This window comes from Modestobacter sp. SYSU DS0875 (assembly GCF_054050915.1).
On record NZ_JBJHAH010000015.1, the window covers coordinates 55,524 to 108,171 of the forward strand.

General features: G+C 74.3%; 52 protein-coding genes (1 of these 52 running past the window's edge). 24 read left to right on the forward strand and 28 right to left on the reverse strand.

What is annotated here, in order from left to right:
- On the forward strand, positions 1 to 1,158 hold the final stretch of the coding sequence (gene leuS, locus ACI79Y_RS11310; RefSeq protein ID WP_457158576.1) for a leucine--tRNA ligase. It extends 1,746 nt beyond the left edge of the window; the window shows 1,158 of its 2,904 coding nt (coding positions 1,747–2,904); its start codon lies off the left edge, out of view; the stop codon is at positions 1,156 to 1,158.
- Positions 1,159 to 1,234: 76 nt separating this feature from the next.
- Here leuS and ACI79Y_RS11315 read toward each other — a convergent pair whose 3' ends face one another.
- From ACI79Y_RS11315 to ACI79Y_RS11325, 3 genes are read right to left on the reverse strand one after another with little or no spacing between them, the layout of a single operon-like run.
- Complete coding sequence (locus ACI79Y_RS11315; protein ID WP_457158577.1) at positions 1,235 to 1,618, reverse strand: PPOX class F420-dependent oxidoreductase; 384 nt, start codon at positions 1,616 to 1,618, stop codon at positions 1,235 to 1,237.
- Between the two features lie 5 nt (positions 1,619 to 1,623).
- A complete protein-coding gene (gene lipB / locus ACI79Y_RS11320) occupies positions 1,624 to 2,265 on the reverse strand; it encodes a lipoyl(octanoyl) transferase LipB (RefSeq protein WP_457158578.1) in 642 nt (213 codons plus the stop codon).
- Positions 2,266 to 2,275: 10 nt separating this feature from the next.
- Positions 2,276 to 2,488, reverse strand: coding sequence for a hypothetical protein (locus ACI79Y_RS11325; protein WP_457158579.1), 213 nt, complete (start codon positions 2,486 to 2,488; stop codon positions 2,276 to 2,278).
- Positions 2,489 to 2,605: 117 nt separating this feature from the next.
- On the opposite strand from ACI79Y_RS11325, the gene ACI79Y_RS11330 reads away from it, so the two are divergent.
- On the forward strand, positions 2,606 to 4,294 hold the full coding sequence (locus tag ACI79Y_RS11330) for a protein kinase domain-containing protein (RefSeq protein WP_457158580.1): 1,689 nt from the start codon (positions 2,606 to 2,608) through the stop codon (positions 4,292 to 4,294).
- Positions 4,295 to 4,299: 5 nt separating this feature from the next.
- On the opposite strand, the gene ACI79Y_RS11335 is transcribed toward ACI79Y_RS11330, so the two are convergent.
- From ACI79Y_RS11335 to lpdA, 3 genes are all read right to left on the reverse strand, one after another.
- Positions 4,300 to 5,205 (reverse strand): TIGR01777 family oxidoreductase, encoded by a 906-nt coding sequence (locus tag ACI79Y_RS11335; RefSeq protein WP_457158581.1) that lies wholly within the window; start codon positions 5,203 to 5,205, stop codon positions 4,300 to 4,302.
- Positions 5,206 to 5,289: 84 nt separating this feature from the next.
- Positions 5,290 to 7,128, reverse strand: coding sequence for a 2-oxoglutarate dehydrogenase, E2 component, dihydrolipoamide succinyltransferase (gene sucB, locus ACI79Y_RS11340; RefSeq protein ID WP_457158582.1), 1,839 nt, complete (start codon positions 7,126 to 7,128; stop codon positions 5,290 to 5,292).
- A gap of 69 nt (positions 7,129 to 7,197) precedes the next feature.
- Entirely contained in the window at positions 7,198 to 8,577 is a 1,380-nt protein-coding gene (gene lpdA, locus ACI79Y_RS11345; RefSeq protein ID WP_457158583.1) for a dihydrolipoyl dehydrogenase, read from the reverse strand.
- Between the two features lie 159 nt (positions 8,578 to 8,736).
- Between lpdA and ACI79Y_RS11350 the strand changes: the two genes are divergently transcribed.
- A complete protein-coding gene (locus ACI79Y_RS11350) occupies positions 8,737 to 9,087 on the forward strand; it encodes an oxidoreductase (RefSeq protein WP_457081040.1) in 351 nt (116 codons plus the stop codon).
- Positions 9,088 to 9,127: 40 nt separating this feature from the next.
- Here ACI79Y_RS11350 and ACI79Y_RS11355 read toward each other — a convergent pair whose 3' ends face one another.
- The 5 genes from ACI79Y_RS11355 to ACI79Y_RS11375 form a co-directional block, all read right to left on the reverse strand.
- Positions 9,128 to 10,642: a leucyl aminopeptidase gene (locus ACI79Y_RS11355; RefSeq protein WP_457158584.1), complete on the reverse strand. Its 1,515-nt coding sequence runs from the start codon at positions 10,640 to 10,642 to the stop codon at positions 9,128 to 9,130.
- Positions 10,643 to 10,704: 62 nt separating this feature from the next.
- Positions 10,705 to 11,859 (reverse strand): YihY/virulence factor BrkB family protein, encoded by a 1,155-nt coding sequence (locus ACI79Y_RS11360; RefSeq protein ID WP_457158585.1) that lies wholly within the window; start codon positions 11,857 to 11,859, stop codon positions 10,705 to 10,707.
- A 44-nt stretch (positions 11,860 to 11,903) separates the two neighbouring features.
- Complete coding sequence (locus ACI79Y_RS11365) at positions 11,904 to 12,176, reverse strand: DUF4235 domain-containing protein (protein ID WP_457158586.1); 273 nt, start codon at positions 12,174 to 12,176, stop codon at positions 11,904 to 11,906.
- Positions 12,173 to 12,823: a DUF3618 domain-containing protein gene (locus tag ACI79Y_RS11370; RefSeq protein ID WP_457158587.1), complete on the reverse strand. Its 651-nt coding sequence runs from the start codon at positions 12,821 to 12,823 to the stop codon at positions 12,173 to 12,175. The genes ACI79Y_RS11365 and ACI79Y_RS11370 overlap by 4 nt, the downstream gene beginning before the upstream one ends.
- Positions 12,820 to 13,263: a phage holin family protein gene (locus tag ACI79Y_RS11375; RefSeq protein ID WP_457158588.1), complete on the reverse strand. Its 444-nt coding sequence runs from the start codon at positions 13,261 to 13,263 to the stop codon at positions 12,820 to 12,822. The genes ACI79Y_RS11370 and ACI79Y_RS11375 overlap by 4 nt, the downstream gene beginning before the upstream one ends.
- 157 nt (positions 13,264 to 13,420) lie before the next feature.
- Here ACI79Y_RS11375 and ACI79Y_RS11380 point away from each other — a divergent pair, with 157 nt between their 5' ends.
- Entirely contained in the window at positions 13,421 to 13,633 is a 213-nt protein-coding gene (locus ACI79Y_RS11380) for a hypothetical protein (RefSeq protein WP_457158589.1), read from the forward strand.
- A 62-nt stretch (positions 13,634 to 13,695) separates the two neighbouring features.
- Here ACI79Y_RS11380 and ACI79Y_RS11385 read toward each other — a convergent pair whose 3' ends face one another.
- Both ACI79Y_RS11385 and ACI79Y_RS11390 read right to left on the reverse strand, forming a co-directional pair.
- On the reverse strand, positions 13,696 to 14,679 hold the full coding sequence (locus ACI79Y_RS11385) for an aldo/keto reductase family protein (protein ID WP_457158590.1): 984 nt from the start codon (positions 14,677 to 14,679) through the stop codon (positions 13,696 to 13,698).
- An 88-nt stretch (positions 14,680 to 14,767) separates the two neighbouring features.
- A complete protein-coding gene (locus ACI79Y_RS11390) occupies positions 14,768 to 15,382 on the reverse strand; it encodes a DUF3043 domain-containing protein (RefSeq protein ID WP_457158591.1) in 615 nt (204 codons plus the stop codon).
- 205 nt (positions 15,383 to 15,587) lie between these two features.
- Between ACI79Y_RS11390 and ACI79Y_RS11395 the strand changes: the two genes are divergently transcribed.
- Entirely contained in the window at positions 15,588 to 15,944 is a 357-nt protein-coding gene (locus ACI79Y_RS11395; protein WP_457081022.1) for a HesB/IscA family protein, read from the forward strand.
- A gap of 353 nt (positions 15,945 to 16,297) precedes the next feature.
- On the opposite strand, the gene asnB is transcribed toward ACI79Y_RS11395, so the two are convergent.
- The 3 genes from asnB to ACI79Y_RS11410 are packed head-to-tail and all read right to left on the reverse strand — an operon-like array spanning position 16,298 to position 19,019.
- Positions 16,298 to 18,232 carry an asparagine synthase (glutamine-hydrolyzing) gene (gene asnB / locus ACI79Y_RS11400; RefSeq protein ID WP_457158592.1) on the reverse strand — a complete coding sequence of 645 codons (1,935 nt, stop codon included), beginning with the start codon at positions 18,230 to 18,232 and terminating at the stop codon, positions 16,298 to 16,300.
- 57 nt (positions 18,233 to 18,289) lie between these two features.
- A complete protein-coding gene (locus ACI79Y_RS11405; protein WP_457158593.1) occupies positions 18,290 to 18,664 on the reverse strand; it encodes a DUF3817 domain-containing protein in 375 nt (124 codons plus the stop codon).
- Positions 18,654 to 19,019, reverse strand: coding sequence for a metalloprotease (locus ACI79Y_RS11410; RefSeq protein ID WP_457158594.1), 366 nt, complete (start codon positions 19,017 to 19,019; stop codon positions 18,654 to 18,656). The genes ACI79Y_RS11405 and ACI79Y_RS11410 overlap by 11 nt, the downstream gene beginning before the upstream one ends.
- A 263-nt stretch (positions 19,020 to 19,282) precedes the next feature.
- On the opposite strand from ACI79Y_RS11410, the gene ctaC reads away from it, so the two are divergent.
- Complete coding sequence (gene ctaC, locus ACI79Y_RS11415) at positions 19,283 to 20,086, forward strand: aa3-type cytochrome oxidase subunit II (protein WP_457158595.1); 804 nt, start codon at positions 19,283 to 19,285, stop codon at positions 20,084 to 20,086.
- Positions 20,087 to 20,119: 33 nt separating this feature from the next.
- The gene (locus ACI79Y_RS11420; RefSeq protein WP_457158596.1) at positions 20,120 to 20,521 is read left to right on the forward strand and encodes a cytochrome c oxidase subunit 4; all 402 of its coding nucleotides are present in this window, start codon (positions 20,120 to 20,122) and stop codon (positions 20,519 to 20,521) included.
- Between the two features lie 789 nt (positions 20,522 to 21,310).
- Here the strand turns inward: ACI79Y_RS11420 and qcrB are convergent.
- From qcrB to ctaE, 4 genes are read right to left on the reverse strand one after another with little or no spacing between them, the layout of a single operon-like run.
- Positions 21,311 to 22,981 carry a cytochrome bc1 complex cytochrome b subunit gene (gene qcrB / locus ACI79Y_RS11425; protein WP_457158597.1) on the reverse strand — a complete coding sequence of 557 codons (1,671 nt, stop codon included), beginning with the start codon at positions 22,979 to 22,981 and terminating at the stop codon, positions 21,311 to 21,313.
- On the reverse strand, positions 22,981 to 24,102 hold the full coding sequence (gene qcrA, locus ACI79Y_RS11430) for a cytochrome bc1 complex Rieske iron-sulfur subunit (protein ID WP_457158598.1): 1,122 nt from the start codon (positions 24,100 to 24,102) through the stop codon (positions 22,981 to 22,983). The genes qcrB and qcrA overlap by 1 nt, the downstream gene beginning before the upstream one ends.
- Entirely contained in the window at positions 24,099 to 24,989 is an 891-nt protein-coding gene (qcrC, locus tag ACI79Y_RS11435) for a cytochrome bc1 complex diheme cytochrome c subunit (protein ID WP_457158599.1), read from the reverse strand. Before qcrC ends, qcrA begins: the two co-directional genes overlap by 4 nt.
- Positions 24,990 to 24,996: 7 nt before the next feature.
- Complete coding sequence (ctaE, locus tag ACI79Y_RS11440; RefSeq protein WP_457068700.1) at positions 24,997 to 25,611, reverse strand: aa3-type cytochrome oxidase subunit III; 615 nt, start codon at positions 25,609 to 25,611, stop codon at positions 24,997 to 24,999.
- A gap of 121 nt (positions 25,612 to 25,732) precedes the next feature.
- On the opposite strand from ctaE, the gene ACI79Y_RS11445 reads away from it, so the two are divergent.
- Both ACI79Y_RS11445 and trpD read left to right on the forward strand, forming a co-directional pair.
- Positions 25,733 to 26,155: a hypothetical protein gene (locus ACI79Y_RS11445; RefSeq protein WP_457158600.1), complete on the forward strand. Its 423-nt coding sequence runs from the start codon at positions 25,733 to 25,735 to the stop codon at positions 26,153 to 26,155.
- Positions 26,156 to 26,160: 5 nt separating this feature from the next.
- Positions 26,161 to 27,213: an anthranilate phosphoribosyltransferase gene (gene trpD, locus ACI79Y_RS11450; RefSeq protein ID WP_457158601.1), complete on the forward strand. Its 1,053-nt coding sequence runs from the start codon at positions 26,161 to 26,163 to the stop codon at positions 27,211 to 27,213.
- Positions 27,214 to 27,264: 51 nt separating this feature from the next.
- Here the strand turns inward: trpD and ACI79Y_RS11455 are convergent, their stop codons facing one another.
- The gene (locus ACI79Y_RS11455) at positions 27,265 to 27,552 is read right to left on the reverse strand and encodes an Lrp/AsnC family transcriptional regulator (protein ID WP_457074338.1); all 288 of its coding nucleotides are present in this window, start codon (positions 27,550 to 27,552) and stop codon (positions 27,265 to 27,267) included.
- A complete protein-coding gene (locus ACI79Y_RS11460) occupies positions 27,549 to 29,480 on the reverse strand; it encodes a DEDD exonuclease domain-containing protein (protein ID WP_457158602.1) in 1,932 nt (643 codons plus the stop codon). Before ACI79Y_RS11460 ends, ACI79Y_RS11455 begins: the two co-directional genes overlap by 4 nt.
- Before the next feature lie 168 nt (positions 29,481 to 29,648).
- Here ACI79Y_RS11460 and ACI79Y_RS11465 point away from each other — a divergent pair, with 168 nt between their 5' ends.
- From ACI79Y_RS11465 to ACI79Y_RS11480, 4 genes are all read left to right on the forward strand, one after another.
- Positions 29,649 to 30,008: a hypothetical protein gene (locus ACI79Y_RS11465; protein WP_457158603.1), complete on the forward strand. Its 360-nt coding sequence runs from the start codon at positions 29,649 to 29,651 to the stop codon at positions 30,006 to 30,008.
- A gap of 333 nt (positions 30,009 to 30,341) precedes the next feature.
- A complete protein-coding gene (locus ACI79Y_RS11470) occupies positions 30,342 to 31,439 on the forward strand; it encodes a C40 family peptidase (RefSeq protein WP_457158604.1) in 1,098 nt (365 codons plus the stop codon).
- An 82-nt stretch (positions 31,440 to 31,521) separates the two neighbouring features.
- Positions 31,522 to 32,829, forward strand: a complete 1,308-nt coding sequence (locus ACI79Y_RS11475; RefSeq protein ID WP_457158605.1) for a M48 family metallopeptidase — start codon at positions 31,522 to 31,524, stop codon at positions 32,827 to 32,829.
- On the forward strand, positions 32,826 to 33,947 hold the full coding sequence (locus tag ACI79Y_RS11480) for a glycosyltransferase family 4 protein (RefSeq protein WP_457158606.1): 1,122 nt from the start codon (positions 32,826 to 32,828) through the stop codon (positions 33,945 to 33,947). Before ACI79Y_RS11475 ends, ACI79Y_RS11480 begins: the two co-directional genes overlap by 4 nt.
- A gap of 12 nt (positions 33,948 to 33,959) precedes the next feature.
- Here the strand turns inward: ACI79Y_RS11480 and ACI79Y_RS11485 are convergent, their stop codons facing one another.
- A complete protein-coding gene (locus ACI79Y_RS11485; protein WP_457158607.1) occupies positions 33,960 to 35,753 on the reverse strand; it encodes an AMP-dependent synthetase/ligase in 1,794 nt (597 codons plus the stop codon).
- A gap of 178 nt (positions 35,754 to 35,931) precedes the next feature.
- Between ACI79Y_RS11485 and ACI79Y_RS11490 the strand changes: the two genes are divergently transcribed.
- The 4 genes from ACI79Y_RS11490 to ACI79Y_RS11505 are packed head-to-tail and all read left to right on the forward strand — an operon-like array spanning position 35,932 to position 38,969.
- A complete protein-coding gene (locus ACI79Y_RS11490) occupies positions 35,932 to 36,363 on the forward strand; it encodes an SRPBCC family protein (RefSeq protein ID WP_457158608.1) in 432 nt (143 codons plus the stop codon).
- 1 nt (position 36,364) lies between these two features.
- Entirely contained in the window at positions 36,365 to 37,543 is a 1,179-nt protein-coding gene (locus ACI79Y_RS11495; RefSeq protein ID WP_457158609.1) for an ArsA family ATPase, read from the forward strand.
- Complete coding sequence (locus tag ACI79Y_RS11500) at positions 37,540 to 37,971, forward strand: hypothetical protein (RefSeq protein WP_457158610.1); 432 nt, start codon at positions 37,540 to 37,542, stop codon at positions 37,969 to 37,971. Before ACI79Y_RS11495 ends, ACI79Y_RS11500 begins: the two co-directional genes overlap by 4 nt.
- The gene (locus ACI79Y_RS11505) at positions 37,968 to 38,969 is read left to right on the forward strand and encodes an ROK family protein (protein WP_457158611.1); all 1,002 of its coding nucleotides are present in this window, start codon (positions 37,968 to 37,970) and stop codon (positions 38,967 to 38,969) included. Before ACI79Y_RS11500 ends, ACI79Y_RS11505 begins: the two co-directional genes overlap by 4 nt.
- Positions 38,970 to 38,983: 14 nt before the next feature.
- Here ACI79Y_RS11505 and ACI79Y_RS11510 read toward each other — a convergent pair whose 3' ends face one another.
- Both ACI79Y_RS11510 and ACI79Y_RS11515 read right to left on the reverse strand, forming a co-directional pair.
- Positions 38,984 to 39,658, reverse strand: coding sequence for a hypothetical protein (locus tag ACI79Y_RS11510; protein WP_457158612.1), 675 nt, complete (start codon positions 39,656 to 39,658; stop codon positions 38,984 to 38,986).
- Positions 39,655 to 40,419, reverse strand: coding sequence for an alpha/beta hydrolase (locus ACI79Y_RS11515; RefSeq protein WP_457158613.1), 765 nt, complete (start codon positions 40,417 to 40,419; stop codon positions 39,655 to 39,657). Before ACI79Y_RS11515 ends, ACI79Y_RS11510 begins: the two co-directional genes overlap by 4 nt.
- A 170-nt stretch (positions 40,420 to 40,589) precedes the next feature.
- Between ACI79Y_RS11515 and ACI79Y_RS11520 the strand changes: the two genes are divergently transcribed.
- Positions 40,590 to 41,372 carry a lysophospholipid acyltransferase family protein gene (locus ACI79Y_RS11520; RefSeq protein WP_457158614.1) on the forward strand — a complete coding sequence of 261 codons (783 nt, stop codon included), beginning with the start codon at positions 40,590 to 40,592 and terminating at the stop codon, positions 41,370 to 41,372.
- An 88-nt stretch (positions 41,373 to 41,460) separates the two neighbouring features.
- Positions 41,461 to 41,763: a putative quinol monooxygenase gene (locus ACI79Y_RS11525; protein ID WP_457158615.1), complete on the forward strand. Its 303-nt coding sequence runs from the start codon at positions 41,461 to 41,463 to the stop codon at positions 41,761 to 41,763.
- Positions 41,764 to 41,906: 143 nt separating this feature from the next.
- On the opposite strand, the gene ACI79Y_RS11530 is transcribed toward ACI79Y_RS11525, so the two are convergent.
- A complete protein-coding gene (locus ACI79Y_RS11530; RefSeq protein WP_457158616.1) occupies positions 41,907 to 43,604 on the reverse strand; it encodes a DUF222 domain-containing protein in 1,698 nt (565 codons plus the stop codon).
- Between the two features lie 155 nt (positions 43,605 to 43,759).
- Here ACI79Y_RS11530 and ACI79Y_RS11535 point away from each other — a divergent pair, with 155 nt between their 5' ends.
- A complete protein-coding gene (locus ACI79Y_RS11535) occupies positions 43,760 to 44,200 on the forward strand; it encodes a RidA family protein (RefSeq protein WP_457158617.1) in 441 nt (146 codons plus the stop codon).
- A gap of 4 nt (positions 44,201 to 44,204) precedes the next feature.
- Positions 44,205 to 44,696, forward strand: coding sequence for a polyadenylate-specific 3'-exoribonuclease AS (locus ACI79Y_RS11540; RefSeq protein ID WP_457158618.1), 492 nt, complete (start codon positions 44,205 to 44,207; stop codon positions 44,694 to 44,696).
- A gap of 130 nt (positions 44,697 to 44,826) precedes the next feature.
- Here the strand turns inward: ACI79Y_RS11540 and ACI79Y_RS11545 are convergent, their stop codons facing one another.
- Complete coding sequence (locus ACI79Y_RS11545; RefSeq protein ID WP_457158619.1) at positions 44,827 to 46,920, reverse strand: methyl-accepting chemotaxis protein; 2,094 nt, start codon at positions 46,918 to 46,920, stop codon at positions 44,827 to 44,829.
- Positions 46,921 to 47,152: 232 nt separating this feature from the next.
- Here ACI79Y_RS11545 and ACI79Y_RS11550 point away from each other — a divergent pair, with 232 nt between their 5' ends.
- The 3 genes from ACI79Y_RS11550 (at position 47,153) to ACI79Y_RS11560 (ending at position 51,095) form a co-directional block, all read left to right on the forward strand.
- Positions 47,153 to 48,490 (forward strand): class II 3-deoxy-7-phosphoheptulonate synthase, encoded by a 1,338-nt coding sequence (locus ACI79Y_RS11550; RefSeq protein WP_457080966.1) that lies wholly within the window; start codon positions 47,153 to 47,155, stop codon positions 48,488 to 48,490.
- Positions 48,490 to 49,518: a threonine aldolase family protein gene (locus ACI79Y_RS11555; RefSeq protein ID WP_457158620.1), complete on the forward strand. Its 1,029-nt coding sequence runs from the start codon at positions 48,490 to 48,492 to the stop codon at positions 49,516 to 49,518. Before ACI79Y_RS11550 ends, ACI79Y_RS11555 begins: the two co-directional genes overlap by 1 nt.
- Before the next feature lie 119 nt (positions 49,519 to 49,637).
- A complete protein-coding gene (locus ACI79Y_RS11560; protein ID WP_457158621.1) occupies positions 49,638 to 51,095 on the forward strand; it encodes a GntP family permease in 1,458 nt (485 codons plus the stop codon).
- A 79-nt stretch (positions 51,096 to 51,174) separates the two neighbouring features.
- Here the strand turns inward: ACI79Y_RS11560 and ACI79Y_RS11565 are convergent, their stop codons facing one another.
- A complete protein-coding gene (locus tag ACI79Y_RS11565) occupies positions 51,175 to 52,380 on the reverse strand; it encodes a S8 family peptidase (RefSeq protein WP_457158622.1) in 1,206 nt (401 codons plus the stop codon).
- Positions 52,381 to 52,648 lie beyond the last annotated feature (268 nt).

The window sequence follows — 52,648 nt, forward strand, 5'->3', positions numbered from 1 at the left end:
TCCCGGGCCACCGAGTGGACGACGGTCACCCTCGACCTGGGTGACGGGCCGAAGCGGTACCGCCGGGAGACCAACACGATGCCCAACTGGGCGGGCTCCTGCTGGTACTACCTGCGCTACGCGGACCCGACGAACGACGAGCGCTTCGTCGACCCGGAGCTGGAGCGGTACTGGATGGGCCCGCGCGAGCCCGGCGACGTGGGCGGGGTCGACCTCTACGTCGGCGGCGTCGAGCACGCGGTGCTGCACCTGCTGTACGCCCGGTTCTGGCACAAGGTGCTGTTCGACCTGGGGCACGTGTCCAGCGAGGAGCCGTTCCGCCGGCTGGTCAACCAGGGGTACATCTCCGCCTACGCCTACACCGACGAGCGTGGCTTCTACGTGCCCGCGGCCGAGGTCGTCGAGCGCGACGGCCAGTACTCGTTCGAGGGCAGGCCGGTCGACCGTGAGTACGGGAAGATGGGCAAGAGCCTCAAGAACGTCGTGACGCCGGACGAGATGATCGCGATGTTCGGCGCGGACACCTTCCGGGTCTACGAGATGTCGACCGGGCCGCTGGACCAGTCCCGGCCGTGGGAGACCAAGGCCGCGGTCGGCTCGCAGCGGCTGCTGCAGCGGATCTGGCGGGTCGTGCTGGACGAGGAGACCGGCGCGGTGCGTGCCGCGGACGTCGAGCCGGACGAGGACACCTCGCGTGCGCTGCACCGCACGATCGAGGCCGTGCGCGACGGCATGGCGACCCTGCGGTTCAACATCGCCATCGCCCGGATCACCGAGCTGACCAACCACCTGACCTCGGCGTACCCACCGGGGACGGACGTGCCGCGGTCGGTCGTCGAGACGCTGGTGCTGCTGACCTCGCCGCTGGCCCCGCACCTGGCGGAGGAGCTGTGGTCCCGCCTGGGCCACTCCGGTTCCGTCGCCTGGGCGTCGTTCCCGGTCGCGGACCCCCGCTGGCTGGTCGACGACACGGTGACCGTGGCGGTGCAGGTCAACGGCAAGGTGCGGGCGCAGGTCGCGGTACCGGCCGATGCCGACGCCGCAGGCCTGGAGGCCGCTGCCCGTGCCGACGAGAAGGTGGCCGCGCAGCTGGCGGGGAAGACGGTGCGCCGGGTGATCGCGGTCCCGGGCCGGCTGGTGAACTTCGTCGTCGGCTGAGGAGAGGCTCCCTGCAGGCCCCGGAGCTCACGGCGGGGCCTGCAGGGAGCCGGAGCGGTTCAGGGAGCGGAGGCGGTCAGGGAGCGGGAGAGATGCGCACCAGGGCGTGTCGCTCGGTGGCGGGGTGGCGCAGGCGCGTCCACGCGCGGGAAGCGACCAGCCCGACCTGGAACCGCAGCCCGTACCGGCGCCGCAGCGCGGCGAGAGCCGCAGGCCACTCCTCGCGGGGCACGAAGGTCGCCACCGCGTCGACCGCCGGACCGCGCAGCCGGCCCCGGACGTCGCATGGCGCCACGGTGACCCGGCTGGTGTGCCGCAGCCGTTTGACCTTCCCCGAGTCTGCGCGGGTCCAGACGACGAGCTCGTCCCCGTGCGGGGCGGCCCACACCGGGGTGGCGACCGGGGCACCGGTGCGCCGGAACGTGGTGAGGCTGACGTACTCGCTCCGCGGCAGCGGCACCACGATCAGGCGGGGACGGCGGCGGTGAGGACCTCACGCACCGCCTGCTCGACGGCGTCGACGACCTCGGCGACGGGGACGTCTCGGCGCAGTTCGGCGCTCAGCGAGGTGGCGCCGGCGTCGACGATCCCGCAGGGGATCATGTTGGCGAAGGCGGACATGTCGGGGTCGCAGTTGAGCGCGAACCCGTGCATGGTCACGCCGCGGGCCACCCGGACGCCGATGGCCGCGAGCTTCCGGTCCGGGCCCCGCTCGTCGGCGCGGACCCACACCCCGCTGCGGCCCTCCACCTGCTCGGTGCGCAGCCCGAGGTCGGCGCAGACGCGCATCAGTGCCTGCTCCAGCCGCCGGACGTGGGCCACGACGTCGACCGGTTCGGGCAGCTGCACGATCGGGTAACCGACCAGCTGGCCGGGGCCGTGCCAGGTGATCTTGCCGCCGCGGTCGACGTCGATCACGGGGGTGCCGTCGAAGGGGCGTTCGTGCGGCTCGGTACGCCTGCCCGCTGTGTAGACCGGCGGGTGCTCCAGCAGCAGCATCGTGTCCGGTCCGGTGCCGGCCACCCGCTGCTCGTGCAGCTCCCGCTGCCAGGCCCACGCCTGCTCGTAGGGGACCAGACCCGCCCGGACGACGCGCAGCTCGCTCACGACCACCAGCCTATGCCCGGCCCGGGGGCACCTGCCCCGGGCGGCGGCGGGGTGGACGGGTCTCCCGGTGGTCGCCGCAGACGAACAGCCCACCACCGAGGTCGACCGGGCGGCGGTGCTGCAGTGGGGGAGTGGCGGCCGGCTGTGCTCCGGTGACGGCGGCCGAGAGCCCGGTGAGGCCGGCGCCGCCGACGACCACCTCGGCGCCGGGAGGCAGTGACATGTCCCGAACGCAGGCGCTGACCGGTCCGATCTGCCCCGGGGCGCGGGGATGTGGGCAGCGGTGGCGCCTGTGGACGACGGCAGCGGGCCGGTGCCCGATCGGCCTACGGTCCGATCCGTGCCTGCACCCACCCCACCGGCCGCAGCCCCCGTCGTGCCCGGCTACGTGCTCGAGGAGCTGCTGGGCCGGGGAGGTTCCGGTCAGGTCTGGCGGGCGCGGCCGCGGAACGGCGGCGAGCCGGTGGCCGTCAAGGTGCTGCTGCGGGGCGACCCGGAACGGCAGGAGCGGGAGGCGCGCCTGCTCGCGGAGCTGGACCACCCCCACCTGGTCCGGCTGCACCGGGTCGTCCGCCGGGAGGTGCGCGGCGGGCCCGCCGAGGTGAGCCTCGTGCTCGAACTGCTCGCCGGTGGCAGCCTCGCTGCCCTGCTCGCCCGCCGCGGCCGGCTCCGGCCGGGAGAGGTGGTCACCACGGTCGCCCCGGTCGCGGCGGCACTCGCCCAGGCGCACGAGCGCGGGGTGGTCCACGGTGACCTGTCGCCGGGGAACGTGCTGTTCACGGCCGAGGGGCGGCCGGTGCTCACCGACCTGGGCACCGCACGGTTGGTGGGCGACACCGCGCGTGCGGAGGTCACCCCGCCCTACGTCGACCCGGTCGTGGCGCGCGGGGGTGCCCCGGGTCCTGCCTCCGACGTGTTCGGCGTGGCGGCGGCGGCCTTCCACGCGCTCACCGGCATCGCCCCGTGGAACGCGGCCGATCCGACCGGGACCCTCGCGGTCGCGGCGGCGGGTGAGCTCCCCGACCTGGCGATGCTGGCGCCCGAGGCGCCGGCCGAGCTGGTGCGGGTGGTGCTGCGCGGGCTGTCCGCGGACCCGCACCTGCGGGGCACGGCGGCGGCCTTCGCCCTGGACCTGCGGCACGCCTGCCGCCCCGAGCCGGTGCGGCTCCCGGTGACCGGGGTGCCCGACCACGAGCTCGGCGCCACCGAGCGAGGGCCACGCACGGAACTGACCCACCAGGTGCCCGGACGGCGGACGCGCGCGGCCCACGCCGCGCCCGCGCCCGCCGGCCGGCTGGTGCGTGTCCGTGCGGCGGGGGCGCGGCTCGGGCGCGCGGTGCGCCGGGACCCGGATCGGCTGCCGGACCCCGGATGGCGGTGGCCGGGCGCGCGGCGGCTGCTGGTGCCGGTGGTGGTCCTGGCCACCGTGGTGCTGGGGTCGATCGGCGCGGCCTGGGTGGGCACCCACTGGGGCGCGGGGACGCCCGTCCCGGTGCCGGCGGCCGATGGCGTCGACGTGCCGTCCGGGCAGTCGGGCCGGCCCGCCGACCCCGCGCCGGCCGAGCGCCCTCCTGTCCCGACCGAGGGCCGACCGGACGACGACACGGCGAGCGGGCCTGCGGTCGCCACCGCGGTGCCCCCCGACCGGGCGGCGTGGCAGGCCCTGCTCACCGGCCTGTACGAACGGCGGGCAGCGGCGTTCGCCACGGCGGATCCCACCGCGGTCACCGACGTCCACGTGCCCGGGAGCGCATCGGCACGGCGCGACCTGGCCCAGGTCGAGGCGCTCGACGCGGCCGGGCAGGTGCTCACCGGGTTCACCCCGGAGGTCAGCGAGGTCCGGGAGGTGACGGTCGAGGACGGGCGGGCCGTGCTCGAGGTCGTCGACACGCTGCCCGGCTACCGGGTGACCGATGCCGCCGGCGGGCTGGTGCGGGAGGTCCCGCCCCGGGGTGGGGCACGCGTGCGGCTGGTCGTCGAGCTGACCGCGGTGGGCTGGCGGATAGCCGGCGCCGAGCGGCTGCCGTGACCCGGTCAGCCCTCGCTGAGCGCGGCCGCCAGCGCGGCGTCGACGTCGGTGTGGGTGTGCTGGAACCCCGCGGCCTCGAGGGCGGCGGGGACGGCTCGCTGGCCGGCCAGCACGCCGACCTCGGCGAACTCGCCGAGCACCAGGTGCAGTGCGGGGCCGGGCACCGGCAGCACGGCGGGGCGGTGGACGGCGCGACCCAGGGCCGCGGTGAACTCGGCGTTGGTGACCGGTGCCGGCCCGGTCAGGTTCACCGGCCCCGAGACGTCGGCGGTGAGCAGGTGGCGGATGGCGTCGACCTCGTCACGCAGGCTGATCCACGGCTGGTACTGGCGCCCCGAGCCGAGCCGCCCACCCAGTCCGACGCGGAAGAGCGGCAGCATGCGGCCCAGCAGCCCGCCGCGGCCGAGCACCAGCCCGGTGCGCAGGGTGGCCACCCGGACGCCGGCGTCGGCCGCCGGGGCGGTCGCCCCCTCCCACGCCACGCAGACCCGGGCGAGGAAGTCGGTGCCGGCCGGCGCCGTCTCGTCGACCACCCGGTCGCCGGTGTCGCCGTAGAAGCCCACGGCGGAGCCGGAGAGCAGCACCCGCGGGCGGTCGGGGGCGGCCGTCGCGGCGTCGGCGAGTGCCTGGCTGACCGTGGTGGTGCTGTCCACCCGGCTGCGCAGCACCCGCTGCTTGTGCCCCTTGCTCCACCGCCGGTCGCCCACCCCGACGCCGGCCAGGTTGACCACCGCGTCGACGTCGGCGAGCAACGCGGGGGCGATCTGCCGGTGGTCGGGGTCCCAGCGGTGCTCGTCCGCGGTCCGCGGGGTGCGGCGGATGAGCCGCAGCACCTCGTGGCCGTCCGCCCGGAGCGCGGGCACCAGGGCGCTGCCGATGAGCCCGGAGGAGCCGGTGACGGCGACCTTCATCGCGGGGAACTCCCTGGTGGTGGGGTGGTGACCGGGCGGGACGACGAAGGGCCCCGGCGGTAGCCGGGGCCCTTCGTCAGGGGATCAGGCGAGGCCGAGCTCGCCCTCGAACTGGCCGGCCTCCAGCCGCTCCTTCATGGTGCTGAGGAAGCGGGCGGCGTCAGCGCCGTCGACGATCCGGTGGTCGTAGCTGAGTGCCAGGTAGACCATCGACCGGACCGCCACGACCTCGCCGAGCTCCGGGTCGGTGACGACCACCGGGCGCTTGACCACCGAGCCGACACCGAGGATGGCGACCTGCGGCTGGTTGATGATCGGGGTGTCGAACAACGCGCCGCGGCTGCCGGTGTTGGTCAGCGTGAACGTGCCGCCGCCCAGCTCGTCGGGCGTGACCTTGTTGGTGCGCGTCCGCTCGGCCAGGTCGGCGATCTTGCGCGCGATGCCCGGGATGTTCAGGTCGCCCGCACCGTGGACGACCGGCACCAGCAGCCCGCGCTCGGTGTCGACCGCGATGCCGAGGTTCTCGGCGTCGTGGTAGGTGACCGTGCCGGCCTCCATGTCGATGGAGGAGTTCACCACCGGGTGCACCTTGAGCGCCTCGACGGCGGCCTTGGCGAAGAACGGCAGGAACGACAGCTTCACGCCCTCGCGGGCGGCGAAGTCGCCCTTCACCCGGTCACGCAGTCGGGCGATCTTGGTGATGTCCGCCTCGACCACGGTGGTCAGCTGCGCACTGACCTGCAGCGACTCGATCATGCGCTTGGCGATGACGGTCCGGAGGCGGGACAGCTTCTCGGTACGCCCGCGCAGGTGCTGGTCCGGGCTGGCCGCCGGGGACGGGGTGCGCGACGCCGCCGGAGCTGCCGCCGCCGGAGCGGGCTGCTGCGCCTTCTCGGCCGCGGCGAGCACGTCCTGCTTGCGGATCCGCCCGCCGACGCCGGTGCCCTCGACGGAGCCGAGGTCGACGCCGTGCTCGGCCGCCAGCCGCCGCACCAGCGGGGTGACGTAGGCGCCGCCACCGCTGGGTGCCGGCGCGCTGGCCGGACGGGAGGCCGGGGCCACCGCCTCGGCCGGCGAGGGCTGCGACGTCGGCGACTCCGACGGGAGCGCACCGCTGGACCCGTAGTCGGCGCCGGGCTGCTCGGAGGAGGGCTCGGCCCGCTGGGGGGTGGGCTGCTGCTGCGCGGGCGGTGCCGACTGCTGCGCGGCGGCCGGCTGCTCGGCGGGCTGCTGCGGGGCCGGCTCCGGCTCGGACGCGGGGGCGGCAGCGCCGTCGGACGAGCCGATCACGGCCAGCTCGGCGCCGACCTCGACCGTCTCGTCCTCGCTGACCGAGATGGACAGCAGGGTGCCCGAGACGGGCGCGGGGATCTCGGTGTCGACCTTGTCGGTGGACACCTCCAGCAGCGGCTCGTCGGCGGTGACCTCCTCACCGACCGCCTTCAGCCAGCGCGTCACGGTGCCCTCGGTGACGCTCTCGCCCAGCGCGGGCATCGTCACCGGGGTGCCCTGCCCGCCGCCGGAGCCGCCGGAGGACTGCGCCGGAGCCGGCTCGGCCGGGGCCTCCTGCGCAGGGGCCTCCTGCGCCGGTGCCTCCGCGGGTGCTTCCCGAGCCGGGGCCTCCTGCGCGGGAGCCTCCTGCGCGGGAGCCTCCTCGGCGGGTGCGGCCGGCGCGGCGCCGTCGCCGTCGCCGCCGATCACCGCGAGCTCGGCGCCCACGTCGACCGTCTCGTCCTCACCGACGAGGATCTTGGTGAGCACACCGGCGGCCGGCGACGGGATCTCGGTGTCGACCTTGTCGGTGGACACCTCCAGGAGCGGCTCGTCGACCTCGACCTGCTCACCCTCCTGCTTCAGCCAGCGGGTGACCGTGCCCTCGGTGACGCTCTCGCCCAGGGCGGGCATGGTGACGGACGTCGGCATCGAAGGCAGGTCTCCTCAGGTCGTGGGGTGCGGTGCTGGCGGGAACGGGGCGTGCGGGTCGAGCGACGGTCAGCTGTGCGCGTGCAGCGGCTTGCCGGCCAGGGCGAGGTGCGCCTCGCCCAGGGCCTCGCTCTGGGTCGGGTGCGGGTGGATCAGCTGGGCGACCTCGTCGGGCAGCGCCTCCCAGTTGTAGATCAGCTGCGCCTCGGCGATGAGCTCGCCGACGCGGCTGCCGACCATGTGGACGCCGATGACGGGGCCGTCGGCGGCGCGGACGAGCTTGACCGCGCCGGCGGTCTTGAGGATCTGGCTGCGGCCGTTGCCACCCAGGTCGTAGGTGAGCACCTCGACCTCGCCGTACTTCTCCTTCGCCTGGGCCTCGGTCAGGCCGACGGAGGCGACCTCGGGGTCGGAGTAGGTGACCCGGGGGACGCCGGCGTAGTCGATCGGCACGACGGGGAGGCCGGCCAGTCGCTCGGCGACGAGGATGCCCTCCCCGAAGCCGACGTGGGCCAGCTGGAGGGTCGGGATCAGGTCACCGACGGCGGAGATGGTGGGGACGTTGGTCTGGCAGTACTCGTCGACCAGCACGTACCCGCGGTCCATCGCCAGGCCGGCCTCCTCGTAGCCCAGGCCCTGGCTGACCGGCCCGCGGCCCACGGCGACCAGCACCAGCTCGGCCTCGAGCTCCTTGCCGTTCTCCAGGGTGACCTTCACGCCGTCGGCGGTGGTCTGCACGGTGGAGACGCGGTTGCCCAGCTCGAAACCGATCTTGCGACGGCGGAAGGCCCGCTCGAGCAGCTTGGAGGAGGACTCGTCCTCGAGCGGGACGAGGTGCTCGAGGCCCTCGACGATGGTGACGTCGACGCCGAAGGACTTCCACGCGCTGGCGAACTCGCAGCCGATGACGCCGCCGCCGAGGACGATCGCCGAGGTGGGCACCCGGTCCAGCGCCAGCGCGTGGTCGCTGGTGATGACCTTGGTGCCGTCGACGTCGATGCCCGGCAGCGAGCGGGCGTAGGAGCCGGTGGCCAGCAGGACGTGGCGGCCCTCGTAGGTCTCGCCGTTCACCTGCACCGCGGTGGGGGAGACGAGCCGGCCCTCACCCTCGACGTAGGTGATCTTGCGGCTCTTGATCAGGCCCTGCAGGCCCTTGTAGAGCTTGCTGATCACGCCGTCCTTGTAGGCGTTCACGCCGTCCATGTCGATGCCGGCCAGCGAGGTCTTGACGCCGAACTGCTCGCCCTCGCGGGCCATGTCGGCGATCTCTCCGCTGTGCAGCAGCGCCTTGGTGGGGATGCAGCCGCGGTGCAGGCAGGTGCCGCCGACCTTGTCCTTCTCGATGAGCACGACCGACAGGCCGAGCTCGGCGCCGCGCAGCGCAGCGGCGTAGCCACCGGAGCCACCACCGAGGATGACCAGGTCAGCGGGGGTGGTCGGTGCGCTCACAAGTGCTCCTCAGTGCTGGGTGGCCCGGTGTCGGACCCGGACGCGGTGATCGTGCGCGTGCCCATCCTGCCACTCCCGGGAACGGGGCGTCCGCATGCTCCGTTGCTGTCGCCAGAGCGTCGTGGAGGAGACCGCGGCCGGAGGTGACGGGAGCGGGGAATGGGGCTGTTCGACCGGCTGCGCGGACGACGGGGGACCGGCGGTGGCGGCGGGGACCGTCGGGGCACGCTGGACCGCGCGTCGGCGTCCGGCGACCTGGCCCACCTGGAGCAGTTCGTCGCGACCCGGCGGGGCGTCGAGGGCTACGTCGAGCCCCGCACCGCGGTCACCGAGACGACGATCCTGCTCGTCGCCGCCGACGGGGAGTGGACCCGCCGGCGGATCGACGGTCCCGACGTCGCCCGGCGCCTCTCCCGCGACCTCGCCGTCCCCGTCTACGACGCGCAGGTCACCGGCTACCCCCAGCGGATGCGCGACTGGAGCGCCCGCCAGAAGCAGAACCGGCTGTGAGGACCGGGGCCGGTCCGCGGGGCGGACCGGCCCGGCCTGATCACCTATCCGCGATCAGGCCCTCGATCGTGGCGAGCAGGGTGCGCACCGGCACCCCGGTGCCGCCCTTGGGCGTGTAGCCCCACGGTGCTCCGGTGTTGAACGACGGGCCGGCGATGTCGATGTGCGCCCACGGCAGCCCGGCGGGCACGAACTCGGCCAGGAAGTGCCCCCCCACCAGCATCCCGCCCATGCGGTCGGCGTTGGCGTTGACCAGGTCGGCCACGGAGGAGTCCAGCCCGCGGCGCAGCTCCGGCGGCAGCGGCATCGCCCACATCGGCTCTCCGGTGCGCGTGCTCGCCGCGACGACGGCGTCGCGCAGGTCGTCGCTGCCCATGACCCCGGCGGTGCGGGTGCCCAGGGCCACCAGCTGGGCGCCGGTGAGCGTGGAGGTCTCCAGCAGGTACGCGGGGGAGTCCTCGGCGGCGCGGCAGATCGCGTCGGCGAGCACCACGCGGCCCTCGGCGTCGGTGTTGGTGATCTCCGCCTTCGTGCCGTTGCGGAAGGTGACCACGTCGGCCGGGCGGTAGGCGGTGCCGCTGGGCAGGTTCTCCGCGAGAGGCACGGTCGCGGTGACGTCGACCGGGAGCCCGAGCTCGGCGACCAGGCACACGGTGGCGATCACGGCCGCGGCGCCGGCCATGTCGCTCTTCATGTCCTCCATCTTCGCGGCCGGCTTGATGGAGATGCCGCCGCTGTCGAAGGTGATGCCCTTGCCGACCAGGGCCACGCTGGTGCGCGCCTTCTTGCCCTTGTAGACCAGGCGCAGCAGCCGCGGCCCGCGGGCCGAGCCGCCGCCGACGGCGAGGATGCCGCCGTAGCCGCCCTCGGCCAGCGCCTTCTCGTCGAGCACCTCGACCGACAGCCCGGCCTTCTTGCCGGCAGCCGCGCCGCGGGCGGCCAGCTCGGCCGGGTACAGGTCGTTCGGCGGGGTGTTGACCAGGTCGCGGACCAGGGTGACGGCGTCGGCGACGGCCCGCACCCGGGCCAGCGGCGCCTTCGCCGCGGCCGCATCGGGGACCACCAGTTCGACCGAGGCCGGCGGGGTGGGCCGGTCGGCGGGCAGCCCGGTCTTGTAGGCGGTGAACTCGTAGGCGCCCAGCAGGGAGCCCTCGCCGACGGCGTGCAGGCGCTCGGCGTCCGGAGCGCCACCCACGGCCGCCAGCAGCGTGACCACCGCGCCGCGGCCGGTCAGGGCGCGGCTGGCGGCGCCGGCGGCGCGGCGCACTGCCTCGGGGGAGTACGTGCCGTCGGCCTGCGGGGCGCCGAGCCCAGCGACGGCGACCACCGGGAACGGGGTCTGCCCGAACGTGGGCAGCCGGGTCACCTCGTCCTCGGCACCGCGGGCGCCCAGGTCGGCCAGCGCCGCGAGCAGCCGCCCGCCCAGGAGGCGGTCGACCGCCTCGGCGCCGGGGGTGGTCAGCAGGCCCGTGGGCCCCGCGCCGACGCCGACGACGACGGCGTCGGCGGTCAGCTTCTCGAGCGGGCGGTCGGTGGCGGAGATCGTCGGTGGCACGGCTCGATCCTAGGGAGGTCGTGAGCACGGCACACGATCGGCGCCCTCGTCCGTGCGGGGGCCTACTTCGACGGCACCGGCGGGTCGGGCACCTCGTCGGCGACGACGGCGTCCCGCTCACCCATCGGCAGCGGGTCGCCCTCGGTGGTGTCCACGGTGGTCTGGTGCTCGGTCTCGGAGTTGATCTCCGCACCGAGCAGCACCAGGTAGCAGGTCAGGTACAGCCACAGCATCAGCACGATGACCCCGGCGATGGCGCCGTAGGTCTCGTTGTAGGAGCCGAAGTTGTTGACGTAGAAGCTGAACCCGAGGCTGACCAGCGCCCAGACGACGGTCACGACGATCGACCCGAGGCTGACCCACTTGAACTGCGGTGCATCCCGGTCCGGGGCCACCCGGTAGAGGACGGCCAGCGAGCCGACCACCACGACCAGCAGGAGCACCCAGCGCAGGACCTGGGCGAGCACCGTGCCGACGCCGCCCAGCGGGAGCGCGTCCAGCACCACCGGGACTACGGCGATGAGCGCGAAGGTGAACAGCACGAACACGATCGCGCCCAGGGTGAGCACCAGGGAGAGCGCGCGCAGCTTGAGGAAGTTGCGGGTCTCGACCTCGTCATAGGCGATGTTCACCGCCTTGACCATGTTGTTCACGCCCCCGGACGCCGTCCACAGGGCACCGAGCACCGAGGCGATCAACCCGAAGGTGAGGGCCCCGCCGGCGTTGCTGGTGATGTCGGTCAGCTGCTCGGTGAGGATCTCCTGGGCGCTCTCCGGGAGCTGGTCGGACAGCGCCTCGATCTGCTCGGCGACCTGCTCCGGAGAGGCGACGAGGCCGTAGATCGAGATCGTCGCGATCAGCGCCGGGAAGATGGACAGGAAGGCGAAGAACGCCACCCCGCCGGCGATGATCGGCATGTTGTCGGCGTTGTTCTCCGCCCAGGCCCGCTTGACCACCTGCAGCCAGCCCCGCGCGGGTATCTGCATCGGGGTCCGGGCGTGCACGCCGGGCATCTGCTCGGGCTCGGGCACGTCCGGGGCCGGACGCGCCGCCTCCCGCCGCTCGGCCGCCGCGACCGAGGCCGCCGATGCGCCGGTGGCGGGATCGTCCTGGGCGCGCTCGGCCGCGGCCCGGGCTGCGGCGCGCCGCTCGGCCTTCTCCTGCACCCGCTGGCGGATGCGCTCGACGGAGCTCTCCCGGCGTCCGGCGTCGACCATCTGGTGGGCCCCCTCGTCTCGGGTGGGTGGTCGTTCCGTGACGGTCAGTCGCCGGGCCAGTTGCCGGTGAGCTTGGTGAACCCCCGCGCGCCGGCCCGGTCGATCACGGCCTTGGTGGCACCGAACAGGGCTCCCTGGATCGCGGCCGCCAGGACCACCTCGCGCATCCGGTACTCGCTCTGCAGGGCTCCGGGTGCGTCGTCCTCGTCGGCGACCCGCTTCCAGATCTGCTTGAACACCGCGCCCGAGACGGCGCCGGCCGCGATGCCGCCCAGCAGGCCGATCGGGCGGTAGACGGCCTTCGGGCTCGGGCTCACCGGGTCAGGTTGGCGAGCGTGCGCTGCCAGCCGCGGCGGCGGCGCGGCAGCCGCTTCGCGGTGGCCTGCTGGGTCGCTGCCAGTCGCTTGGCGGCGGCTCGCTGACCCGCGGTGACGCGCGCGGCAGTGGCCTGCTGGGTCACGGACAGCTGCTTGGTGGCGGTCCGCTTGCGCTTGGCGAAGGTCCGCGCGGCGGCCTTCCGACGGGCTGCGGCGCGCTTGGCGGCCGCCTTCCGGGCTGCCGCGCGCTGCTTGCCGGCCCGCTTCGCCGCCTGCTCGGCCGCGGCGCGGCGCTTGGCCGCCTGCTTGGCAGCTGCGCGCTCCGCCGCTGTCTGCCGACGCTTGCGCCGCCAGGTGAGCAGGCCCACCACCGCGGTGAGGGTCGCGACGCCACCACCGATGACGGCCGGCGGGTTCTCCCGGTAGGTCTCGACCGCGGTGTCCTTGGTGCGGTTGAGGGTCTCCAGCGCCTCGCCCTTGGCACGGTCCGCGCTCTCCTTGGCGCGGGCCGGCACGTCGAGCCGGTGGCTCAGCTCGTCGACGGTCCGGCCGAGCTGCTCGCGGGTCTGCTCGATGTCGGCCCGGATGGCGTCGGGGTCGCTGGGCTGGGCCCCGCTGCCCGATCGGGTGTCGTCGGGTCCGGTCATCGGGACGCACTCTCCTTCATGGTGGCGACATCGGTCTTGGCGCTGGAGACGGCCTCGGTCGGCACGGGGGGAGCGGCTTGCTGCACGTCCTTCTTGCCGACCAGGGCGAGGACGCCGGCGACCACGAAGAGCACGACGGCGACGATGACCGCCGCGAGCCAGCCCGGTACGGCGAGGGCCAGCGCCAGGACGGCGGCCGCGACGAGCACCTGCAGGCCGAGGAAGGCGGCCAGGCCCGCACCGCCGAACAGACCGGCGCCGAGACCGAACTTCTTGGCCTTGGTGCCGACCTCGGCCTGGGCCAGCCGCATCTCGTCGCGGACCAACCGGGTCAGCTGGTCGGACAGCTGACCGATCAGCTGACCGGTGGAGGCGTTCTCGGGGGCCGGGGGTGGGATCTCCACCCGGCTGGCGCCGGCGCCCTGGGCGGGCTGGCTCATCGGTTCTCCGTGGGGTCGAGCAGGGATGGTGCACCCACCCATGCCCAGCGACTTACCTTGTAAACCAAGATCGTCGTCGTGGGGGTGCGGCAGCGCGCGGGTCGTCCCGCCTCTCTCCGGGCTGCCGCGGGGGCGTGGGCCTCGCTAGCCTCCCGCCATGAGCTGGACGTGGCGACTGGAAGACCCTGCGGGGTCGCCCGTGGACCCGGCGACGATCGGGGTGGAGGTGCCGGAGCACGACAACCAGGGGGACGCCGAGTCGTGGCTGGGGGAGGCCTGGCGCGACCTGCTCGACCGCGGCGTCGCGACGGTCACCCTGCTCGAGGACGGTGAACGGGTGTACGGCCCGATGGGCCTGGCGGCCACGTAGCGGAAGACACCCCTGCCCGCCCCCACGCGCACGCCCGTGGTGGGGCAGGGGTGTGCGAGCCGCTAGCCCCGGCTGGTCTTGGCCGGGTCCCACTCGACGACGTCGCCCAGCGCCTCGTCGATGCGGGTCAGGACCTCGGCCGGCAGCTGCACCCCGGCGGCCTCGACGTTGTCCTGCACCTGCTCGGGCCGGCTGGCCCCGATGATCGCGGCCGCCACGTTGGGGTTCTGCAGCACCCAGGCGATCGCCAGTTGCGCCATGGTGAGGCCGAGCTCGTCGGCGATCGGCCGCAGCTGCTGCACCCGGGTGAGCACGTCGTCGGTCAGGTAGTTCTTCATCGACCCGCCCACGGTGGCGTGGCCCCCGCGGCTGTCGGCCGGCGGCTGCTGGCCGGGCAGGTACTTGCCGGTGAGCACACCCTGTGCCAGCGGGGACCAGACGATCTGGGAGAGGCCCTCCTGCTCGCTGGTCGGCACCACCTCGGTCTCGATCACCCGCCACAGCATCGAGTACTGGGGCTGGTTGCTGATCAGCGGCACCTTGAGCTCGCGGGCGAGCTCGGCGGCGGCGGCGATCTCCTCGGCGCGCCACTCGGAGACGCCGAGGTAGAGGACCTTGCCCTGCCGCACCAGGTCGGCGAAGGCGGTCATCGTCTCCTCCAGCGGCACCGAGGCGTCGTACCGGTGGGCCTGGTAGAGGTCGACGTAGTCGGTCTGCAGCCGCTTCAGCGAGGCGTGGCAGCTCTCGGTGACGTGCTTGCGGGACAGGCCACGGTCGTTGGCCCCGGGGCCGGTGGGCCAGTAGACCTTGGTGAAGATCTCCAGGCCCTCCCGCCGCTGGCCGGCGAGCGCCCGGCCGAGGACCGACTCGGCCTTGGTGCCGGCATAGACGTCGGCGGTGTCGAACGTGGTGATCCCAGCGTCGAGGGCCGCGTGCACGCAGGCGTGCGCGGCGTCCTCCTCGACCTGGCTGCCGTGGGTCAGCCAGTTGCCGTAGGCGATCTCGGAGATGGTGAGGCCGGAACGGCCGAGGCGTCTGAATTCCACGCTACGGACGCTAGTCGTGAGCCATGCGAACGACCCCCGTGGCCCCCTCGCAGGGCCCTGCCGCGAGCTCGCGAGCGGGGGGCCTCTTTCAGACCTCGGCGCCCAGCGGGACCTGCGGCTTGGGGAACCGCCAGCGGCGGATCATCGTCGCGCGGCTGACGCCGTACCAGATCAGGCCGCGCATCCGCTCGGTGTGGTCGGGGAACCGCTCGTCGACCACCTTCTTGATCCGGCGTCCGAGGAACACCGAGTCGACGATGATCACCAGGAAGAACGCGAACCAGACGAACACCGTGTAGCTCTGCACGGCGGGGTTCGGGACGAAGTAGCCGACCAGTACCAGGGCGGCCACGACCAGGAAGAAGCTGCCGGCGTTGCGCCGGGCGTCGACGACGTCGCGGACGAGCCGGCGGACCGGGCCGCGGTCGCGGGCCGGGAGCGCGCTGTCGTCACCCCGCAGGGCGGCCTGGCGGTTGTTGCCGCGGTTGGCCGCCGACTGCTCGCGCATCCGCCGGTAGGCCTCCTTCCGCGTGGTGGGCGGCGGCGGGACCGGTCCGCTGCGGCGTCCCTGCGCCTCGTTGCGGCGGGGGGTCGGCCGGCCCTTGCCCACGGCCGTGCTCCCGGCCAGCTGGGCGGTCAGGTCGGGCTGGGCGTCCGGGGTCGTCGCGGAGTCGGTGCGGCGGCCGGGCAGACGGAGCTTCACGGCCGGTGAGTCTACGTGGCCCGGAGCGCCGTCCGGTGCTCTCCGGCCCGGCGTCGTCCTCGTCCGACCGGGTGCAGGTGCTCCCTCGGTCGCCAGGAGCGCCGTACAGTGGGAAGCAGCTCCGCCACGGCGGTGTTGGCCGTCCTGACAGTCCGTCCCCGCGACGGGCCGAGCAGGACACCCTCGAGTGTGGGAGGACCACGACATGACCGTGCAGGACACGCAGGCCCCCGGTGCCACCGGCGTCATCCTCAGCGACCCCGCCGCCCTCAAGGTGAAGACGCTGCTGGACCAGGAGGGTCGCGACGACCTGCGGCTGCGGATCGCGGTGCAGCCGGGTGGTTGCTCCGGTCTCCGCTACCAGCTGTTCTTCGACGAGCGCTTCCTCGACGGCGACCAGACCTTCGAGTTCGGTGGCGTCGAGGTCATCGTCGACCGGATGAGCATCCCCTACCTCAGTGGCGCGACGATCGACTTCGTCGACACCATCGAGAAGCAGGGCTTCACGATCGACAACCCGAATGCGGGCGGCTCCTGCGCCTGCGGCGACAGCTTCCACTGATCGCCGGCTGAACGCCGGACGAGGCCCGGCACCTCTGCGGGGGTGCCGGGCCTCGTCGCGCATCGGCCCTCCTGCAGGGGCTCGCCGCGAGTGGCGGTGGGCAGGGGCCCTTCCTCAGTCGACCGGCTCCGAGGGGATCGGGATCGGCAGCCCCGAGGTGGGCGCCGGTGGCGCCGGCGGGCTGAGCGTTCCCGGCGCTGTGGGCGCGACCGGCGGCGCGGTGTCCGTGGCCCCGGGTGACGTCGTGCTGGTCGACGGCGCGGGGGTGGTGGGGGCGTCGTCGCCCCCACCGGAACAGCCGGTCAGGAGACCGACGGTGACGAGCCCGGCGGCCGCCACCAACCGCAGCCGGGTCACAGCCGGACCGGGTAGGCCGGCTCCGGGATCTGCGGCGCGATCCTCTCCTCGACGAAGATGCCGTGCCAGATCATGAACACCAGCACCTCCCAGACCTGCCGGGCGATCCGCTTGCTGGGCACCTCGGCCTGGCGCAGCCGGTCCAGCAGCGCGAGGACGTGGTCGCGGTCCAGCCACTCGTCGGTCTGGCTGGCGGTCACGAGGTCGCGAGCCCACTCGTGCAGCGGGCCGGCCAGGAACTCCGCCGTCGGCACCGGGAAGCCCAGCTTGCGCCGGTTCATGATCTTCGGCGGCACGATCTGCTCCATCGCCTGCCGCAGCGCGTACTTGGTCGCGTCCCCGCGCGCCGGGACCCGCATCTCCAGCGGCAGGGTGCTCGCCAGGGCGAAGACCTCGGGGTCCAGGAACGGGACCCGGAGCTCGAGCGAGTTGGCCATCGTCATCTTGTCGGCCTTGACCAGGATGTCGCCGCGCAGCCAGGTGAACAGGTCGACGTACTGCATGGCGGTCACGTCGTCGTAGCCCGCTGCCCGCGTGCGCCGGTAGAGCTCCTCGGTGACCTGCACGTGCGAGAGGTCGGCGTCGCGGCCGGGGAGCAGCCGGGCGAGCTCGTCGGCGTTGAGGTTGCGGGCGTTGCCGTAGTACCGCTCCTCGAGCGGGATCGACGCCCGGCGCAGCAGGTCCTGTCCGCGGACCCCCTCGGGGACCAGCCGGGACAGTGCCCCGAGCGCCCGCCGGCCGGCCGGCGGGAGCTTGCCGGCCCAGGCGAGGCTGAGCGGCTCGCGGTAGATCGTGTAGCCGCCGAACAGCTCGTCGGCGCCCTCGCCGGAGAGCACCACCTTGACGTGCTTGCGGGCCTCGCGGGCCACGAAGTACAGCGGCACGAGCGCCGGGTCGGCCACCGGGTCGTCGAGGTACCAGACCACGGCGGGGATGGCGTCGGCGAACTCCTGGGCCGTCACCTCGACGGGCACGTGCTTCACCCCGAGGATCGCCGCGGACTCGGCGGCGATCTCCACCTCCGACGTCGCCTCCCGCTGGAAGCCGACGGTGAAGGTGACCAGGTCGGGGTTGTACTTGTGCGCCAGGGCGGCGACCGCGGTGGAGTCGATGCCGCTGGACAGGAACGAGCCGACGGTGACGTCGGCGCGCATGTGCTTGGCGACCGAGTCGTCGAGCACCTCGGCGATCCGGTCGAACAGCGCCTGCTCCGAGCCGGGGGCGACCGGCGTCGGGCGGAACGTCGGGTGGAACCAGCGCTTCGTGTGCAGTTCGCCGTCGACGACGGTGAAGCTGGTGCCGCTCTCGATCCGGCGGATGCCGCGGTGCAGCGTGGCGGGCTCGGGCACGTACTGCAGCGTCAGGTAGTGCTGCAGGGAGGCTGGGTCGACGCCGCCGGCGCCGGGGGTGCCGCCGAGCAGCTCCAGCAGCGCCTTCTTCTCCGAGCTGAAGACCAGCCCGCCGTCGGCCAGGCGCGCGGTGAACAGCGGCTTGATGCCGAAGGCGTCCCGGGCGCCGAACGCGGTGCAGGTCTCGGTGTCCCAGATGACGAAGGCGAACATCCCCCGCAGGCGGGGTACGACCGCCTCGCCCCACAGGTGGTACCCGGCGACGATCGTCTCCGTGTCGCCCTCGGTGCTGAACGTCGCGCCGGCGGCCTTCAGCTCCTCGCGGAGCTCGAGGTAGTTGTAGATCTCGCCGTTGAAGACGATCCGGTACCGGCCCTCGGCATAGGGCATCGGCTGCGGGCTGCCCTCGATGTCGATGAAGGCCAGCCGGTTGAACCCCAGGACGGCGTGCGGGTCGGCCCAGACCTCCCGGTCGTCGGGCCCCCGGTGGCGCAGGCAGCGCAGCGCGTGCCGCACCTGCTCGACGGTGCCCTCGCCCACCCGGTCGGCGTCGGTGGACAGATAAGCGAGCAGGCCGCACATACGGGGAGGTCTCCAGGAGGGGGACGACGGAGGGGCGGGGAAGGCGGGTGCGCTCGGTCAGACGCGCTCGCCGGCGCGGGTCCTGCGCGTGGCGATCCGCTCGGCGACGAAGGACAGGACGGGCACGGTGCCGGCCAGGAGCACCAGGACCGTGCCCTTCAGCGACCAGCGGGCCCGCAGCGCGAGGTCGCAGGCGGTCACGAAGAAGATGGCGTACAGCCAGCCGTGCGCGGTGCCGATGACCGCCACCGGACCGTCGATCCCGGCGAGGTGCTTCAGCGGCACGGCGACCAGGACCAGGGCGATCAGCAGCACGCCCACCACCCAGGCCATCACCCGGTAGCGGGCCAGGGCCCCCGGGACGTCCCGGCCGACCCTGCGGGCGAGGGCGTGCGGCAGCCGGGAGGACGTCGTCCCGGTGTCAGCGGCCACCGGTCACCCGCTGTCCCAGCGCCTTCGCGTTGAGCTCGGCGAGGTAGGCGTTGTAGGCGGCCAGCTCCGGGTCTCCCGTCGTGTCGATCCGGGGGCGCTGGTAGAGGACGACGGAGTTGCCCGGCTCGTCGTCGTCCGGGTCGCGCCGGTACTCGTCCCGGACCATCCGCAGGTAGAACCCCAGGCCCATGAAGCCGTACAGCGGCCACTGCAGCGCGTAGCTCCAGTTGACCGCGCCCCCGCCCGCCTCGGCCTTGGACAGCTGCCAGGCGCCCAGGAAGAAGGTCATCACGAACAGCGCCAGGACCAGCAGGTGCATGAGCACCCACCGCCAGGTCAGCAGGCGTTGGTACACGCCCCGACTGTAACCGGCGAGCCCCGGCTGCCGGCGCGCTCCGGCCCGGTCGCGGGGCGCGCGGTGCCGGCGGGGCGGCAGTGGAGCCAGTGACGCCGCGGCGACCCGCCGGGCAGGTCCGCCCGCCCCGGGCGCGGCAGGCGGGGTCGGATAGTCTCCGGGAGACTGTGGTGGGGGTGAGCGGCACCTGTCGATGGGTGCCGGTGGACCTCCACCGGGAAGACCTCGTGGCGCCGCCACGGGGGAGATGAGGAGGGTGCTCGGTGGACCGCAGCTTCTGGAGCTGGGGGTGGCCTGAGGGCATCACCGACGAGGCCGAGCAGATGCACGCGCTCTGGATCGGCTCCACGATCGCCGCCCTCGTGGTCGGCGTCGCCGTCTGGGTGCTCATCGCCTACGCCGCGATCCGGTACCGGAAGCGTGGCGACACCCTGCCCAAGCAGACGGCGTACAACCTGCCGCTCGAGGTGGTCTACACGATCATCCCGTTCGTCATCGTCTCGGTGCTGTTCTTCTTCACGGTGAACACACAGAACCGGGTGATGGAGCGCAGTGCCGACCCCGACGTGACCGTCGGGGTGAACGCCTTCAAGTGGAACTGGCAGTTCGTCTACCCGGAGACCACCGACGAGAACGGCGGCGAGCCGGTGTCGACGGTCGGGAGCACCGACGAGATCCCGATCCTCGTCGTCCCGGTCGACCAGACGATCCGGTTCGAGCTGGCCTCGGCCGACGTCATCCACTCGTTCTGGATCCCGGAGTTCCTGTTCAAGCTGGACATCATCCCGGGCAACGAGAACGGCCGCGACAACGTCTTCGAGGTCACCGTGCGCGAGGAGGGTGCCTACGTCGGCCGCTGCGCCGAGCTCTGCGGCACGTACCACGCGTTCATGAACTTCGAGCTGCGTTCGGTGAGCGCCGACGACTTCGACGACTACATCAGTGCGCGTGAGGCCGGTCTGTCGACCCACGACGCGCTGGAGAGCATCGGCGAGCCGGGCTACGCGACCTCCACGAGCCCGTTCGCGGGCGCCCGTGAGCAGGCGTCCGCCTCCGCCGATGACTGACCCGACCACCCCGCAGCACCAGGAGGACCGACCGTGAAGGTCGAAGCGCTCATCTTCAACTTGATCACGGTCTTCTGCCTCGTCGCCGCGGTCGTGTACGGCGTCTGGGCCCGGGAGCCCATCGGCACGACGGCGCTGGCGCTCTCCGGGGGCCTGACCGCGCTGATCGGTGGCTTCTTCTGGTTCGTCAGCCGGCGCATCGACGCCCGCCCCGAGGACCGCAAGGACGCGGAGATCGCCGACGGGGCGGGGGAGCTGGGCTTCTTCAGCCCGGCGAGCTACTGGCCCTTCGGCCTGGGGCTCTCCGCCGCGCTCATGGGGCTGGCGCTGGCGTTCTGGTACCCCTGGCTGGTCCTGATCGCCGGGGTGGCGCTGCTGCTCACCGTCGGCGGGCTGCTCTTCGAGTACTACGTCGGGCAGAACGCGCAGAGCTGAGCCCAGCACCACCTCGTCCACCGGGGCTCCTCCCACGCCGGGAGGGGCCCCGGTGGCGTGTGCGGGGGGCGAACGGGTCGGGCTGCTGGCGGCGGCTCGATGTGCCGGCCGGTCCCGTACCGACCCGACCGTGCAGTGACTGCGGGCGGTGACGGAGCTCGTGGCCGGCGCCGGGGAGCAGCTGCCCGGTCGGGGGCGCCGCCGGACCGGGTGTTCCCCGCCGGCGGCGAGCTGACCACCGTGGCTGCGGCAGGTCCAGCGCCGAGCTGACCGCCGGTGCGGTCGCCACCCCGGGAGCGGAGGCGGGGTCACACATCGGTCCGGCTGGTGCTGGTCGGGCTGCCGGGAGCGGACCCGACCTGCCGCTGCGCGCCGATCCATCGGTTGCTCCGCCCGGCCAGGGACCGGTGCACGAGGGGTTGCGGGGAGCCGGCGGACACCGCGAGACGGGCACCGCCCGGAGCAGGACGCCCCGGGTGACGTGAGCGGGCGCCCGGGAGCGCGGCCGGGCCCCGAGCCCCGGCGATCGTCCACGCGAGCCCGTCGGGGGAGTGTTCGGAGGCGATGTGGCCGCCGGACCTCCACCAGGCCTGCGGGGCCGCAGCGGGGGGAGTGGCGCCCCACTGTCCGAGGGACGACTCCGTGCCCTGCCGCGTGGTCGAGGTGGCTCGCTGGCCCTGCCACCCCGGGCACGGGCGGGCGAGCGCGACCGCCGGGCACCCCGGCACAAAGCAGCAGGGCCCCCGGCGGATCTCCGTCGGGGGCCCTGCTGGTGGTGGAGCGGGTCGATCAGTCGCGCGGGTCCTGCGGACGACCGCCCTCGGCGGGGCGGCCCGAGCCGGTCAGCTCGCGGTCGGCCGCCTGCGCGGCCTCCAGGCCGCGTTCCTCGCGCTCGGCGGCGGCCTGCACCGCGGCCGGCTCCTCGATCGGCTTGAAGAAGCCCCGGATGGCGCGACGTGCGCCGCCCACCTGGTTCATCTTCTTCGGCACCGAGGCGCCGCCGTAGGCGAGCACGCCGTGGCCGTGCTCGTCGACCGGGCCCAGCGGCTGGTGCACCTCGATGAACTCACCGTTCGGCAGCCGCCGGATGACACCGGTCTCGATGCCGTGCTCGAGCACCTCGCGGTCGTGCCGCTCGAGACCCAGGCAGATCCGGTAGGTGAGCCAGTACACCGCCGGCGGGATCACCAGCATGCCGATCCGGCCGAACCAGGTCATCGCGTTCAGGCTGATGTCGAACTTGTCGGCGATGACGTCGTTGCCACCGGAGATCCACAGCACCACGTAGAACGAGATGGCCATGGCGCCCAGGGACGTCCGCACCGGCACGTCCCGCGGGCGCTGGAGCAGGTGGTGGCTGGCCGTGTCGCCGGTCAGCTTGCGCTCGATGACCGGGTAGAGCGCCAGCACGCCGAACATCAGACCGGGGATCACCGCAGTGGCCCAGAACAGCGCCGGGATGTGGTAGCCCCAGAGCACGAGCTCCCACGGCGGGAAGAGCCGTGCGGCGCCGTCGAGGAAGCCGATGTACCAGTCCGGCTGCGAGCCGGCGGACACCTGTGCCGGGTTGTAGGGACCCAGCAACCAGATCGGGTTGATCTGCACCAGGCCGCCGAGGGCGGCGCACACACCGAAGACGATGAAGAACAGTGCGGTCGCCTTGCCCGCGAACGCCGGGAAGAGCCGGTTGCCGACCACGTTGTGCTCGGTCCGCCCCGCACCCGGGAACTGGGTGTGCTTCTGCTTGACCAGGATCAGCAGGTGCAGCGCGATCAGCGCCAGCAGGATCGCGGGCACGATCAGCACGTGCAGGATGTACAGCCGGCCGATGATCAGCTCGCCGGGGAAGTCGCCACCGAAGACCGCGAAGAACAGCCAGGTGCCGATCACCGGGATCGAGATGATCACCGCGGAGGCGATCCGCAGACCCGTGCCGGAGAGCAGGTCGTCGGGGAGCGAGTAGCCGGCGAAGCCCTCGACGAGGGCCAGCACCAGCAGCGCGACGCCGATGAACCAGTTCGTCTCCCGCGGCCGGCGGAACGCGCCGGTGAAGAAGATCCGGAACAGGTGGACGACGATCGCCGCCACGAACAGCAGGGCCGCCCAGTGGTGGATCTGCCGGACGACCAGGCCGCCGCGGACGTCGAAGGAGATGTCCAGCGTCGACTCGTAGGCCCGCGAGACCTCGATGCCGCGCATCGGCGCGTAGGAGCCCTCGTAGACGACCTCGGTGAGGGACGGGTCGAAGAAGAACGTCAGGTACGTGCCCGACAGCAGCAGGATGACGAACGCGTAGAGCGCGATCTCACCGAGCAGGAAGGACCAGTGGTCCGGGAACACCTTGTTCAGGGTCCGGCGGAGCGGACCAGCCACGATGAGCCGGTCGTCGACCTCCAGGGCCGCCTTCCCGATCCTCGTGCTCGGCGCAGCCGGACTCGGCGTGGTGGTGGTGGCGGCCATCAGACGAGCCTCCCAAGGTTCCAGAACGAAGGGCCGACCGGCTCCGGGAAGTCCGCTCGAGCGACGAAGTACCCCTCATCATCCACGGCGATCGGCAGCTGGGGGAGCTTGCGGGTGGCCGGGCCGAACACCGGGCGGGCGCCCTCGGTCACCTGGAACTGCGACTGGTGGCACGGGCACAGGATCCGGCCGGTCTCCTGCTCGTACAGCGAGACGGGACAGCCGGCGTGCGTGCAGATCTTCGAGTAGGCGACGTAGTCCCCGTAGCCGAAGTCCTCCTGCCCGTCCGGGGGGTCCAGCTCCTGCAGCTGCTCCGGGCGGAGCCGGATGAGCATGACCGAGGCCGACGCGTCGGCGTGGAAGTTGCCGCCGGGGACGGCGGGGAACACCGTCTCCAGCGAACCGGGCTGCTGGTCGGCGGGGCGGACCGGGGTGCCGTCGTCGCGCAGCAGCCGGACGCCGTCCGCCCACGGGGTCGTGCCCAGCGGGTTGCCGGTGTTCGGGTTGCGGATGAGACCACCGAGCGGCGCGAGGACCATGGCGCCCGCGCCTGCGCCCATCAGGCCGATCGTGGTCAGCAGCAGCTTGCGGCGGGGCAGGCCGGACTTGTCCAGCCCGCTGAGCAGGGTGGCCGAGGTCGTGACCCGGTCGAAGTGCGACCCGTCGTGCTTGTCCTGGACCGCGGTCTCGTGCGGCAGCAGGTTCCGGACGTACAGCACCAGGCCGATGCCGATCGCGGTCAGCGAGATGCCCATGGTCACGCCGAGCATGGGCGTGAACAGCGCGCTCCAGCTGCTGCCGCCGACCTGCCACTCCCAGTCGGGCAGGAACCACCCGGAGCCCGCGTAGATCACCAGGAACGCCAGGGCGGCGACGGCGGCGATGGCGAACGAGAGGGTGACCTGCCGGGTGGCGCGCCTCTCCATCGTGGAACCGGGCTCCGGACCCGGGTCGACGTGCAGGATCTCCACGCCGTCGTAGCGGGCGCCCAGCCGGTCCAGCTCGGTCCGGTCCATGGCGCTGAGCCGCTCGGGGCCGTACTCGTCGTCCGGGCCGCCGTGCGCGGGACCCGAGGTGTCGTCGCCACCGGCAGCGCCGGGGCCGGTGTGGGTGGTGCTCACGCCTTCGTCCCCATCCAGAAGATCCCGAACAGCAGGGCGCCCATACCGGCGACCCAGATGACCAGGCCCTCGGCCACCGGGCCGACCCGGCCGACGCCGGCGCCACCGGGGTCGGCCTGAGCCTGCACGGTCTGCACGTAGTTGATGATCGCCCGCTTCTCCTCCGGGGTGAGCTGGTTGTCACCGAAGACGGGCATGTTCTCCGGGCCGGAGAGCATCGCGGTGTAGATCGTCAGGTCGTTGGCCTCCGACAGCGACGGTGCCCGCTTCCCGGAGGAGAGCGCGCCGCCCTGGCCGGTGAAGTTGTGGCACTGGGCGCAGTTGAGCCGGAACAGCTCGCCGCCGGCGGCGAGATCGCCCGAGCGCAGGTCGCCCGAGGGCAGGGTCGGGCCACCGCCGTTGGCCTGGATGTAGGCCATCAGCTGGTCGATCTCCTCCTCGGAGAAGACCGGCGGGCGCTCGGGGGCCTGGGCCTCCTGCCGCACGAGCGGCATGCGGCCGGTGTGCACCTGGAAGTAGACGGCGGCTTCGCCGACGCCGATGAGCGAGGGCCCGCGACCCTCCACGCCCTCCAGGTTGGAACCGTGGCAGGTGATGCAGCTGCGGACGTAGAGGTCCCGGCCGGCCTCGACGGCGTTCGACGGGTTGCCGGTCGGGTCGTCGGCGGCGCTGGCGCCGGGGGCGAGGGCCGAGTAGCCGACGCCGGTGAGCACCAGGGCGGCCATGAGTCCCGCGACGTTGGCCAGCCGACGACGCTGCTTGGACCGCCGCCGGGCCTGGGCGGCCGCGGCCGGGCTGCCGGCCACCGGACGCCGGCCGAACCGGGCGCGCACGCCACGGCGGCCGCTCTCGACGGGGGCCTCGGACGAGGGGTTCGTGGTGGTCACCGGTTCCCTAGCGGATCAGGTAGATCGTGGCGAAGAGCCCGACCCACACGACGTCGACGAAGTGCCAGTAGTAGGAGACCACGATGGCCGAGGTCGCCTGGGCTGGCGTGAATCGGCCCATGGTGGACCGGATGAGCACGTAGACGAAGGCCACCAGGCCACCGATGACGTGCAGGGCGTGGAAGCCGGTCGTCAGGTAGAAGACCGAGCCGTAGCTCGACGAGGCGATCGTCGTGCCGTGGTCGACGACCAGCACCCGGTACTCGTTCATCTGGGCCAGGACGAACACCGCGCCCATGAGGAACGTGATGGCGAACCAGCGGCGCAGCCCGTAGACGTTCCCGCGCTCGGCGGCGAACACGCCGAGCTGGCAGGTGACCGAGGAGGCCACCAGGATCACGGTGAAGAAGGTCGCGTAGGGCAGGTTCAGCTCGGTCGGCTCCGGCGGCCAGCCGTCTGTCGCCCGGGCGCGCGCGGTGAAGTACATGGCGAACAGGCCGGCGAAGAACATCAGCTCACTGGCGAGCCAGACGATCGTGCCGACGCTGACCATGTTCGGTCGGGTCAGGGAGTGCACCCGCGAGGTGTCGAAGGTGCTGCTCGCCACGGGGGCCGTTGTCACGGGGTCATCATGGCATCGGGATGCCCTCCCCACGACGCGGGGTGGGCGCGCGTGGCGTGTCTCCCCGTGCACGTGCGGTGCCCCCTCCGACGTGACGGTGGGAAGCACTAGGCTGCGCCGGGTGAGCGTCGACGCCGCACCGGCCACCGTGCTGGTCTTCAGCCAGCGGGCCGAGGTCCGCGCCGCCGTCCGTGCTGCGCTGGGCGCCTTCCCGGCTCCGGACGTCGGCCCCCTCCGCTACGTGGAGTGCGCCACCGGTGACGAGGTCGTGGCGGCGGTCGACGCCGGCGGGGTCGACCTGTGCGTCCTGGACGGCGAGGCCCAGCCGACCGGGGGGATGGGGATCAGCCGCCAGTTGCGCGCCGAGGTGGCCGACTGCCCGGCGATGGTGGTCCTCATCGCCCGCCAGGCCGACCGGTGGCTGGCGCACTGGTCGCAGGCGGACGCCACGCTGGCCTTCCCGGTCGACCCGCTGGTCGCCCCGGAGACCGTGGCCGGGCTGCTGCGCGAACGGGCCGCATCGCGGCCCGTCGTGCGGCGCTGAGCGGCGTGGCGGGCACCGCCCCGACCTGGCCCGTGCTGCTCGGCCGGCTGGCCCGGCGGGAGGACCTCTCGATCGAGGACACCGGCTGGGCGATGCGCCAGGTGATGACCGGCGAGGCCTCCCCGGCCCAGATCGCCGGACTGGTGATGGGGCTGCGGGTCAAGGGGGAGACGCCGGCCGAGGTGCTGGGTCTGGCCGCGACCATGCTGGACCAGGCCACGCCCGTGGTGCTCGCGCAGGACTGCGTGGACATCGTGGGCACCGGGGGCGACGGCGCGCAGACGGTCAACATCTCCACGATGGCCGCGATCGTCACCGCCGCGGCGGGGGTGCCGGTGGCCAAGCACGGCAACCGGGCGGCGTCGTCGAAGTCGGGTACGGCCGACGTCCTCGAGGCGCTCGGGGTGGTCATCGACCTCCCCGCCGACGCCGTCGCGGAGTGCGTCCGCCGGGCGGGGATCGGGTTCTTCTTCGCCCCGGTCTTCCACCCCGGGATGCGGCACGCGGCGGTCCCGCGCCGGGAGCTGGGCATCGGCACGGTGTTCAACTTCCTGGGCCCGCTGACCAACCCCGCGCGGCCGGTGGCCGGGGCGATCGGCTGCGCCGACCTGCGGATGGCCCCGGTTCTCGCGCAGGTGCTCGCCGATCGCGGCACCCGGGCCCTGGTCTTCCGGGGGGACGACGGCCTCGACGAGCTCACCACCACGACGACGTCGTCGGTGTGGGTGGTGCGCGATGGCGAGGTGGTCCCCGAGCGGCTCGACCCGACGGCGTTCGGCCTCCCGGTGGCCGAGCCGGGGGCGCTGCGGGGCGGGGGGCCGGAGGAGAACGCCGAGGTGGTCCGGCGGCTCGTGGCCGGGGACCGCGGCCCGGTGCGGGACGCGGTGCTGCTCAACGCCGCGGGAGCACTGGCTGCCTTCGACGGGCGCGGCGGACGGCTGCCCGACGTGCTCGGTGCGGCGCTGGAGCGGGCTGCCGCCGCGGTCGACGACGGCCGGGCCGCGGCCACGCTGGCGGAGTGGGTGCAGGTCAGCCAGGAACTCCGCGCCCGCACCTGACGGCCCCGCTGCAGGGGCCCGCCGCGGGCGTGCGAGTGGCGGGGTCCTTCCTCAGTCGGCGGACTCGAAGCCGATCGAGAAGGCGGCCTCGAGGTCGTGCCGTGAGTAGGCGCGGAAGGCGATGTGCGTGGCGGTGTCGACCACGCCGGGCACCTTGTTGATCCGACCGGCGATCACCTGGGCGATCTCGTCGAACTCGGGCACGCGGATGATCGCGACCAGGTCGACGTCGCCGGCGACGGAGTAGACCTCGCTGACCCCGGGCAGGTCGGCGACCGCCTCGGCGACCTCGGCGATGGAGTCGGTGGCGGCATCGATCATCACGATGGCGGTGATCACGTCCGGGATGCTAGCCGGGTGGCGCCCCGGCCGCGCCGTGCCTCCGGCCGATCGGCGGTGACCCGGTCGGGCTGGCTGCGGGTGCGCAGCGGCCGGCCGTCGCCGAAGGGATCGCGTTCGGCGCGGCCGGCCTCCACCCGCGCGAGGAACGCGCGGTAGGTGCCGGTGCCCGGCGTGCGGCTGGCCAGCGTGCCGTCGACCTCGACCAGCCGGGTGCCGGGCTTCTCCATCCAGCGGAGCACCAGCTCCGTCTCGTCGACCGTGGCGGCGAGCTCGCCGTCGGGTCCGGTGGGGGTCTCGGCCGTGGCCCGCAGGCCGGCCAGGCACTCGCGCACCGACCGGCCGCGCTCGGCGACCCCGGCGGCCACCAGGCGGCCGCGCCGCACGACCGACAGCTGCCAGCCACCGGCGCCGTCGGGACGGGCCAGCACCATCTCCGGCACGGTGGCCAGCGATTCCAGCCGCTGACGGCGCTGCACGGCCCGCACCAGGACGGCCACCCGGTCGCGCAGCAGCGCGGCGTCCTCGTACCGGCCCTCGCCGGCCAGCCGCTCGACCCGGTCGAGCAGCGGCGCGACCAGCTCGCGTGGGTCGGAGTCGACGGCGGCGGCGAACACCGCGGCGATCGAGGCGTACTCCTCACGGCTCTGCGCACCGGTGCAGGGGGCGCCGCACCGGCCCATGCCGGCGAGCGCGCAGGCGGTGCCGGTGCCGGCGAGCGCCAGCCGGGGAGTGCACTGGCGAAGTGGCAGCGACTCGTGCACCGCGGCGACCGCGTCGTCGGCTGCGCGCCGGTCGGGGAAGGGGCCGAGGAAGGACCCGGTGCCCGGGCGGACCCGGCGCACCACCGACAGCCGCGGGAAGGGCTCGTCGGTGAGCCGGACCCAGAGGGCGCGCTCGGGGAAGCGGGACCGACGGTTGTAACGGGGCTTGTGCTCGGCGATCAGCCGCAGCTCCCGGACGGCGGCCTCCAGGTCGTGCGCGCACGGCAGCGCGTCGACCCGTTCGGCCAGCCGGATCATCTCCGTCATCCGGCTGCGCTGCTCGCCGGCGGAGAAGTAGCTGCGCACCCGGCTGCGGAGGTCGGTGGAGGTGCCCACGTACAGCGCCTCGTCGCGGGGGCCGCGGAAGACGTAGACGCCGGGGCCGGTGGGGACGTGCTCGGCCAGGTGCCGCTTCCGGCGGCGTTCGGGGTCGACCTGGCGGGTCAGGCCGGAGAGCTCCTCCAGGGTCGTGATCCCCAGCGGCCCCAGCCGCTCGAACAGGCCGTGCAGGACGTCGACGGTCGCCCGCGCGTCGGCCAGCGCCCGGTGACAGGGTTCGGTGGAGGTGGCGAAGTAGGGGGCGAGGGTGGCCAGCTTGCAGTTGGGCACCTCGTCGCGGGTGAGCAGCCGGCGGGCCAGGACGGCGGTGTCGACCGAGGCGGCGGCGGGCCAGGCGATGCCGGTCTCCTCGCAGGCCGCGCGCAGGAAGCCGAGGTCGAAGGGGGCGTTGTGGGCGACCAGCACGGCGCCGCGGGCGAACTCCAGGAAGGCCGGCAGCACGGCGTCGATGCGTGGCGCGGCCGCCACCATCATCGTGGTGATGCCGGTGAGCACGCTGATGTAGGGCGGGATCTCCCGGCCCGGGTCGACCAGGGTCTGGAACTCGCCGACCACCTGACCGCCGCGCACCTTGACCGCGCCGATCTCGGTGATCGCACTGTCCTTCGGGGAGCCACCGGTCGTCTCCAGGTCGACGACCACGAACGTCACCGCCGACAGCGCGGAGCCCGCCTCGTCGATCGTCACCTGCTCGTAGCGCGAGCCGGGCGGTGCCGGCGCGGCCAGGCCCGTGGACGACCAGGCGGGCGGGGTGCCGCCGAGGCGCACAGCCGGTGGGCCGGGTGGCGCGGCAGGAACGGGTGGCAGCGCAGGAACGGGTGGCACGTCGCGGACGGTAGGTCGGGGGTCCGACAGTCCGGGGGAGGGCGCGCCGGGACCCGGGGCGGGGGTGGACCCGCGGAGGGCCTGCGGCGGGAACTGTCGGTGGCTGCTCCTACGGTCCGCGCTGCCGGGACGGAGTGCCGTCCGGATCGAGAGGGAGGGAGAGCCGCCGTGCTCATCGACTGCGACACCTGCACCGTCCGCGGCACGGGCTGCGCCGACTGCGTCGTCACCATGCTCCTCGGTGCACCGCCGGACTGGCAGGGGAGCGATCCCTGTGTCGTGCCCCTGGTGCCGAGGGCGACGGCGGGGGCCGGCCCGGCCGAGGTGGCGTCGCGCGGCGACGCGCCCGGGCGAGCCCGGTCCGGACGTGACGTGGCTCGCGTTGACGCGACGGAGGGCGACGGTCGTGCCGTCGTGGAACTGGACGACGTGGAGCATCGGGCGGTCCGGGCCTTGGCAGAGTTCGGCCTGGTTCCGCCGTTGCGTCATCAGGATGCGTCAGGTCACGGCGACCGCAACGTGAGCTGACAAATCGCACTCCTGTGATTCATCAGTTCTAGCCCGAGGTTTCGGGTTTGACGGGTCTTTGTCTCGGTCCGGTCACGGACCTAGTTTCGTGACGTCCGGTAGGGAAGTCGTCACTGATCAGGGTGGCCCCGGCCGGAGACCGCCGAACCAGCCGGCCTCGTCGGCTGGACCGGGGACCCACGCAACGCTGAGGTGGGTGCTCACGTGCACCGGGTCGCCCCGGGCACACCGCGCCGGCATCGACGCGGCCGAGATCGGGCACGACTGCCGCGCCCGGGCCTGTCAGCCGACTCGGTAGGCGGTGCGACCAGGAAGAACGGAGCCCCGCCTCCCATGGCGAGCCCTCAGTCCCGCCCCCGGCCCACGTCGGCCCGCCCTGCCGCGCTGCCCTCCGGCTCCCGGCGCGCCCGGCTGACCGGCCGGCTCGGTGCCGGGGTGCTCCTCGGGCTCACCGCCAGCCTCACGCTCACCCTGCTCCCGGGCAGCGCGGCCGCCGCCCCCGGCGACCCGGTGGCCCGGGCCGGCACGGCGGAGGAGGCCACGCGCCTGGTCTCCGACGCGACGCACGAGCTCGAGGTCGTCACCGAGCAGTTCAACGACGCGCAGGAGGAGCTCGCCCAGCAGCGAGCCGCTGCCGACGCCGCCGGCCAGGCCCTCGCCGCCGCCCAGGCGCAGCTGGCGACCCTCGACGAGCAGATGCGCCGCGTCGCGCGGAGCGCCTTCACCGGCGAGAACCTGTCCCGGTTCAACGCCCTGATGACCAGTGGCTCGGCCGACGAGTTCCTCTCCCAGGTCACCACCCTGGACGCCATCGCGGGGCACACCACCGACGTCCTCGCCCAGGTGACCGCCGCGGCCCAGGCGGCGGAGCAGGCGAAGGCGGCCGCCGACGCGGCGGCGGGGCAGGCCGAGGCCGGACTGGCCGACGTCACCACCCGGCAGGCCGACCTGCAGGGGCGGATCGCCGAGTACCGGGTCCAGTACGAGTCCCTCAGCGCGGTCCAGCAGCAGGCGGTGGTGCAGGAGCACGCCGGTCCGACGCTGACGCCCCCCGCCCCCGCCGAGGTCGTCGCCTCCTCGGACGCGGCGCAGACCGCCGTGGACACCGCGCTGGCCCAGATCGGCGACCCCTATGTCTGGGGCGCCGGCGGCCCGGACGCCTTCGACTGCTCGGGCCTGACCCAGTACGCCTTCGCCGCGGCCGGGGTCCGGCTGCCGCATTCCAGCCGGGTGCAGGCCACCATGGGCACCGCGGTGAGCCGGGCCGACCTGCAGCCCGGTGACCTGGTCTTCTTCTACAGCCCGGTCAGCCACGTGGGCATGTACGTGGGCAACGGGAAGATGGTGCACGCGCCGACGTTCGGCAGCCCGGTCGTCGTCACCGGGGTCGACATGGCCGGGTACGTGGGGGCGCGCCGGCTCGTCGGCTGAGGCCGTCCGGGCGGGCAGCGTGCACAGGGCGCCGTCCTAAGCTCGCCCGCGTGTGCGCCCCGACCTTGCCGAGCCCGTCCGCGTGAGCACCTCGGCGCTGGTGCCCACCCCGGCCCGGTCCCGGCGGCTGGCGCTCGGCACGGCGGCGGTCCTGGGGGCCGCGCTGGTCGGGGTGATCGTGGTGACCACCCCGTGGGAGGTGCTCGCCGCACCGCCCGGCGGCCGCACCCCCGTCGACCCTGCCGCGGCGTTCACGGCCGAGCAGATCGCCCGGGCCGAGGCCTTCACCGGCGCGCTGCGGCCGGCGTCGCTGGTCTCCCTGCTGCTGGGCCTGGCCGTCTCCGCGGTGTTCGGCCTGACCCGTGCCGGCGCGGCCACCGCCCGCCGGCTGGCCCGCCCACTCGGGGGCGGCTGGGGCTGGCAGGTGCTCCTCGGCACGTTCGCCATCCTGCTCGTGGGACGGCTGGTGACCCTCCCGCTGTCGGCCTGGGGTGAGGTGGTGCGGCACCGCTACGGGCTCTCCACCCGGGGCTGGGGCCTGTGGGCCCGGGACGTCGCCGTCTCGACCGGCATCAACGCTGCCCTCACCGCGCTGGGGCTGCTGGCGGTGGTGGCCCTGGCCCGCCGGGCGCCGCGGACCTGGTGGGCCTGGGCGGGCGGGGGCGCGGCGGCGCTCGTCGTCGTCGGGTCGTTCCTCTACCCGATGGTGATCGAGCCGGCGTTCAACCGGTTCGAGCCGATGCCGGCGGGTCAGCTGCGCAGCGACCTGTTCGCGCTCGCCGAGCGCAGCGGCACCCCGGTCGAGGACGTGCTGGTGGCCGACGCCAGCCGCCGCACCACGGCGCTCAACGCCTACGTCTCCGGGTTCGGGTCGACGCGTCGGGTCGTCGTCTACGACACGGTGCTCGACCGGCTCCCCGACGAGGCGATCGAGTCGATCGTGGCGCACGAGCTGGGACACGTGGCCAACGACGACGTCCTCAGCGGCACGCTCATCGGCGCGCTGGGCGCCGGTGCCGGGGTCTCGCTGCTCGGGTGGCTGCTCGGTGCGACGTCGCTGCTGCGCCGGGCCGGGGCGCGGGGGCCGGGGGACGGCGCCGTCGTCGGTCTGCTGCTGTTCCTGGTCACGGTCGGGACGCTGGTCTCGACGCCGGTGCAGAACCTGGTCTCCCGCCAGGTCGAGGCGCGGGCGGACCTGCACGCGCTGGACCTGACCGGTGACCCGGCCGCCTTCACCGCCATGCAGCGGTGGCTGGGGGAGGCCAACCTCAACGACCCGGACCCGCCGGCCCCCTGGCAGTGGTTCTACGGGTCGCACCCCACGGTGCCGCAGCGGATCGCCTTCGCCGCCGACTGGGCCCGGCTGCACGGTGCCCCGGTGCCCCGGTGAACCGCACCCTGGTCGTCACCAACGACTTCCCGCCCCGACAGGGCGGCATCCAGACGTTCGTGGCGGCGCTGCTGGCCACCCGCCCGCCGGAGACGCTGGTCGTGCTCGCCTCCGACCACCCGGGATCGGCCGAGCACGACGCGCAGCTGCCCTACCCGGTGGTCCGGGCCGCCACCGGGATGCTGCTGCCGACCCCGGACGCCACCCGCACCGCCGCGCGCCTGGCGCGGGAGCACGGCTGCGACACCGTCTTCTTCGGGGCGGCGGCGCCGCTGGGCCTGATGGCCCCGGCGCTGCGCCGCTCCGGGGTGCGCCGGCTGGTCGGTGCCACCCACGGGCACGAGACCGGCTGGGTGGCTCTCCCGGCCGCCCGGCAGCTGGTGCAGCGGATCGCGTCGGGGCTGGACGAGCTGACCTACATCAGCGCCTACACCCACGACCGGCTCGCCCCGGCGCTCGGGGACCGCACGGTGCTCAGCCAGCTGTCCCCGGGGGTCGACGTCGACCTGTTCAGCCCCGACGCCGATGGCTCGGCCGTGCGCGAGCGGTACGGGCTGGGGAGCGCGCCGGTGGTGGTGTGCGTCTCCCGGCTGGTGCCGCGCAAGGGGCAGGACGTGCTCGTCGCGGGCTGGCCGCAGGTGCTCGCCCGGCACCCCGACGCCCGGCTGCTGCTGGTCGGGGGCGGTCCGCTGGAGCTGCGGCTGCGCCGGGCGGTCGCCGCCCGCGGCCTGGGCGGCTCGGTGGTGCTCACCGGGGGCGTGCCGGCCGGCGAGCTGCCCGCCCACTACGCCGCCGGCGACGTCTTCGCCATGCCCTGCCGCACCCGCCGCGGCGGACTGGACGTCGAGGGGCTGGGGATGGTGTTCCTCGAAGCCGCCGCCTGCGGCCGGCCGGTGGTCGCCGGCACCTCCGGCGGCGCCCCGGAGACGGTCCGCGAGGGTGAGACGGGGCACGTGGTCGACCCACGCTCGCCCACCGCCGTCGCCCGGGTGCTCGCCGACCTGCTCGACGACCCGGCCCGGGCCCGCGCCATGGGGGCCGCGGGCCGGGCCTGGGTCGACCAGCGCTGGTCCTGGGCGACCATCGCCGGCACCTTCGCCCGGCTGCTGGAGGGCTGACGTGCGGGGCTGCTACGCGCGGTAGATCGCCTCGACCTCGGCGCCGAACTCCTTCATCACCACGCCGCGCTTGAGCTTCATGCTCGGCGTGAGGGTGCCGTTGGCCTCGGTGAAGTCCTCGGCGAGCACCCGGTACTTCTTGATCGCCTCGGCCTGCGACACGGCCTTGTTGGCCTCGGCGACCGCGGTGTCGAGCTCGGTGAGGAGGTCGGGGTCCTCGCGCAGCTGGGCGGCGGTGAGCGACTCGTCCTTGCCGCGGGCCTTCAGCCAGGCAGGCAGGGCCTCGGCGTCCAGGGTGACCAGCGCGGCGATGAACGGCCGCTGGTCGCCGACCACGATGCACTGGCTGACCAGCTTGTGCGCCCGCAGCCGGTCCTCCAGCACGGCCGGGGCGACGTTCTTGCCCCCGGCGGTCACCAGGATCTCCTTCTTGCGGCCGGTGATGCGCAGGAAGCCCTGCTCGTCGAGCTCGCCGAGGTCGCCGGTGTGGAACCAGCCGTCGGCGTCGATCGCCTCGCGGGTGGCCTGCTCGTTGCGCCAGTAGCCGCGCATCACGATGCCGCCGCGCAGCAGCACCTCGCCGTCCTCGGCGATCGCCGCGTCGACGCCGGGCAGCGGCCGGCCGACGGTGCCGATCCGGATCGCGGCGTCGTGGTTGACCGCCGCGGCCGCCGTCGTCTCGGTGAGCCCGTAGCCCTCGTAGATGGTCACGCCGAGCCCGCGGAAGAAGTGGCCCAGCCGCTCGCCGAGCGGGGCGCCACCGGAGACGGCGCCGGCGCAGCGACCGCCCAGCGCGGCGCGCAGCTTGCCGTAGACCAGCCGGTCGAACAGCGCGTGCTGCAGCCGCAGCGCCAGGCCGGGGCCGCCGGTGTCCTGGGCGCGGGACCAGTCGACGGCGACCTGCGCGGCCCGGTCGAAGATCTTCCCCTTGCCGTCGCCCTCGGCCTTGGCCTTCGCCCCGTTGTAGACCTTCTCGAACACCCGGGGGACGGCGAGCACGAACGTCGGCTGGAAGCGGCCGAGGTCGCCCACCAGGTCGGCGATGTCGGGGGTGTGCCCGATGACCGTGCGGGCGTCGACGGCGCCCACCTGCAGCACCCGGGCCAGCACGTGGGCCAGCGGGATGAACAGCAGCATCGAGCCGTCGGGGTTGATGAAGCGGTCCAGCAGGGTGATCCCGTTGCGGACCTCGAACAGGAAGTTGCCGTGGGTCAGCTCGCAGCCCTTGGGCCGCCCGGTGGTGCCGCTGGTGTAGATCAGCGTGGCCAGGCTGTCCGCGCCGAGGGTCCGCCGGCGGGCCGCCAGCTCCTCGTCGGGTACGTCGGCACCCGCGGTGGTCAGCTGGTCGAGTGCGCCGTCGTCGATGACCCACACCGGGCCCAGGTCCGGCGCCTCGCTGCGCACCGACTCGACGTCCTCGGCGTGCCGCGGGCTCTCCACGAAGATCGCGCGGGCACCGGAGTCGGTGAGGATCCAGGAGATCTGGTCGGGGCTCGACGTCTCGTACACCGGGACGACCACGGCGCCGGCGGTCCAGATGGCGTAGTCCAGGACGGTCCACTCGTACCGGGTGCGGGCCAGCAGGCCCACCCGGTCGCCGGGGCCGATCCCGCCGGCCACCAGGCCCTTGGCCACGCCGGCGACCTCGGCGGCGAACTGCGCCCAGGTCACGTCCCGCCACTCTCCGTCGACCTGCCGGCGCAGCCCGACGTCGTGCGGGTGCTCGGCCGCGTTGCGGGCGACCATGTCCGTCAGGGCGTCTTCGGCCCCCACGGTGGCGGTGGGGGGAACGCTCAGCTCGCGCACGCCGGTCCTCTCTGCCCCGCCCGGGCGGGGGGCGCCGTCGCCTCCCGGACCCGGACGCTGGGTCGGGAGGTCAATCTAGTCGGGGGAGCCGCCGGGGGGCACGGCAACGACCCCCGGCCGGGGTGACCGGTCCGGTCAGGGCTCCGGGCGGTCACGGTCGGCGACTACCCTGCGGCGCATGGCCGACCAGTCCACCCAGTCGATCGTCGTCGACGCGCCCGCGGCCCAGGTGATGGCCGTGATCGCCGACTTCCCGTCGTACCCGCAGTGGGTGGCCGCGGCCAAGACGGTCGAGGTGCTCGAGACCGGGCCCGACGGCCGCGCCCGCCGGGTGCACTTCGTCATCGACGCGGGGCCGGTCAGCGACGACTACGAGCTGGCCTACACCTGGGACGACGACCGGTCCGTGCACTGGACCCTGGTGCGCGGCCAGATGCAGAAGCAGCAGGACGGCTCCTACACCCTCGTCGAGACCGGCGGACGGACGACGGTCACCTACTCGATCACCATCGACCTGTCGATCCCGATGCTGGGGCTGATCAAGCGCCGGGCGGAGAAGGTCATCCTGGACACCGCGCTCAAGGAGCTCAAGAAGCGCGTCGAGGGCTGACGTGCAGATCCTCCTGGTCACCGGCCCCGGCGGAGCCGGCAGTTCCACCGTGGCCGCCGCCACGGCGCTCCGGCTGGCCGCCGACGGCAGCCGCTGCCTGCTGCTGACCGACCGTGCGCCGAGCACCCCCGGGCTGTCCGGTGCCGTGGACGTCGAGGTGGTCGGGGCCCAGCCCGCGCTGCAGCAGGTGTGGGCCCGGCACGTCGAGCAGCTGGCCGGCCTCCTGCCGATGCACGTCCTCCCGCCGGCGACGTCGGTCGTCCCGGTGCCGGGGGTGGGGCAGTTCGCCCTGCTCGCGGCGCTCGCCGGGCACGCCGCCGCCGGCCGGTTCGACGTCGCGGTCGTCGACGCCGGACCGACCCCCGCCGCGCTCTCCCTGCTCGCCCTGCCCGGGGCGCTGCGCTGGTGGCTCGGCCAGCTGGCGCCGACCCGGCTCCGGGTGCTGGCCAGCCTCCGCACGGCGGCCGCCCCGGGGCGGCCGAACGGCGTGTCCGGGCTGCTGGCGGGCGCCGAGGGGCTCGACCAGCTCGTCGACCGCGTGCCGCTGGGCGACCCCGAGCGCACGGCCGTGCACCTGGTGCTGCGGCCGGACGCCACCGCCGCCGGCGAGCTGCAGTCGGCCGCGACCGCCCTGGGCGTGCTCGGGCAGCAGCTGGCGTCGGTGACGGCCGCCCGGCTGCTCCCGGCGGCCGCCGGGGACTGGTGGGCCGAGCGCGCGGCTGCGCAGGCCGAGGCGGTCCGCGCGCTGACCGAACTGGCCGGGGGCGTGCGCGAGGTCGCCGAGGCCGCCGTCGCGCCCCGGACGCCGGCCGAGCTGGCCGCCCTCGACGCCGCCGTCCCGCCGCATCGGGTGGCCGCCCAGCCACCACCGGGGGTGCCCCGCACCAGCCGGTCGGCGGCGGGGGAGTGGCTGCTGGAGCTGGCGCTGCCCTTCGCCCGGCGGGGGGAGGTCGAGCTCACCCGGTGGGCGGACGACCTGGTCGTCACCGCGGCCGGCGTGCGACGGTCCTTCCCGCTGGACCCGCTGCTGCGCCGGTGCACCGTCTCCGGTGGGGCGCTCGACGACGCCGGCACCCCGCAGGCCACCCTCGCGGTGCGCTTCACCCCGGACCCGGCCCAGTGGCCTGCCGGCCTGCTGCCCACCGACCCCCTCCCCACCGATCCGCAGGAGACACCGTGACCACCCCGGGACCGGACTGGATCGAGCAGGCCCGGCGCCTGGTCACCGGCCTGGCGGCCGAGCACCCCGCAGCCGGCGGCCTGGCCGGTGCCCTCGGCGGGCTGCTCGGCGGTGCTCCGGCCGGAACGGCGCACCGGGACGACGCGACCGCCGACGCGGACTGCCGCTGGTGCCCGCTGTGCAGCGGCCTGGCCGCGCTGCGCGGCCGCCGTCCGGACCTCGTCGAGGGGCTCGCCGACGTGCTCGCCGCGGCGGCCGAGACGCTCCGCGCGCACGCCGGCACCCCCCGCGGCGACGACGAGGCGGCTCCGGACGCCACCACCCGCGACGACGTCGCCCGGACCCCGGGCGTCCCACCCCCGACCGAGGAGCCCGTGTCCCACCCGCGCCCCCGCACCGACCGCGTCCAGCGGATCGACGTCGCGTGAGCGCGACCGACCCGACCCCGTCCGCCGCCGAGCTGCCCGCGCTCGGCATCGACATCGGCGGCACCAAGGTCGCTGGCGGCGTCGTCGCCGCGGACGGCACGATCCTCGACACCGCCCGCCGGGCGACGCCGGGGAAGTCGGTGGCGGCCACCGAGGACGCGATCGCCGCGGTCGTCGACGAGCTGGCGGCGCGCCACGGCGGGCCGCTGGTCGGCGTCGGCGTGGGCGCGGCCGGCTGGTTCGACCGCACCGGGGACACCGTGCTGTTCAGCCCCCACCTGGCCTGGCGCAACCAGTCGCTGCGCAAGGACCTCGGGGTGCGGCTGCAGCGCCCGCTGTGGGTGGGCAACGACGCCGATGCCGCCGCCTGGGCCGAGTACCGCTACGGCGCCGCCCGCGGCAGCGACCTGGTCCTGATGATCACGCTGGGCACCGGCATCGGCGGTGGTCTGGTCATCGACGGCCGCCTGCAGCGCGGGGCGCACGGGGTGGCCGGCGAGTGGGGGCACATGCGTGTGGTGCCCGACGGCCGGTTGTGCGCCTGCGGCAACCGGGGCTGCTGGGAGCAGTACGCCAGCGGCAACGCCCTGGGGCACACCGCCCGGGAGGTCGCGCAGAACTCACCGGCGGCCGCCGCCACGCTGATCGACCGGGTCGGCGGTGACCTGGAGCGGATCACCGGGGAGGTCGTCGCGCGGGCCGCGGCCGACGGCGATCCGCTGGCCGGGGAGCTGCTCGCGGAGGTCGGCTCCTGGCTCGGGCAGGGCATCGCCGACCTCTCCGCCGTCCTCGATCCCGAGGTCGTGGTGATCGGCGGCGGGGTCAGCGTGCTCGGCGAGACGGTGCTCGGTCCGGCCCGGCAGCGGCTGGAGCGGGCGCTGCCCGGACGCGGGTTCCGCCCCGGCCCGCGGGTGGTCGCCGCCGAGTTGGGCGCGCAGGCCGGGCTGGTCGGCGCCGCCGACCTGGTGCGCCGGGCCGTCGCCGAAGGCGCCGCCTGAGGAAGGACCCCTCCTCAGACCACCGCGCCGTCGTCGCCGTCGTCGGACCGGTCCCGCATCCGGGAGACGAGGATCCCGACGCCACCCACCAGGGCGGCGACCCCGAGCACCAGCCCGGTCTCCACGGTCAGGCCCAGTCGGCCGGGGAGGATCACCAGCACCGCGCCGACCGCGATGAGCAGCACGGCCGTCAGTGAGGCCGGCGCCAGGACCGGCAGCGGCGGCGGGGGCGGCGGCTCGTAGTGCTCCTCCGGCAGGTCGAGCACGGAGACCTCGGCGGGCGGGGGCGGGGGGTCGTCGCGCGGCTCCTCGTCGACGACGGTGCGGCCGTGCTCGGCCTCGAACGCGGCGACGATCCGGGCGAACTCGGCGTCGTCGTCGGTGACCGGACGGGGGCGGCGGGCCGGCTCGGTCGCCGGCTCGCCCGCGTGCTGCTCGACGACGGCCTGCGCCTCGGCGCTCCGGGCGCGGTCCACGAACAGCCGGTCCGAGGGCGGGCTGGGCAGGTGGACGTTGCGGGTGTAGGGGGCGACGTCGGTGGCCGGCTCCAGGTAGGCGGCGATGCCGGCGGCGGCGAGGACGTCGAGCAGGTGCTCGCCGACCCGCGGGTCCACGTCGCGCAGCGGGTGCCAGAGCGGGGCGTCCAGGCCGTTGTCCCGGCGGCCGCGCCCGCGGCGGGGGAGCGTCACGGCGCCGGCTCCGGGGTGCTGGCCGACGGCACCCGCTCGCGGATCCACTCGACGGAGCGGGCGAACAGCGCGGGTGCGTCGTTGTCCAGGGTGGCCACGTGCCAGCTGTCGTGCAGCAGCACCTCCGTGGTGTCGGCGCTGCCGACCCCGGCGAGCAGCACCCGGGTGGAGGTCGGCTCGACCACGTGGTCGGTGACGCTGCGGAAGACCAGTAGAGGCGCGCGGACGGCGGCCAGCTCGGCGCGGGTCGCCTGCCAGAGCCGCCGGAGCGCGAGGGCCGCCCGGGTGGGCAGCCGGGGGTAGGCGAGCTCCGTGCAGCCGGGCTTCCTGATGTCGCCGGCGATCGGCGTCCAGACGGGGGTCACCCGGGCCAGCAGCGGCAGCAGCTTCGCCTCGCGCCGTTCGGTCAGCAGCGAGGGGTTCACCAGCACCAGCGCGGCGACGTCGTCGGGACGGCGCTCGGCCAGGCGCAGCGCCAGCGTGCCGCCCATCGACAGGCCGGCGACCACCACGGCCGAGCACCGGGCGGCCAGCTCGTCGAGCGCGTCGGACAGCGCGCCGTACCAGTCGTCCTCGGTGGTGGCGTTGGCGTCCTGCCAGCGCGTGCCGTGCCCGGGCAGCAGCGGGCAGCTGACGGTGAAGCCCGCCGCGGCCAGGTGCTCGCCCCAGGCGCGCAGGCTCTGCGGGGTGGAGGTGAAGCCGTGGCACAGCAGCACCCCGACCGGCCCGCCGGGCAGCTCGAACGGGTCGGCACCGGCCATCCGGGGAGCGGAGGTCGGGGGGAGAGCCTGGCGCATCGGACCTCCGGAAGGGCAGCGGGCGGCAGCGGTCGGTGCAGGTGGGTGCATATGGGACGAGGCGAACGCGGCGGGACGCCGATTGTCGTGGAGCTGGGCGCTTCCCTAGTCTGACAGCCGCTGAGGGAGGCGCGTTGTTCTACTGGTTCCTCAAGTTCGTGGCCGTCGGGCCGCTGGTGCGCCTGGTGTTCCGGTGGCACCCGGTCGGCACCGAGCACGTGCCGCGGACCGGTGCGGCCATCCTGGCCAGCAACCACCTGGCGGCGGCTGACTGGATCTTCATGCCGTTGTCGGTCCGCCGGCGGGTCACCTTCCTGGCGAAGGCGGAGTACTTCACCGCCACCGGCGCCAAGGGCTGGGCGCAGCGGGTGTTCTTCGGCGGCACCGGCCAGGTGCCCATCGACCGCACCGACGCCTCCGCGGCCGAGAACGCGATCCGTACCGGCATCCGGATCCTGAACGAGGGAAAGCTGCTGGGCATCTACCCGGAGGGCACCCGGTCACCGGACGGCCGGCTGTTCCGCGGCAAGACCGGGGTCGCCCGGATGACCCTGGAGACCGGCGCGCCGGTGATCCCGGTGGCGATGACCTACACCCCGCGGGACCTGCCGCTCCCCGGTGCGCTCGGCCGGAAGGTCAACCGCACGTTCGTCCGGGTGGGGGTGCGGTTCGGTGAGCCGCTGGACTTCTCCCGCTACGCCGGTCTCGCCGGGGACCGCTTCGTCGAGCGCTCGATCACCGACGAGATCATGTACGAGATCATGGAGCTCTCCGGTCAGGAGTACGTCGACCTGTACGGGGCCAAGGTCAAGAGGTCGATGGACTCCACCGGCGCCAGCGCCCGTGAGGTGGTCGGCCGCCTGCAGCCGCCGCCGAGCGAGGCCGCCGACCGCCTGCCCAGCTCACTGGCCGGCTGACCGTTCGCGGGTCCTCGCCCTGAGGGCCGGCTGACGGCAGGCTGACCGGCGCGGGTGTCGCGCAGGGGGCGCCCCGGGAGGAGGACGGATGTTCGCGGTGGTCTATCGGTGGCGGTTGCGGCCGGGCAGCGAGGAGCAGTTCCGCGACGGGTGGGAGCGGGTGACCCGGGCGATCCACGCCGGCTGCGGCAGCTACGGCTCGCGACTGCACCGCGCGGACGACGGCACGTGGGTGGCCTACGCCCGGTGGCCCGACGCGGCCACCCGCGAGCGCTGCAGCTTCGACGAGCCCGAGGGGGAACGCCTGATGGCGGAGGCGGTGACCGAGCGGTTCCCCGAGCTGACCCTGGAGCTGGTCAGCGACCTGCTGGTGGAGCCGGCAGTGCCCTGAGCCGGCGGTGCCCTGAGCCGGCGGTGCCCTGAGCCGGCGGTGCCCTGAGCCGGCGGTGCCCTGAGCCGGCGGTGCCCTGAGCCGGCGGTGCCCTGAGCCGAGGCACCCGGGGAGTCGGGTGCCACAGGCTCAGGGGTCGCAGGTCAGAAGGGCGGTGGCTCGTCGGGTGGATCGGGTGCTCGCTCGCCGGGTGGTGGGTCATCGTGTGGTGGGCGGCTGCGCGGTGGACCCGGCAGGTCGACGTCCGGGGGAGGCAGGTCGTCGTCGGCGCCGAAGCGCGGTGGGTGGGTGACCAGCACCTGGCCGGTGGGGGTCGTCCACTCCAGCCCGCCGTCGGGGAGCCCGCGCAGCCGCCAGCCAGGTGCCTGGTGGCTCAGCCGGTGGTGGTGCCGGCACAGGCAGCACAGGTTGTCGTGCGCCGTGGGACCGAACGGAAAGGGCACCGTGTGGTCGAGGTCGCAGCGGATCGGCCGCTTGCGGCAGCCGGGGAACCGGCAGCGGCGGTCGCGCAGCCGGACGAACCGGTCGAGCGCCCTGCCGGGGGAGTAGCCCGGGCTCTCCGGCGGTGGCCCGAGGGCGCGACCCGCCCGCAGCCCGGCGGCGTCGGTGAGCGCGAGGAGCTGCCCGGTGAGCTCGTCGACCAGGGCGATCCCCGGCCGGGCGGCCAGTGCGGTGCCGGCGACCGTGCGGGTGCCGACCAGGTCGGCCAGCGCCGCGCCGGCGACCGGGTCAGCGACGTCCGGCGGGGTGCCGGAGCAGTCGGTGCCGGAGCAGTCGGTTCCGGGGGAGTCAGGGTCGGGGGAGCCGGGGGCAGCGGCGCCGTCGGCGGGCATCAGCCCGAGGGCCTGCGCGAGCCGGCGGACCATCTCCGCCGGCACCAGGTCGCCGTCGACCTCGCCCGGCTCGTCGTCCGTGCCGAGCAGTGTGCCGGCCCCCGCGACCACGGTGAGCTGCGCCTGGACGGGGGCCAGGCCGTGCTCGCCGGGGCGCAGCACCAGGTCGACCAGGCAGTCGGCCATCCGCTGGGCGCGGGTGCGCTCGTCACCGGGGACGGCGGCCGCGTCGGCGTACTGCTCCAGGGCGTTCTGCACGGCCCGCAGGACCGGGAGCGGCAGGGTGGCCGACAGGGTGCCCATGCCGTCGGCGCCGGGGTGGACGGCGACGTGCCGGTCGCGGATGGCCGCGGCGATCCGGCGCGCCACCGCCGCCGCGTCGAGCCGCGCCACCACCCGGTGGGCTGCCACCCGCAGCTGCGCCGGCGTCTTGCTCCCGAGCCGACCGAGGAGCCGCTCCTCGGCGGTGGCCCGGACCTCCTCGTCGAGCGGCGCCACCAGCTCGCTCATCACCCGGGCGTGGTCCCAGGTGAGGGCGCCGCGCTCGAGGGCACGCAGGGTGCCGGGCAGCCGCTCGACCAGCTGCAGTGACTGGACGACCACGCGCGTGGCGGCCGCGTCGGTCAGCGACAGCGCCACCGCCACCTCGTCGACCGCCCACTCGCTGACCGGTGCCAGCGCCGACGGCCGGGCCGCCCGGGTCGCGGCCGCCGCCGCGCCGATCTCGTTCTCCGGTCGGTCCAGTGACGAGGGGCGGGACCGGCAGAACGCGGCGATCGCGCGCGCCCGGCGGGCCTCGTGGGCACCGATGGCTGCCTGTGCGGCGCGCACCCCGGCGAGGTGGTAGCCACCTGCCTCGAAGGACGCGCTGAGCCGCCCCGCGGCGGTCTGCCACCGAGGTGTCTCGCCGCCCAGGGCCTCGGCGCGCCAGCGCTCGGTCAGCTCGTCCATCGCCGCGCGCAGCTCCGCGTCCCCGAAGGGCGCGGGCTGGACGATACGTTCGAACACATGTACGAGGATATCGGGACGCCGGTGGTCTGACCAGCCGGAACGGGCACCTGTGGACGACGGGCGGAACAGCTGGACGGGAGGTCCACCGGATCTCCTGGACGGGCCCCGGCGCCCGAGGGGCGGGCCGGCACCGCGGACCCGATCATGAGCGGGTGACCGCAGGGATCGAGCTCGTCCGTCTGCCCGACCTCGCCGCCGTCCCGTACGCGTACGCGGCCGTGACCGACCCCGGCCGCATGGTGGTGACCGCGGGCGCCTGCCCGCTCGATGCCGACGGGGCCGTCGTCGCCGAGGGCGACGTCGCCGGTCAGGCCCGCCAGGTGATGGCCAACCTGGTCGCCACGCTGCAGGCGGCGGGCGCCGCGCTGACCGACGTCCTCAAGACGACGGTGTACGTGGCCACGAGCGACCGGGCCGACCTCGACCTGGCGTGGGACGTGGTGCGAGGCGCGTTCGGCGAGCACGACGCGCCCAGCACGCTGGTCGGGGTCACCGTGCTCGGGTACCCCGGGCAGCTGGTCGAGGTCGAGGCCCTGGCGGTGCGCGACAGCTGGCAGGAGCCGGGCCCGCCGGACCACGCCCCTCTACCGTGACGGCGTGAGCGTGCGCCGGTACTTCTACGACACCGAGTTCATCGAGGACGGGACCACCATCGACCTGGTGTCGATCGGGGTGGTCGACGAGGCCGGTCGCGAGTTCTACGCGGTGAGCACCGAGTTCGACCCCGACCGGGCCGTCCCGTGGGTGCGCCGCAACGTGCTGGACCAGCTCCCGCCGCCGGCTGACAAGGCGTGGCGCACGCGGGAGCGGATCCGCGACGACCTGCTGTCCTTCCTCACCGCGCCGGGGGAGGAGATCGAACTGTGGGCCTGGTTCGCCGCCTACGACCACGTGGCGCTGTGCCAGCTGTGGGGCGCCATGCCCGCCCTGCCCCGGCCGATCCCGCGGTTCACCCGCGAGCTCCGGCAGCGGTGGGACGACGCGGGGAGGCCCGCGCTCCCGCCGAAGCCCGCCGGCACCCACGACGCCCTCGTCGACGCCCGCTACAACCTCACCCGCTGGAACGTGATCGAGGCCGCCACGCGCTGAGGATCGGCCCGGGTGAAGGCCGACGACCGCGCTGGTCGCCGCCAGGCCCGGGAACGCGACGGGGGCCGCCGGCAGCTGATCGCTGCCGACGGCCCCCGTGGCCCCGTCGTGAGGAGGACGGGGTCCTTCTTCAGACGGTGAACACGTTGATCAGCCGGGTCAGCTCGCCGGAGAGCTGGTCCAGCTCGCGGGCCGACGCGCGCGCGGTCTCCACGTCGGCCGCGGTCCGGTCGACGTCCGAGGCCACCTCGGTCATCACGTCGGTCACCGAGCCCGCGCCGTCGGCCACCGACGTGACGCTGCGGGACAGCTCGTTGGTGACCGCCGTCTGCTCCTCGACCGCGCTGGCGATCGTGGTCTGGTGGTCGTTCATCTCCCGGATGACGCCGACGATCTGGCTGATCGAGCCCACCGCGGCGCTGGTGTCGGCCTGGATCGACTGCACCCGCTGGTGGATCTCCTCGCTGGCCCGCGACGCCTCCTGGGCCAGCTCCTTGACCTCGGTGGCGACGACGGCGAAGCCCTTGCCGGCCTCCCCGGCCCGGGCCGCCTCGATCGTGGCGTTCAGCGCGAGCAGGTTGGTCTGCTCGGCGACGGCGGAGATCACCTTCACCACGTCGCTGATCTCGGCCGAGCTGGTGCCCAGTGCCGCGATCGCGGTCTCGGTGTTGGCGGCGAGCTCGACGGCCCCCTGACCGACGTGGCTGGCGTCGCTCGCGCTGCGGGCGATCTCCCGGATCGCCGACCCCATCTGCTCCGCGCCCGCCGCGGCGGAGGTGACCCCCGAGCTGATGTCGGACGCCGCCTGGGAGGCGTTGCGGGCCTGGTCCCGGTTGCGGGTGGCCCGCTCGCCGAGCCCGTCGGCCACCCGGGCCACCCCGGAGGCGGAGATCGCCAGCGACCCGGCGCAGTTGCCGATGTCACGGATGGTGCCGGCCACCTTGTCCACGAACCGGTTGAACGCCTTGGCCAGCTCGCCGACCTCGTCGGAGGTGGAGTCGTCGACCCGCTGCGTCAGGTCGCCCTCGCCGTCGGCGATCTCGACCATCCGCCGGTGCAGCGCGTGCAGCGGCTCGGTGAGCCGGCGGCCGAGCCACAGCGCCAGCGCGGCGCCGGCGAGCGCCACCACGATCGCGGCGACCACCATCCCGGTCACCATCGACGACCGGCCGTCCTCCAGGCGCTCCATCGGCCCGGCGAAGTCGCTGTCCTGCGCGTCGACGACGAGCACCCAGTCCCAGGGCTGGTAGTAGGCCACCTGCACCGTGTGCGACCCGGTCTCGGCGTCCCGGTAGCGGACGGTCGCCTGCTCACCGGGCTGCAGCGTGACCGCCTTCGCCACGAGCTCCTGCACGTAGGTCCGGCCGTCGGCGTCGGTCGCCTCCATCAGGGAGGTGCCGTCGGCGCTGCCGTCCGCGCTGACCAGCACGGTGCCGGCGCGGTCGCCGGTGCCGCCGAGCACCCACAGGGTGCCGTTCTCCCCCACGGTGGTCTTCTGCAGGCTCTCCCGCAGCGCGGGCAGGTTCTCCTGCTTCACGCCCACGTAGATCATGCCGATCACCTGGCCGGCGGGGTCGAACAGCGGCTGGTAGGCGGTCACGTACCAGGAGTCGACGACGTAGGCCGTCCCCCGGTAGGTCTGGCCGGCCAGCACCGCGGAGACGACCGGGCTGGGGGCGCCACCGGCGCCGACCGCAGGGATGTAGGTGCCGATCGCCCGGCTGCCGGTGGCGCCCACCACGTTGGTGGCCACCCGCAGCATGTCGCCGGCGGGGTTGATCCGCTGGAAGATCGTCGCGGTGCCGCCGACCAGCGCCTGCACCTGGTCGACCACCGGGGTGGGGACGTTGACGTCGGCGTTCTGGCCGAGCCACTGGCCACCGATCTCGACGCGGGGAAGCGCGACGGGGGTGACCTCGTTGGTGACCTGGTTCTTGGCGTCCCACGCCACCATCTCGCGCGGGCCGCTCCCCAGGGAGAGCCCGCCGGACTGCTGCAGCACGTAGCCCGCCACCTGCAGGTCGCTGTCGACCTTGGCGCTGGTCGAGTCGCCCTGGGTGGAGACGACGTCGTAGACGCCGTCGGTGATCCGGCTGAGGCTGTCGTCGACCAGCTGGCCGACGTCGGCCTTCGCGTCGTCGGCGAAGGAGCTGCTCTGCCAGCTGCTCACCCCCACCATGGCCGCGCCGGTGACCGCGATGCTGGCCACTGCCAGCGCGACCACCTTCGTCCTGATGCCCCTGCGCACGTTGCCCCCTGGCCCGCTTCCCCGGGCGGGGTGGATCCCGCCTCAGCAGGTGCATCGGCAGGCGTGATGATCTTCGGCACCCGAGACGGGGTCGTCCGCTGTCCGGTGCCCCACGCGCCCCAACCGCCACACGCTGCCTGGCGACGGAGGTTTCCCACGATGCGGACGCGCGTCCCAGCAGCTGCCCGCCGGGCCGTACCCTCGTCCTGTGAGCCTGCCTGAACCCGCGGAACTGGTCCCCGACCTGGACCGGTGGCGGGGTCTGCCCGCCGCCCAGCAGCCGGAGTGGCCCGACCGTGCCGCGCTGGACGCCGTCCTGTCCACGCTCTCGACCGTCCCGCCGATCGTCGCACCGGCCGAGGTCGACACCCTGCGCCAGCAGCTGGCCGACGTCGCCCAGGGCAAGGCGTTCCTGCTCCAGGGCGGCGACTGCGCCGAGACCTTCGACCTGAACACCGAGCCGCACCTGCAGGCGACCACCCGCACCCTGCTGCAGATGGCCGTGGTGCTCACCTACGGCGCCAGCGTGCCGGTGGTCAAGGTCGGCCGGGTCGCCGGGCAGTACGCCAAGCCGCGCAGCTCGAACACCGACGCCCTCGGCCTGCCCTCCTACCGGGGCGACATGGTCAACTCGCTCAACCCGGTGCTCGAGGAGCGCATCCCCGACCCGGGCCGGCTGGTGCGCGCCTACGCGAACTCCGCGGCCGCGATGAACATGATCCGTGCGTACGCCCGGGGTGGGCTGGCCGACCTGCACGCGGTGCACGACTGGAACAAGGACTTCGTCGCCACCTCGCCGGCCGGGGTGCGCTACGAGGTGATCGCGCGGGAGATCGACCGTGCCCTGGCGTTCATGAAGGCCTGCGGCATCGACTCCGACGCGCTGCGCGGGGTGGAGCTCTACAGCAGCCACGAGGCGCTGATCCTGGACTACGAGCGGGCCCTGCTCCGGATGTACGAGGGCCGCCCCTACGCGCTGAGCGCCCACTTCGTGTGGGTGGGTGAGCGCACCCGGCAGATGGACGGCGCACACATCGAGTTCGTCTCCAAGCTGGCCAACCCCATCGGGGTCAAGATCGGCCCGACGACGACGCCGGAGCAGGCCACGGAGCTGGTCGAGCGCCTCGACCCCGACGGCATCCCCGGGCGGCTGACCCTGATCAGCCGCATGGGCAACGGGAAGATCCGCGACGTCCTGCCGGGCATCGTGGAGAAGGTCACCGCCAGCGGCCACCAGGTGGTCTGGCAGTGCGACCCGATGCACGGCAACACGCACGAGTCCCCCAGCGGCTACAAGACCCGGCACTTCGACCGGGTCGTCGACGAGGTGCTCGGCTTCTTCGACGTGCACCGCGGGCTGGGGACCTGGCCCGGCGGCATCCACGTCGAGCTGACCGGTGAGGACGTCACCGAGTGCCTCGGCGGTGCCATGGAGATCAGCGACGCGGACCTCAACAGCCGCTACGAGACGGCGTGCGACCCCCGGCTGAACACCGGCCAGTCGCTGGAGCTGGCGTTCCTCGTCACCGAGATGCTGCGCGGCTGATGGCTGTCACCGACGGGGCCGTCGACCTGCGCTCGGACACCGTGACCCGGCCGACGGCCGGGATGCGGCAGGCCATGGCCGAGGCCGAGGTGGGCGACGACGTCTACGTCGAGGACCCGACGGTCAACGCCCTGGAGGAGCGGGTCGCCGCCCTCTTCGGGCACGAGGCCGCCCTGTTCGTCCCCTCCGGCACGATGGGCAACCAGATCGGCCTGCGGCTGGTCTGCGAGCCCGGCCAGGAGGTCGTCGGGGACGCCGACGCGCACGTGTTCACCTACGAGATGGGCGCCGCCGCGGCGCTGTTCGGGCTGGCGAGCCGCACGGTGGTCACCGGGGGGCCGCTGTCGGCCGAGCAGCTGATCGCCCAGGTGCGCCCCAAGGACGACTGGCACGTCACCTCGACCGCGGCGATCGCGGTGGAGAACACGCACAACCGCGGCGGCGGGCTGGTCCAGCCGCTCGAGCAGCTGCAGGCGCTCTTCGGCTGGACCCGCGAGCACGACGTCGCCGTCCACCTCGACGGCGCCCGGATCTGGAACGCGCACGTGGCCTCCGGGGTCCCGCTGGACACCTACGGCCGGCTGGCCGACACCGCATCGGTGTGCCTGTCGAAGGGGCTGGGCGCCCCGGTCGGCTCGGTGCTGGTCGCCGACGCCGACCGGATCGCCGCGGGCCGGCTCTGGCGCAAGCGCCTGGGCGGGGGCATGCGCCAGGCCGGCGTGCTGGCCGCCGCCGGGCTGTTCGCCCTCGACCACCACCTGCAGCGGCTGGCCGAGGACCACGCGCACGCGCAGGCGCTCGCCGAGCGGCTCGGCGTCGACCCCGCCGGCGTGCCGACCAACATGGTCGTCGTCGACGACGTCCCCGCCGCCGAGGTCGCCGCCGCGGCCCGGGCCCAGGGCGTGCTGGTCGGTCAGGTCAGCGGCCGGCGGATCCGGCTGGTCACCCACCTGGACGTCGACCGGGCCGGGGTGGAGCGGGCGGCGAAGGTGCTCACCCAGGTGATCGGTGAGCTCACCGGCCGCTGAGTGACCCAGGTCACGATCCCGTCGCGGCCGGACTGCGGTGATGATCACCGACTGACAGAGTGGGGCCCGCCCGGTCCGCCGGGCAGATCCCCGCTCTCGTCGACTCGAAGAGGCCCGCCGTGGAAGACGTCGAACCTGCCCTGGGCACCACTCCGCTGTTGCTGATCGCAGTCGGAGCCGTCGCCGTCCTGCTCGTCCTGATCATGAAGCTCAAGGTCCACGCCTTCGTGGCGCTGGTGCTGGTGAGCCTGCTGACCGCGCTCGCCACCCGGATCCCGGTCGGCGACGCGATCGACACGATGCTCTCCGGCTTCGGGTCCACCCTGGCCAGCGTCGCGCTGCTCGTCGGCCTCGGGGCGATGATCGGCAAGCTGCTGGAGGTCACCGGCGGCGCCCGCGTGCTGGCCGACTCGATGATCGGCCGGTTCGGCGAGAAGCGGGCGCCCCTCGCCCTGGGTGTCGCCTCGCTGCTGTTCGGCTTCCCGATCTTCTTCGACGCCGGGTTCGTCGTCTTCCTGCCGATGATCTTCAGCGTCGCCAAGAGCTTCGGCGGCTCCGTCCTGATCTACGCGCTGCCCTCGGCGGGGGCCTTCGCGGTCATGCACGCCTTCGTGCCCCCGCACCCCGGCCCGGTCGGCGCCGGCGACATCCTCGGCGCCGACATCGGCCTGCTCGTGGTCGTCGGCCTGGTCATCGGCGTGCCCACCTGGTTCATCGCCGCCTACCTGTTCAGCCAGTGGATCGGCCGCCGGGTGCACGTCCCGGTGCCGACGACCCTCGGCGGGGAGCGGCTGCCCGACGACGAACCGGACGGCGGCGAGAAGGCGGCCGAGGACACCGTCGCCGGCACCACGCCGGGCACGGGGAAGACCGCGGTCGCCCACCGGACGACGCCGCCGAAGTTCGGCACCGTGCTCTCCCTGCTCCTGCTGCCGCTGGTGCTGATCCTGCTCAACACCGGGTTCAACACCCTGGCCACGGCCGGCGCCGTCGACGACGAGGCCGGCTGGCTGCAGTGGGTGACCCTGCTCGGTCAGACCCCGGTCGCCCTGCTGATCACCCTGCTGGTGGCCGCGGCCGTGCTCTCCCGCGAGCGGTTCTCCCGGAGCGAGACCGAGCAGCTGCTGAACTCCTCGATCGGCCCGGTCGCCGCGATCATCCTGATCACCGGCGCCGGCGGCATGTTCGGTGGCGTGCTGCGCGCCAGCGGGATCGGCACGGCCTTGGCGGACAGTCTGGAGTCGATCGGTCTCCCGGTGATCGTGGGCGCCTTCGTCATCGCCACCTGCCTCCGGGTCGCCCAGGGGTCGGCCACGGTCGCCCTGCTGACCACGGCCGCGCTGGTCGCCCCGGCGGTCGAGGCCGGTGACCTGTCCCGCCTGGACGTGGCCTTCGTCGTCATCGCGATCGCGTGCGGCTCGACCGTCCTCTCCCACGTCAACGACTCCGGGTTCTGGCTGGTCGGGCGGTTCCTGGAGATGGACGTGAAGACGACGCTGCGCACCTGGACGGTGATGGAGACGCTCATCGGCGTCGTCGGCTTCGCCATCGCCTGGGCGCTCAGCGGCATCTTCTGACGCCCCGCCCGGAGCGCGGACGAACGCGGCCGGGGGGCCCCCCGGGGGGCGGCCCGGCCGCGATCGTGCCGAGGGTGGGTCAGTAGGCGCTGAACAGCAGGTCGTTGTTCGCCGTGCGGGTGGTCCGGACCGCGTCCTCGGTGGCGCCCGCGGTGATGGCCGAGCCCACCGCCGCCGGGGAGGCCGCCGGGTTGCCCTGCAGGTACAGCGCGGCGACGCCGGCCACGTGCGGCGTGGCCATGGAGGTGCCGCTGATCGTGCTGGTCGCGGTGTTGCCGGTGTGCCAGGCGCTGGTGATCCCCACGCCGGGGGCGAACAGGTCCACGCAGCTGCCGTAGTTGCTGAACGAGGCCGGGGCGTCGGTGCGGTCGGTCGCCCCCACCGTCAGCGCGCCGGCGACCCGGGCGGGGGAGGAGGAACAGGCGTTCTGCGGCACCCCGGAGGCGTTGCCGTTGCCGGCCGCCACGGCGTAGGTGACCCCGTCGGCGATCGAGCGCGCCACGGCGTTGTCCAGGGCGGTGCTCGCCCCGCCACCCAGGCTCATGTTGGCCACGGCCGGCCGGCCCGGCCGGTGGTGGGCGGTGACCCAGTCGATCCCGGCGATGACCCCGGCGTTGGTGCCGCTGCCCGCGCAGTCCAGCACCCGTACCGCCACCAGCTGCACGCCCTTCGCCACCCCGTGCGCAGTGCCGCCGACGGTGCCCGCCACGTGCGTGCCGTGGCCGTTGCAGTCGTCGGCGCTTCCGCCGTCGACCGCGTCGTAGCCGGAGACCGCCCGGCCGCCGAAGTCGCCGTGCGTGAGCCGGATGCCGGTGTCGATGACGTAGGCGGTGACCCCGGCGCCGGTGGCGGTGTAGCCATAGCTGCCGTTCAGCGGCAGCGACCGCTGGTCGGTGCGGTCCAGGCCCCAGGGGGCCGAGGACTGGGTGGCGCTGAGCTCGACCGGCGCGTCCCGCTCGACGCCGGCCACGCCCGGCAGCGTGGCCAGCCGGTCCGCCACCGCGGTGGGCAGCTCCACGGCGAAGCCGCTGAGGGCCGCGGTGTACACGTGCTCGACCTCGCCGCCGAGCCGCTGGGCGGCCTGCGCGGCGATGGTGGCCGCCGGCGACCCGGGCACCAGGCTCACGATGTAGGTGTCCTTCGGCCCGGCGGGCGCGGCGGAGGCGGTGCCGGCGGTGGCGCCGAGGCCGGTGGCCACCAGGGCGGTCAGCGCCATGCTGGTCAGGGCCCTGCTGGTCAGGCTGGTGGTGGCCGGGGTACGGCGGGGGAGGCGGGGGTTGCGCACGGATGATCTCCTCGCTCGACATGGCCGCACTCTCAGGTACGGCTCAGGCACGGAGAGTCAAAGCGTCCCGTCATCGTCCCGTAAAGGGCGGAGCCGATGGGATCGATCCCGGACCGGGGGGGGGGGGGGGGGGGGGGGGGGGGGGGGGGGGGGGGGGGGGGGGGGGGGGGGGGGGGGGGCGCGCGGGGGGGGGGGGGGGGGGGGGGGGGGGGGGGGGGGGGGGGGGGGTGGGGGGGGCGGGGTAAAAAGACGACCACCTCCCCACCCC

What these genes read in the sequence shown, in the direction of transcription:
- ACI79Y_RS11325 (WP_457158579.1), bottom strand. Translation starts at nt 2,488, where the DNA reads ATGTCACTGCCTCCCGGCGCCGAGGTGGTCGTCGGCGGCGCCGGCCTC.
- ACI79Y_RS11335 (WP_457158581.1), bottom strand. Translation starts at nt 5,205, where the DNA reads ATGAAGGTCGCCGTCACCGGCTCCTCCGGGCTCATCGGCAGCGCCCTG.
- sucB (WP_457158582.1), bottom strand. Translation starts at nt 7,128, where the DNA reads ATGCCGACGTCCGTCACCATGCCCGCCCTGGGCGAGAGCGTCACCGAG.
- ACI79Y_RS11350 (WP_457081040.1), top strand. Translation starts at nt 8,737, where the DNA reads ATGGGGCTGTTCGACCGGCTGCGCGGACGACGGGGGACCGGCGGTGGC.
- ACI79Y_RS11360 (WP_457158585.1), bottom strand. Translation starts at nt 11,859, where the DNA reads ATGGTCGACGCCGGACGCCGGGAGAGCTCCGTCGAGCGCATCCGCCAG.
- ACI79Y_RS11370 (WP_457158587.1), bottom strand. Translation starts at nt 12,823, where the DNA reads ATGACCGGACCCGACGACACCCGATCGGGCAGCGGGGCCCAGCCCAGC.
- ACI79Y_RS11375 (WP_457158588.1), bottom strand. Translation starts at nt 13,263, where the DNA reads ATGAGCCAGCCCGCCCAGGGCGCCGGCGCCAGCCGGGTGGAGATCCCA.
- ACI79Y_RS11380 (WP_457158589.1), top strand. Translation starts at nt 13,421, where the DNA reads ATGAGCTGGACGTGGCGACTGGAAGACCCTGCGGGGTCGCCCGTGGAC.
- ACI79Y_RS11395 (WP_457081022.1), top strand. Translation starts at nt 15,588, where the DNA reads ATGACCGTGCAGGACACGCAGGCCCCCGGTGCCACCGGCGTCATCCTC.
- asnB (WP_457158592.1), bottom strand. Translation starts at nt 18,232, where the DNA reads ATGTGCGGCCTGCTCGCTTATCTGTCCACCGACGCCGACCGGGTGGGC.
- qcrB (WP_457158597.1), bottom strand. Translation starts at nt 22,981, where the DNA reads ATGGCCGCCACCACCACCACGCCGAGTCCGGCTGCGCCGAGCACGAGG.
- ACI79Y_RS11470 (WP_457158604.1), top strand. Translation starts at nt 30,342, where the DNA reads ATGGCGAGCCCTCAGTCCCGCCCCCGGCCCACGTCGGCCCGCCCTGCC.
- ACI79Y_RS11490 (WP_457158608.1), top strand. Translation starts at nt 35,932, where the DNA reads ATGGCCGACCAGTCCACCCAGTCGATCGTCGTCGACGCGCCCGCGGCC.
- ACI79Y_RS11515 (WP_457158613.1), bottom strand. Translation starts at nt 40,419, where the DNA reads ATGGCCGGTGCCGACCCGTTCGAGCTGCCCGGCGGGCCGGTCGGGGTG.
- ACI79Y_RS11525 (WP_457158615.1), top strand. Translation starts at nt 41,461, where the DNA reads ATGTTCGCGGTGGTCTATCGGTGGCGGTTGCGGCCGGGCAGCGAGGAG.
- ACI79Y_RS11555 (WP_457158620.1), top strand. Translation starts at nt 48,490, where the DNA reads ATGGCTGTCACCGACGGGGCCGTCGACCTGCGCTCGGACACCGTGACC.